This window comes from Kamptonema formosum PCC 10802, from assembly GCF_000332335.1.
In the GTDB taxonomy this organism is placed as follows: Bacteria; Cyanobacteriota; Cyanobacteriia; order Cyanobacteriales; family Oscillatoriaceae; genus Oscillatoria.
In genome coordinates, this window is sequence record NZ_KB235948.1 from 5654761 (window position 1) to 5711013 (window position 56253).

At 54.7% G+C, this 56253-nt stretch carries 48 protein-coding genes, 1 other RNA gene and 1 pseudogene; 29 read left to right on the plus strand and 21 right to left on the minus strand.

Annotation, left to right across the window (positions count from 1 at the left end):
* Nucleotides 1-618 precede the first annotated feature (618 nt).
* Nucleotides 619-1233, plus strand: a complete 615-nt coding sequence (locus OSC10802_RS0124845) for a cytochrome b/b6 domain-containing protein (RefSeq protein ID WP_026098773.1) — start codon at nucleotides 619-621, stop codon at nucleotides 1231-1233.
* A gap of 329 nt (nucleotides 1234-1562) precedes the next feature.
* Nucleotides 1563-3761 carry a precorrin-3B C(17)-methyltransferase gene (gene cobJ, locus OSC10802_RS44795; RefSeq protein ID WP_198525184.1) on the plus strand — a complete coding sequence of 733 codons (2199 nt, stop codon included), beginning with the start codon at nucleotides 1563-1565 and terminating at the stop codon, nucleotides 3759-3761.
* A gap of 254 nt (nucleotides 3762-4015) precedes the next feature.
* On the opposite strand, the gene OSC10802_RS0124860 is transcribed toward cobJ, so the two are convergent.
* A complete protein-coding gene (locus OSC10802_RS0124860) occupies nucleotides 4016-4375 on the minus strand; it encodes a phage holin family protein (RefSeq protein ID WP_017719482.1) in 360 nt (119 codons plus the stop codon).
* 313 nt (nucleotides 4376-4688) lie between these two features.
* Here OSC10802_RS0124860 and OSC10802_RS0124865 point away from each other — a divergent pair, with 313 nt between their 5' ends.
* The 5 genes from OSC10802_RS0124865 (at nucleotide 4689) to ssrS (ending at nucleotide 9045) form a co-directional block, all read left to right on the plus strand.
* On the plus strand, nucleotides 4689-5180 hold the full coding sequence (locus OSC10802_RS0124865) for a pentapeptide repeat-containing protein (protein ID WP_017719483.1): 492 nt from the start codon (nucleotides 4689-4691) through the stop codon (nucleotides 5178-5180).
* Between the two features lie 310 nt (nucleotides 5181-5490).
* Nucleotides 5491-6801: an adenylate cyclase gene (locus OSC10802_RS44800; protein ID WP_017719484.1), complete on the plus strand. Its 1311-nt coding sequence runs from the start codon at nucleotides 5491-5493 to the stop codon at nucleotides 6799-6801.
* Complete coding sequence (locus OSC10802_RS0124875) at nucleotides 6764-7981, plus strand: 5-(carboxyamino)imidazole ribonucleotide synthase (protein WP_026098774.1); 1218 nt, start codon at nucleotides 6764-6766, stop codon at nucleotides 7979-7981. Before OSC10802_RS44800 ends, OSC10802_RS0124875 begins: the two co-directional genes overlap by 38 nt.
* Before the next feature lie 241 nt (nucleotides 7982-8222).
* Entirely contained in the window at nucleotides 8223-8372 is a 150-nt protein-coding gene (locus OSC10802_RS56710) for a DUF454 family protein (protein WP_017719486.1), read from the plus strand.
* A 490-nt stretch (nucleotides 8373-8862) separates the two neighbouring features.
* Nucleotides 8863-9045: non-coding RNA, 6S RNA (gene ssrS, locus OSC10802_RS45465), on the plus strand.
* A gap of 101 nt (nucleotides 9046-9146) precedes the next feature.
* Here the strand turns inward: ssrS and rpsF are convergent.
* Entirely contained in the window at nucleotides 9147-9467 is a 321-nt protein-coding gene (rpsF, locus tag OSC10802_RS0124885; protein WP_017719487.1) for a 30S ribosomal protein S6, read from the minus strand.
* A gap of 486 nt (nucleotides 9468-9953) precedes the next feature.
* Here rpsF and OSC10802_RS0124900 point away from each other — a divergent pair, with 486 nt between their 5' ends.
* A complete protein-coding gene (locus OSC10802_RS0124900; protein WP_017719490.1) occupies nucleotides 9954-10745 on the plus strand; it encodes a fumarylacetoacetate hydrolase family protein in 792 nt (263 codons plus the stop codon).
* 46 nt (nucleotides 10746-10791) lie between these two features.
* On the opposite strand, the gene OSC10802_RS0124905 is transcribed toward OSC10802_RS0124900, so the two are convergent.
* The 4 genes and pseudogenes from OSC10802_RS0124905 to OSC10802_RS0124920 form a co-directional block, all read right to left on the minus strand.
* Complete coding sequence (locus OSC10802_RS0124905; RefSeq protein WP_017719491.1) at nucleotides 10792-11268, minus strand: Tic20 family protein; 477 nt, start codon at nucleotides 11266-11268, stop codon at nucleotides 10792-10794.
* Nucleotides 11269-11315: 47 nt separating this feature from the next.
* Nucleotides 11316-11656 (minus strand): annotated as a pseudogene (locus tag OSC10802_RS54810) (zinc ribbon domain-containing protein); the annotation flags it as partial.
* Nucleotides 11574-11822, minus strand: a complete 249-nt coding sequence (locus OSC10802_RS56715) for a hypothetical protein (RefSeq protein WP_017719493.1) — start codon at nucleotides 11820-11822, stop codon at nucleotides 11574-11576. The gene OSC10802_RS56715 and the pseudogene OSC10802_RS54810, both read right to left, overlap by 83 nt.
* A 163-nt stretch (nucleotides 11823-11985) precedes the next feature.
* Entirely contained in the window at nucleotides 11986-12183 is a 198-nt protein-coding gene (locus tag OSC10802_RS0124920) for a hypothetical protein (protein WP_017719494.1), read from the minus strand.
* Nucleotides 12184-12546: 363 nt separating this feature from the next.
* Here OSC10802_RS0124920 and glyA point away from each other — a divergent pair, with 363 nt between their 5' ends.
* From glyA to OSC10802_RS0124965, 7 genes are all read left to right on the plus strand, one after another.
* Entirely contained in the window at nucleotides 12547-13830 is a 1284-nt protein-coding gene (gene glyA, locus OSC10802_RS0124930) for a serine hydroxymethyltransferase (protein WP_017719496.1), read from the plus strand.
* Between the two features lie 374 nt (nucleotides 13831-14204).
* A complete protein-coding gene (locus OSC10802_RS0124935; RefSeq protein WP_017719497.1) occupies nucleotides 14205-15257 on the plus strand; it encodes a glycosyltransferase family 4 protein in 1053 nt (350 codons plus the stop codon).
* Between the two features lie 297 nt (nucleotides 15258-15554).
* Complete coding sequence (locus tag OSC10802_RS0124940) at nucleotides 15555-16814, plus strand: competence/damage-inducible protein A (protein ID WP_017719498.1); 1260 nt, start codon at nucleotides 15555-15557, stop codon at nucleotides 16812-16814.
* 135 nt (nucleotides 16815-16949) lie between these two features.
* Complete coding sequence (locus tag OSC10802_RS53265; RefSeq protein WP_017719499.1) at nucleotides 16950-17087, plus strand: hypothetical protein; 138 nt, start codon at nucleotides 16950-16952, stop codon at nucleotides 17085-17087.
* 25 nt (nucleotides 17088-17112) lie between these two features.
* Entirely contained in the window at nucleotides 17113-17559 is a 447-nt protein-coding gene (gene aroQ / locus OSC10802_RS0124950; RefSeq protein ID WP_017719500.1) for a type II 3-dehydroquinate dehydratase, read from the plus strand.
* Between the two features lie 74 nt (nucleotides 17560-17633).
* Nucleotides 17634-18659 (plus strand): ADP-ribosylglycohydrolase family protein, encoded by a 1026-nt coding sequence (locus OSC10802_RS41705; RefSeq protein ID WP_017719501.1) that lies wholly within the window; start codon nucleotides 17634-17636, stop codon nucleotides 18657-18659.
* A 398-nt stretch (nucleotides 18660-19057) separates the two neighbouring features.
* Nucleotides 19058-21679, plus strand: a complete 2622-nt coding sequence (locus tag OSC10802_RS0124965) for an HD family phosphohydrolase (protein WP_017719503.1) — start codon at nucleotides 19058-19060, stop codon at nucleotides 21677-21679.
* Between the two features lie 84 nt (nucleotides 21680-21763).
* Here OSC10802_RS0124965 and OSC10802_RS0124970 read toward each other — a convergent pair whose 3' ends face one another.
* The gene (locus OSC10802_RS0124970) at nucleotides 21764-22561 is read right to left on the minus strand and encodes a carbohydrate ABC transporter permease (RefSeq protein WP_369797132.1); all 798 of its coding nucleotides are present in this window, start codon (nucleotides 22559-22561) and stop codon (nucleotides 21764-21766) included.
* A gap of 580 nt (nucleotides 22562-23141) precedes the next feature.
* Between OSC10802_RS0124970 and iscB the strand changes: the two genes are divergently transcribed.
* Complete coding sequence (gene iscB, locus OSC10802_RS0124975; protein ID WP_445727658.1) at nucleotides 23142-24434, plus strand: RNA-guided endonuclease IscB; 1293 nt, start codon at nucleotides 23142-23144, stop codon at nucleotides 24432-24434.
* Between the two features lie 190 nt (nucleotides 24435-24624).
* Here iscB and OSC10802_RS0124980 read toward each other — a convergent pair whose 3' ends face one another.
* The 5 genes from OSC10802_RS0124980 to OSC10802_RS0125010 all read right to left on the minus strand — a co-directional run bounded on the left by OSC10802_RS0124980 (nucleotide 24625) and on the right by OSC10802_RS0125010 (nucleotide 30202).
* Entirely contained in the window at nucleotides 24625-25179 is a 555-nt protein-coding gene (locus tag OSC10802_RS0124980; RefSeq protein ID WP_017719506.1) for a 5-formyltetrahydrofolate cyclo-ligase, read from the minus strand.
* Nucleotides 25180-25540: 361 nt separating this feature from the next.
* Nucleotides 25541-26485 carry a GDP-L-fucose synthase family protein gene (locus tag OSC10802_RS0124990; protein WP_017719507.1) on the minus strand — a complete coding sequence of 315 codons (945 nt, stop codon included), beginning with the start codon at nucleotides 26483-26485 and terminating at the stop codon, nucleotides 25541-25543.
* Between the two features lie 176 nt (nucleotides 26486-26661).
* Nucleotides 26662-27741 (minus strand): GDP-mannose 4,6-dehydratase, encoded by a 1080-nt coding sequence (gene gmd, locus OSC10802_RS0124995; protein ID WP_017719508.1) that lies wholly within the window; start codon nucleotides 27739-27741, stop codon nucleotides 26662-26664.
* Between the two features lie 504 nt (nucleotides 27742-28245).
* On the minus strand, nucleotides 28246-28950 hold the full coding sequence (locus OSC10802_RS0125005; RefSeq protein WP_017719510.1) for an undecaprenyl-phosphate galactose phosphotransferase family protein: 705 nt from the start codon (nucleotides 28948-28950) through the stop codon (nucleotides 28246-28248).
* Between the two features lie 103 nt (nucleotides 28951-29053).
* On the minus strand, nucleotides 29054-30202 hold the full coding sequence (locus tag OSC10802_RS0125010; RefSeq protein ID WP_026098776.1) for a glycosyltransferase: 1149 nt from the start codon (nucleotides 30200-30202) through the stop codon (nucleotides 29054-29056).
* Between the two features lie 459 nt (nucleotides 30203-30661).
* Between OSC10802_RS0125010 and OSC10802_RS46625 the strand changes: the two genes are divergently transcribed.
* On the plus strand, nucleotides 30662-30826 hold the full coding sequence (locus OSC10802_RS46625; RefSeq protein WP_071593348.1) for a metallothionein: 165 nt from the start codon (nucleotides 30662-30664) through the stop codon (nucleotides 30824-30826).
* A 44-nt stretch (nucleotides 30827-30870) separates the two neighbouring features.
* Here the strand turns inward: OSC10802_RS46625 and OSC10802_RS0125020 are convergent, their stop codons facing one another.
* The 3 genes from OSC10802_RS0125020 to OSC10802_RS0125030 form a co-directional block, all read right to left on the minus strand.
* Nucleotides 30871-31719, minus strand: coding sequence for a metal ABC transporter permease (locus OSC10802_RS0125020; RefSeq protein ID WP_017719512.1), 849 nt, complete (start codon nucleotides 31717-31719; stop codon nucleotides 30871-30873).
* Nucleotides 31720-31975: 256 nt separating this feature from the next.
* Complete coding sequence (locus OSC10802_RS0125025; protein ID WP_017719513.1) at nucleotides 31976-32815, minus strand: metal ABC transporter ATP-binding protein; 840 nt, start codon at nucleotides 32813-32815, stop codon at nucleotides 31976-31978.
* Between the two features lie 5 nt (nucleotides 32816-32820).
* Nucleotides 32821-33816, minus strand: a complete 996-nt coding sequence (locus tag OSC10802_RS0125030; RefSeq protein ID WP_232731750.1) for a metal ABC transporter solute-binding protein, Zn/Mn family — start codon at nucleotides 33814-33816, stop codon at nucleotides 32821-32823.
* 1161 nt (nucleotides 33817-34977) lie between these two features.
* Between OSC10802_RS0125030 and OSC10802_RS0125045 the strand changes: the two genes are divergently transcribed.
* Both OSC10802_RS0125045 and OSC10802_RS41710 read left to right on the plus strand, forming a co-directional pair.
* Entirely contained in the window at nucleotides 34978-35847 is an 870-nt protein-coding gene (locus tag OSC10802_RS0125045) for a DUF4351 domain-containing protein (protein WP_026098780.1), read from the plus strand.
* Between the two features lie 204 nt (nucleotides 35848-36051).
* On the plus strand, nucleotides 36052-36312 hold the full coding sequence (locus OSC10802_RS41710; protein WP_017719518.1) for a DUF4351 domain-containing protein: 261 nt from the start codon (nucleotides 36052-36054) through the stop codon (nucleotides 36310-36312).
* A 43-nt stretch (nucleotides 36313-36355) separates the two neighbouring features.
* Here OSC10802_RS41710 and OSC10802_RS50990 read toward each other — a convergent pair whose 3' ends face one another.
* From OSC10802_RS50990 to OSC10802_RS41715, 3 genes are read right to left on the minus strand one after another with little or no spacing between them, the layout of a single operon-like run.
* Complete coding sequence (locus tag OSC10802_RS50990) at nucleotides 36356-36550, minus strand: hypothetical protein (RefSeq protein ID WP_155968347.1); 195 nt, start codon at nucleotides 36548-36550, stop codon at nucleotides 36356-36358.
* Between the two features lie 33 nt (nucleotides 36551-36583).
* The gene (locus OSC10802_RS54815) at nucleotides 36584-37033 is read right to left on the minus strand and encodes a WD40 repeat domain-containing protein (protein ID WP_071593349.1); all 450 of its coding nucleotides are present in this window, start codon (nucleotides 37031-37033) and stop codon (nucleotides 36584-36586) included.
* Between the two features lie 9 nt (nucleotides 37034-37042).
* Nucleotides 37043-39532, minus strand: coding sequence for a WD40 domain-containing protein (locus tag OSC10802_RS41715; protein ID WP_017719520.1), 2490 nt, complete (start codon nucleotides 39530-39532; stop codon nucleotides 37043-37045).
* Between the two features lie 208 nt (nucleotides 39533-39740).
* Here OSC10802_RS41715 and OSC10802_RS55835 point away from each other — a divergent pair, with 208 nt between their 5' ends.
* The gene (locus tag OSC10802_RS55835) at nucleotides 39741-39872 is read left to right on the plus strand and encodes a hypothetical protein (RefSeq protein ID WP_255349170.1); all 132 of its coding nucleotides are present in this window, start codon (nucleotides 39741-39743) and stop codon (nucleotides 39870-39872) included.
* A 552-nt stretch (nucleotides 39873-40424) separates the two neighbouring features.
* Nucleotides 40425-41033, plus strand: a complete 609-nt coding sequence (locus OSC10802_RS0125065; protein WP_017719522.1) for a hypothetical protein — start codon at nucleotides 40425-40427, stop codon at nucleotides 41031-41033.
* A gap of 191 nt (nucleotides 41034-41224) precedes the next feature.
* Here the strand turns inward: OSC10802_RS0125065 and OSC10802_RS0125070 are convergent, their stop codons facing one another.
* Nucleotides 41225-42472: a tetratricopeptide repeat protein gene (locus OSC10802_RS0125070; protein ID WP_017719523.1), complete on the minus strand. Its 1248-nt coding sequence runs from the start codon at nucleotides 42470-42472 to the stop codon at nucleotides 41225-41227.
* 89 nt (nucleotides 42473-42561) lie between these two features.
* Between OSC10802_RS0125070 and OSC10802_RS0125075 the strand changes: the two genes are divergently transcribed.
* The 7 genes from OSC10802_RS0125075 (at nucleotide 42562) to OSC10802_RS0125105 (ending at nucleotide 51479) form a co-directional block, all read left to right on the plus strand.
* Nucleotides 42562-43905 carry an esterase-like activity of phytase family protein gene (locus OSC10802_RS0125075; RefSeq protein WP_232731751.1) on the plus strand — a complete coding sequence of 448 codons (1344 nt, stop codon included), beginning with the start codon at nucleotides 42562-42564 and terminating at the stop codon, nucleotides 43903-43905.
* Nucleotides 43906-43936: 31 nt separating this feature from the next.
* Nucleotides 43937-44071, plus strand: a complete 135-nt coding sequence (locus tag OSC10802_RS55840; RefSeq protein WP_255349171.1) for a hypothetical protein — start codon at nucleotides 43937-43939, stop codon at nucleotides 44069-44071.
* Between the two features lie 222 nt (nucleotides 44072-44293).
* Nucleotides 44294-44890, plus strand: a complete 597-nt coding sequence (locus OSC10802_RS0125085) for a chromophore lyase CpcT/CpeT (protein ID WP_026098782.1) — start codon at nucleotides 44294-44296, stop codon at nucleotides 44888-44890.
* A gap of 183 nt (nucleotides 44891-45073) precedes the next feature.
* Nucleotides 45074-46225 (plus strand): NAD-dependent epimerase/dehydratase family protein, encoded by a 1152-nt coding sequence (locus tag OSC10802_RS0125090; protein WP_017719527.1) that lies wholly within the window; start codon nucleotides 45074-45076, stop codon nucleotides 46223-46225.
* 306 nt (nucleotides 46226-46531) lie between these two features.
* Nucleotides 46532-46669 carry a DUF4291 family protein gene (locus OSC10802_RS56720; RefSeq protein ID WP_155968870.1) on the plus strand — a complete coding sequence of 46 codons (138 nt, stop codon included), beginning with the start codon at nucleotides 46532-46534 and terminating at the stop codon, nucleotides 46667-46669.
* A 108-nt stretch (nucleotides 46670-46777) separates the two neighbouring features.
* Nucleotides 46778-47911, plus strand: a complete 1134-nt coding sequence (locus tag OSC10802_RS0125095) for a glycosyltransferase (RefSeq protein ID WP_017719528.1) — start codon at nucleotides 46778-46780, stop codon at nucleotides 47909-47911.
* 985 nt (nucleotides 47912-48896) lie between these two features.
* A complete protein-coding gene (locus OSC10802_RS0125105; RefSeq protein WP_017719530.1) occupies nucleotides 48897-51479 on the plus strand; it encodes an adenylate/guanylate cyclase domain-containing protein in 2583 nt (860 codons plus the stop codon).
* Nucleotides 51480-51704: 225 nt separating this feature from the next.
* Here the strand turns inward: OSC10802_RS0125105 and OSC10802_RS41720 are convergent, their stop codons facing one another.
* Nucleotides 51705-53249 carry a pyridoxal phosphate-dependent decarboxylase family protein gene (locus OSC10802_RS41720; RefSeq protein ID WP_017719531.1) on the minus strand — a complete coding sequence of 515 codons (1545 nt, stop codon included), beginning with the start codon at nucleotides 53247-53249 and terminating at the stop codon, nucleotides 51705-51707.
* 118 nt (nucleotides 53250-53367) lie between these two features.
* On the minus strand, nucleotides 53368-54492 hold the full coding sequence (locus OSC10802_RS53270) for a 3-methyl-L-tyrosine peroxygenase-related protein (protein ID WP_198525187.1): 1125 nt from the start codon (nucleotides 54490-54492) through the stop codon (nucleotides 53368-53370).
* A 1157-nt stretch (nucleotides 54493-55649) separates the two neighbouring features.
* On the opposite strand from OSC10802_RS53270, the gene OSC10802_RS41725 reads away from it, so the two are divergent.
* On the plus strand, nucleotides 55650-56198 hold the full coding sequence (locus OSC10802_RS41725; protein WP_017719535.1) for a prohibitin family protein: 549 nt from the start codon (nucleotides 55650-55652) through the stop codon (nucleotides 56196-56198).
* Nucleotides 56199-56253 lie beyond the last annotated feature (55 nt).

The window sequence follows — 56253 nt, forward strand, 5'->3', positions numbered from 1 at the left end:
TTTGTCTGTATAGCTGCGGTTTCCAACCGCCAAGCCCCTCAGCTTTAATTTCCAGATCCCCGGCGATTGAAATCGCGGCTATACAAACGAAGTCCGCCTAAGAAAGCGCGGCGTGCGCCAACCTTTTGAACTTCTTGAAACCCGCGAAGGCGGGTTTTGTCTGTATAGCTGCGGTTTCCAACCGCCAAGCCACCAGGCATTAAGCGCACACATCATGGGATAAACTCGCACCCGGAACGCACCGCTACAGGGTGAGGTGCGTTCCGCCTTATCCATCTTATCACACAAATAAAGAGTGCGGTCAGGCGGAACGCACCCTACAGCTGTTAGGCTTAATTGTATCGGCATACTTATCAGCGGGGAGTTGGGGAGTGGGGCGCATCTCAGAGAACCCCACCCCCCAACCCCCTCCCCGTGAACGGGGAGGGGGGGAAAGAAGAGAAAAGATGGAAAACCCTGTTTCAATCGCGTTTCCGGGATTCAGCTGGCTAAAAATATTCTCCTCCTACCCCCTGCTGAAATCATTGTAGCATTGATATGGGCTTCTTTGCACAATCGGGATGCCCCCCCGTTACCCACCCCACCCCCTGCACCGATAACAACCGCGAGGACACACTCATGCCCCCATCTAAACCCTACCAGCCCCTGCTCCTGAGACTGCTCCACAATATCAGCGCTCTCACCGCCCTGCTGGCAATTGTCACCTCATTTTTAGTGTACAATACCTTTGACGGACGGTTTGGCAAGCTGCCCCTGCCTCGCATTCGAGATATTATCGGCATCCACGGCACCTTTGGCCTGATTTTCCTGCTGGCGATCCCGGCTTTTGCATTATACAGCTTCCATGCCGGTGAAAAACGCCTCGTCCAGCCCGACTCGTTTAAAAACCTCGCCAAGTTTAGCAAACCTATCTGGTGGTACAGCCTCCACCGCACTGTCAACACAGCCATGTTACTGGCAGCCACATTTGCTTTAATAACCGGCAGGATGATGAAAGAGGAATGGCTCCCCAAAGAGGAATTTTACCATATCTGGTATACCCTGCACCTGACCGCATGGGTGATTTTGGTGTTTTGTCTGGCGGCGCACCTGCTGCTCAACGCTAAAGTGGGCGGCGCTAACCTTATCCTGTCCATGTTTGCCATTCATTACCGCCCGGAAGATAATCCGGCTTTATGGCCTAATAAAATCGGCTCCTGGCTGCACCGGCTCACTTCTAAAGGAGACAATTAACCGTGAAAAAAAATACCGTCCTGCTGGTTGCCGAAATCTTAGTCATGGGAGGAATTTTAATCGCCTTCATCGCCCCCCTGGTGGTTCACTCCAATGAGCCGGCGGAAGTCCAGCGTTAAGTTTCCCGCTTTTGGGACAGGCGAGACGGGGACAGGCGAGACGCCTGTCCTACGCCTTCGATTCGCTCGGGAGAATTCTGTTGTAGAGACGCCATTTGTCGCGTCTTAATTCGGGTATAAACTAATTAATTATAGCACTAAACCGCACACAATCTCAAATAGAAAATCTAACCTCTAATATCATATCTTGTAGATTAACTGAACTTAGCAATGCCCGAACGCCCGAACGTCCGAATGCCCGATGCCTCATGCCCCATGCCCTCAATCTGGCAGGAATTTCAGCCAATAGCCGCGCTCGCCACGACCCCCACCGGCGCTCAGCGCCTGCAGCCCCTGTGCGAGAATGCCGGTGCTACCCTTTGGGTGCCAGAATCAATTACCGGCATCAAAGGCAGCCAAACTTACACCGGCTCCCTGAAAGCCCATCTGGCCACACTCTGGCCACACCACCGCGCATTTATCTTCTGCTTAGCCACCGGCGCGACAGTTCGCCTCATCGCACCCCTATTGCAGCACAAATCCACCGACCCCGCCGTGGTAATATTAGATGACACCGGCAAGTTCGCCATCAGTTTGTGCGGCGGACACCAAGCCGGCGCAGACCAACTCACAAGAATGATTGCCCTGCAACTCGGAGCCACACCCGTCTTGACCGGCGCATCCGCAGGATTGGGACTGCCGGCTGCAGACATGCTCGGCGCACCCTTTGGCTGGGAGCGCGGTGCCGGCGACTGGACAGGCGTCAGCGCCGCTGTGGCGCGAGGCGAAGCAGTACAAGTCATTCAACAAGCCGGCTCCACCCTTTGGCAATCCCATCTCCCCCAGAAACATCCCTTCTATTTTGAGCCGGTTGGGAAAAATGGCAAACACGACGCCTTTCCCACCGAATCGGACAAAGGTACGACCGAATCGGACAAAGGTACGACCGGCTCGGACAAAGGTACGACCGGCTCGGACAAAGGTACGACCGGCTCGGACAAAGGTACGACCGGCTCGGACAAAGGTACGACCGGCTCGGACAAAGGTACGACCGGCTCGGACAAAGGTACGACCGGCTCGGACAAAAGTACGGCTGAATCGGACACGAGTGCGAACGAATCGGACACCGGAGAAAATCCCAGACAGCCGGCGGCGAGACTCTGGATTACTCACAAACAGCCACACCCATCCCACTCCGGGCAAATCCCAGAAATCCACTGGCATCCAAGAGTTTTATGGGTGGGAGCCGGTTGCGAGCGAGGCACATCCAAACAGCTGATTGAGACAGCAATTCAGCAGACATGCCAAACTCACCAGCTAGCAGAAAGCGCCATTGCCGGTATTGCCACAATCGACCTGAAAGCCGATGAAATCGGATTAGTAGAACTCTGCCGGCAGCGAAACTGGCCATTGCGAACCTTCCCCGCAGAACTGCTGCGAAACGTGCCGGTGCCCAACCCCTCCGCCACCGTCGAAAAAGAAGTCGCAACCCCCAGCGTAGCCGAAGCCGCCGCCCTCCTCGCCGCCAACCCAGATCGCCCATCCCCAAATCCCCAAATCCCGGCACCCCCTCCCCAACCCCTGCTCGCCCCCAAACAAATTTACCGCGCCGAAGGACAGCCAGGAGCCGTCACCGTCGCCATCGCCCAATCCCAACAAGAATATACAGGTCGGGCAGGCACCCTCTTGCTAATTGGCACCGGCCCTGGCACACTAGAGCAAATCACCCCCGCCGCCCAAACCGCCATCGCGCGCGCTGACGCAGTTATCGGCTATTCCCTCTACATCGACTTAATCGCCCCCCTCCTCCATCCCGGACAAATTGTCGAATCCCTCCCCATCACCCAAGAGCGCCAGCGAGCCAACAGAGCGATTGAACTGGCAAATTTCGGGTTAGCAGTAGCGGTTGTCTCTTCCGGCGACTGCGGCATTTATGGCATGGCGGGGTTAGTGCTCGAAGAACTCCGCGCCCAAAACTGGGACGGCAAAACCCCCGCCGTGCGAGTTTTTCCCGGAATTACCGCCCTGCAAGCCGCCGCCTCCCGCGTCGGCGCACCTTTAATGCACGACTTTTGCGCCATTAGCTTGAGCGATTTGCTGACGCCGTGGGAGGTGATTGAGAAGAGATTGATCGCCGCTGCGATGGCAGACTTTGTTACTGCGCTTTACAATCCGCGCTCGCAAACGAGAACCGAGCAGATTGTGCGAGCCAGGGAGATTTTTTTGCAGCACCGCGATCCCAACACGCCGGTGGCGATTGTCCGCTCCGCCTATCGAGAGGAGGAACAAATCAGTCTGGCGACGCTTGACAAATTTCTGGAAATACCCATTGATATGCTGACCACGGTGCTGATAGGAAATCAAAGCACCCGCACTCATGCCGGTTGGATGATTACCCCACGGGGTTACTTAGGTTTTAGTGGGGAGTAGTTGATGCTGTTGGCCGGCTTGATGGGGGCTTACACCCCTTGAGAGCTTCAACTTAATATTGCGCCTCTATCTGTAGGGTGGGGAACGCGAAGCGCGTAACCGGCACCACACCACATTAACTTGAGTTGCTAAGCTTTTAGGCTTTTAATCTTCCTATCTGCCCAAAGGAGACAGAGCTTCCAGAACGGCGTTCCCAGGCTCCGCCTGGGAACGAGGGAATAGGCGTAGGGCAGGCGTCTCGCCTGCCCTCAAGCTTATTCAGCCAGCCTCTGGTCGAGGTTGACAAATCGGTTAATCAGACCGGAAACTAGGGACAGTACGATGGAACCAATGAGAGCCGGCCAAAAACCCTCAATCGTCACACCCGGAGTGAAGTAGCCTACCAGCGACAGCGAGATCGCATTGATCACCAGCAGAAACAGACCCAAAGAAAGAATAGTCAGGGGCAAAGTGAGAATCGTCAGAATGGGTTTGACAATGGCATTGACCAACCCCATGACAATCACAGCAACCGCAGCGGCGGAAAAACTGGCAATATGAATGCCCGGTACGAGATAGGCGGTAATCACTAGGGAAAGGGCAGCAAGCAGCCACGTCAAAAAGAAATTTAGCATAAGTTGTTTGGATGATCTCTATTAGGATTTTAGGGAGCGCCGGCGTATGCCTGGGGTTCAGGATGCAGTAATCTGGAAAAGAGCCTTTACCGCCGCCGGTGGGTGAAAGCCCAACTGCAAACTGTGGGGCTTTAGCCCAATTGCAAAGGGTGGGGCTAAAGCCCAACTACAAACTGTGGGGCTGAAGCCCAACTACAAACTGTGGGGCTAAAGCCCAACTACAAACTGTGGGCTAAAGCCCAACTACAAACTTTGGGCGCACCGGCACCCCAGGCTTCCCCATCCGCCCCCGTTCCTAATTTACTGAGTTTCTATGTTCTTTCGACAACTGGCTGCTTTTCTGCTAGCGCTGCTGCTGTTGAGCTCACCGGCACCGGCACAGGCACTGGACTATCCCCCACCCCTGTCGTTTAGCAATGCCAATCTCAGCGGCAGGGATTTTTCTGGCCAAAGCCTGCGAGTGGCTGAGTTTTCCAACGCCAACCTGCACGCCGCCAATCTTCAAGGCGCTGACTTGCAGGGCGCGGTGCTCAGCACCTCCGTCCTCACCAACGCCACCCTCGCCGGCGCAGACTTAACCAACGCCATGCTGGATGGGGTCAACTTCAGCGGCGCGGACTTGAGCGATGCCATTTTCGCCGAAAGCATTTTGCTGCGCTCCAGATTTGCTAATGTAAAGATTGCCGGTGCCGACTTCACCGATGCCATGCTAGACGGGGCGCAAATCAAACAACTCTGCGCCTTAGCTTCCGGCGTCAATCCCAAAACCGGCGTCGCCACCCGCGACTCCCTGGGATGCCGGTGACGCCGCCACCCCAGGGACTGACACAGTGACTGACACAGTGACTGACAAGTCAGCGGGGATGTCTTGTTAAGAAAATCTGTAAATCCCCACCCCCTCAAACTTTAATCCTTTAATAATGAATAGGCTCCCATGCCTAGGGGAGTTGGGGTTTCAGACGTTTTGTCAGTTCATCAGGGCTACTACTGGGCTGCCTCCAACTGGACAGGTCAATCCAGCAAAAACAGCTTGTGGGGAATTCAACCAGAGCGCGATCGTTCGTGTAGTTAGCCTTATTCCCTTTAATGTATTGCGCACGGAAGAGGCGAAAACAATGGCTGCAGACGTGAAAATGAATTTCCTGACTTTGCGGTTTGATGAAACACTAGAACGCGCTTTCATCAGGGATTACTTTGATAAATATTTGAATCAAGTCCGATTTGCCTTGCTGGCGGGGATTTGTTTATATTCGGGGTTCGGGATTTTAGATGCCTCAATGCTTCCCGCCGAAAAAGAAACAATATGGGCGATTCGCTATGCAGTCGCTTGCCCCCTGGTATTCGCCATTTTCTGCTTCACATTTTGCCGGCCTTTCAGAAAATTAATGCAGGCATCTGTCAGCCTCGCAATCCTGATAGCCGGATTCAGCATTATTGCCATGTCAGCAGTGATTCGAGACAGCTATTTTGACGAAATTCATGTGTCTTTGATTCTCCTGATGATGGCATCATATAACTTGATGAAGCTCCGATTTATCTGCGCAAGCCTTACGGGATGGGCGCTTGTAGCGGCTTACGATCTCGTAGCGATATGGGTCAGGGATCTTTCTCCCACAAAGCTCGCGATCGCAAATTTGTATCTAATTTGCGCCAACCTCATCGGGATGTTTTCCTGCTACCTGATAGAGCTTTATATAAGGAGAGACTTTTTACAGACCAAACTCTTGGAAGCCGAGCGTGAAAAGTCCGAGCGCCTGCTGCTCAATATCTTGCCGGCAGCGATAGCTGAGCGGCTGAAACAGAATTACAGCACACTGGCTGACAGCTTTCCAGAGGTCACAGTCCTGTTTGCCGATATAGTAAACTTTACAGAAATTGCCAGCCGCACAACCCCTAGAGAGCTGGTAACTCTGCTCAACGAGATATTCTCAGCATTCGACCGGCTGGCAGAATGGCACGGCTTAGAGAAAATCAAAACAATTGGTGACGCCTATATGCTCGTCGGAGGTCTGCCGGTGCCCACACCGGAACACGCTGAGGCGGTGGCGGAAATGGCGCTTGACATGCTCGAAGAAATTTCCCGCTTCCGCACAAAAGAAGGCGAACCGCTGAGCCTCCGCATCGGTATCGCTACTGGGCCCGCAGTCGCGGGAGTGATTGGCCTGAGAAAATTCAGCTACGATCTATGGGGCGACACCGTGAATACAGCCAGCCGCATGGAATCCCACGGAAAAGCCGGCAGCATTCAAGTCACAGCAGCCACCTACCAGCTATTGCGACACAAATATCTCTTTCTGGAGCGAGGCGAAATCGATGTCAAAGGCAAAGGCAAGATGAGGGTGTATTTCCTCACAGGCAAAAAAACTCACCACTTAGAGCGCATAATAGATGAATCGCGAATTAATGCCACTAATGGAATTAGCTGAGAATCAACCGAGAAAAATCAAGCGGGTCGGCGTCATAGGCGGGGGGCAGCTGGCTTGGATGATGGCCGGCGCAGCGGAATCCCTCGGCATTGAACTGGTTGTCCAAACCCCCGGCACCACCGATCCCGCCGCCGCAATTGCCGCTGAAACCATCCTCGCACCCATCGACGACGCCGCAGCCACCGCTCAGCTAGCCCGCCGGTGCGACGCCATCACCTTCGAGAATGAATTTGTCAACCTAGACGCTTTAATGCCCCTCGCCCAACAAGGCGTCTGTTTCCGCCCGCAACTGCAGGTACTAGCCCCCCTGCTTGACAAATATCACCAGCGCTGCTACCTGCGCGATTTGGGTCTGCCGGTGCCGAAGTTTATCGCTTGGGAACAGGAAACCGAACCCTCAAAATCCCCCAATCCCCAAATCCCGGCATCTCAACCCCTGGGTTTCCCCGCAGTAATGAAAGCCCGCCGGCACGGCTACGACGGACAGGGTACAGTAATTGTAAAAGACGCAGCTCAGCTGGAATCCACCTGGAAAAAGTGGGGGTGCCCTCCCGTGCTGCTGGAAGAATTTGTCCCCTTTGAGCGGGAATTGGCTGCCATCGCCGCCCGCGATGCTGCCGGTGAGATATCTCTTTACCCGATAGTGGAAACCCAGCAAGAAAATCAAGTCTGCCGGCGCGTCATCGCCCCAACATTTCTGGAAGCGCCGGTGGTGGCAGAAATTGAGGGAATCGCCCGGACTCTCCTAGAAAGTTCGCAAGCAGTGGGGCTGTTTGGCATCGAGCTCTTTCTCACCGGCACAGGCATTGTGCTGGTGAATGAAATTGCCCCCCGCACGCACAATTCTGGGCATTTTACTCTGGACGCCTGTTTTACCTCACAATTTGAACAGCACTTGCGAGCCGTTTGCGATTTCCCCTTGGGCAGCCCTGCCCTCACCTGTGCCGGTGCGGTGATGGTAAACCTGCTCGGTTTTGAGAATTCGCGGGATGATTATGTTGCCAAACGGCAGCAGCTGGCTGGGATTGCCGGTGCTCGCGTGCACTGGTACGGCAAGAGCGAATCGCGTATCGGGCGCAAACTCGGGCACGTTACGGTTTTGCTCGACGCTCCACAAAGCCGGTTGCGGCAAGAAGCTTTGGCGACTGCCGGCACCATTGAATCGATTTGGTACGGTTGAGAGCCTCAAGAGATTTCGAGCGCTGACTTTTTGTTGGGGGTGTCTCGCCCCTCTTGCCAAATTCAAAATTGTGTGATATAGGAGTAGCCACTTAGGGAACGGACATTAGACCTTGAGGGCAGCCGAGACGCCTGCCCTACGTCTATACCTCCTAGGACAGGCGTTCCCTCCGATCGAGTGTGTCCTAAACTGACTGTCTGTTGCTATAATATTAGATAGGACAATTCATTGGGCGAGAGAAATGTTAAATCTCCTTAAAAAAGCAGCGCTTGTTGCTGCGGGAACCGGCTTCTCGGTTTTGGGGCTTGCAGGTATCCTTCTCCCCTTGATTCCGGGAACTCCGTTTCTTGTCATCGCAGGAGTCTGCTTTTATAAGGCATTCTCAAGGTAAGGCGAACCGCTGAAACTTGCCGGTGAGGTCGAGTTCACTGGAATGCCGGTAATATCTTTTAGGAAGGGCTCGCTCGCGTCGGACGTCGGGGACAGCAATGCGCGCGCCCAAAACCAGGGAGCCGGTGAAAAAGCCTTGCCAGGTGAAAAATTACCTATTGACAGGGGCTGCTTTTTCTGCTAGTTAACAAGGCGGGCATTCTTTTCCCAATGCCCCATGCCATGATGCCCCACGCCCATCCCTGTGCGGAGTCGCGCCGGCGCTTCTTTGATTCGCCCCAAGGATTCGCCCACAGCGTTTTCGCCGGCGCTATATTGTATTGCCTTCGGTTCGGAGCGGAAACAGTGCAAATACCTAATTTAAACTAGCATAGCACAGATTCGAGCAACTATCAAGACCCTTGAATAATTTGTTTGCTTGGGGGGGTGAGGGAAAAAAATCGCGCTGCACCCCCTTGTCAAAGCTGCCAGATAGACTACAATAAGGATAGGTCGCACTGCGGCGTTGGTGACTGCCAATAACGTTTTATGATCTATGTCTTCTAAAAAAAGGGAGCTGATCGTTCTAGCAGCAGTAGACCGGCCTAGTAGCCGGAAACTTTAAGCTAGACAAATAGCGCCCACCTGGAGTATCCAGGTCAAAAACTGAGGTAAGACGGCGTTGCGGTGAGCCTAAAAGAATTTTCTCCTCTGTCTCAAAGGACAGGGGAGTTTTTATATATAACCCGTGACGGGAGAAAAGCGAACCCCTGCCTCAGTTTGACCGAAGAAGGGATCAGACTTCAGCAGGTTCTGGTTTGGGTTTGGGGACTTCCTGCTTAATCGTCAGGTAGCGAATCACGTCATCACTCAGGCGCATGGCTCGTTCGAGTGCCGCTATGGCGCTTCCCGGGGCCTTATAATTCATCTGGATATAGATGCCTTCCCGGTACTTGCCGATTTCGTAGGCCAAGCGGCGCTTGCCGCGATGCTGAGTGTCGATGGGATCGGCTCCCTGATCGCGCAGCAGCTTTTGATACTTAGCGATGGCCTGTTCAATTGATTCGTCGCCCTGATCCGGACGCAAGATGTACATGGTTTCGTAACACTCGTTCATAACAGTCCTGTGGTTTTGAGGTGTTTTCGACGCTATTGCCGTCAGGGTTGCAGGGGGAGGTGCGGTCAGCGGGGCTTGCCCCTAGGGGGCAGGTCTAGACCCTGGCCGCATGCCGGTGCCGGCGGGCGCTCAAAGGCACTGGCCGCCCGGCGGGCTCGCCGGCTGCCGCCACTTTTTACTTGCAAAACCTGCATCTTAGCACGCCAATGCCGGCACGCACAAGTGTTTTTCCGCATTGGGCAGCAGCGCCACCTCACCGGCCTCAGGGAGGCAGGGGCTCGCTGGCAGTGCGGGTCAAGACTTCCAGACTTGATGCCGGCACTGCCGCTCCCCACAGGAGAGGCAAAGCATTACAATATTGTGAATTTCAAAGACCCACCCGCTCACATTGTTTTATGGACAGGTGCCCCAGAGCCCAGAGCAGTGAAAATCCACACAAGAGCCGTCAAAAGCTCAAAGACCTACATTAAGATATAACTCAACGTCATGGCACAGCGCTACGTCCGCGTCCTAACACCAGAGGGACGGATTTACTACGGTTTATTGCAACTGAGCCGAAGCGTTCAGGTACTCGATGCGCCTCCCTGGTTAAAAGGACAGCCCACGAACTTGCACTTAGAGCCAGACACTTACCAGCTGCTGGCTCCCTGCGCACCGTCCAAAATTGTGGCCGTCGGCAAGAATTATGCCGACCATGCCGCCGAGATGGGAACCGCCGTTCCCAGCGAACCGCTGCTATTCCTCAAACCGCCAACTGCGGTCATCCCGACGGGAGGGGAGATTGCTTACCCCCCCCAGTCACAGCGAGTGGACTACGAAGGAGAATTGGCCCTCGTCATCGGAGAGCCCTGTACCGACTGCACCCCGGAACAAGCGCAAGCGAAAATCTGGGGGCACACGATCGCCAATGACGTGACCGCAAGGGATTTACAGAAGCGGGACGACCAGTGGACGCGGGCCAAAGGGTTTGATACCTTCTGCCCCCTAGGTCCGTGGGTCGTCCGAGAGTTGAGTCCCGGCGCACGCCTGCAGACATTTCTCAACGACAGCGACCTGCCGGTGCAGTCCGCCGGCACCGACAGCATGGTGTTTCCGCCGGACGTGCTGGTGTCCTATATCTCGCAGGTGATGACACTCCTGCCGGGAGATGTGGTGCTGACGGGAACCCCGCTCGGAATAGGGCCCCTGCAAGTTGGGGACCGCATTCGCGTGGAAATAGAAGGCATTGGCAGCCTGGAAAATACCGTTGTGGCGCGGCGCTCTCCCAAAACGCCATAGCGCGACCCGGTTTCAATCAGGGTGCCATCCCGCCTCCTAGCTGCTGCTAGCGCACTTGCATGTGAACCGCATCGGAAAGGGTGGGAATTTCTGCGTAACGCCCCATAAACGACTGGGCAACTGAATAGATAAAAGCTGCCAGGATGCCCAGAAATATCATGTTGTAGAGAGTTTCCAGAACAAATCTGACGGGGAGGCCGCTTGCTAAAATTGGCACAACCAGACCGCACAGAATCAAAATGATGTCCAGAAGAATGGCCTGCATCGTGTTGAAACGAATGAAGTGGCTGATGTTTTCGTTTCTCACCACGCCGAGATACAAGGCCAAGAAAATAATAAATCCTGCAAAGGGTATACCGCTGTAAATCTGTATCAAGGGCAGCAGCGGCATGAAAACCAGTTGCAAGCCCGGAAACTGGTCAAATAAAAACCGCCCAAAGTCCAGGCCATCAATCAGGGGAAGCAGATACGGCAGGGAAGCAAAAATCCGGTCGGAAACGGTCGTAGACCCGCGCCAAGACATGAGGTATCCTCCTGAGCCAGAGTGTTGATCGTCAGTTTCTGATACATTTACGCGACAGTTGTCCGGCAATCACCGGACAGTGCAACGATAGCACTATCGCCATCAAACACGATAGAGGCGGTATCCCGCAAAGCTTTCAGGAAAATCCCAAAAGCGCCATTCCAGTCCCGCAATAGCATGAGCCCGCAGTTAGGACAGTGGAAAACTTTGGAGCCACCTAAACGGGTGTGCACATTTGCCCGCTGCGAGTGCGAGTCTTGCTGGCGAATTCTTCTGTCACATCCCAAACGGTAGTTCCTGTTATTTCAGCCTGATGCTTTAAAGTCATCTTGAACCGATAGTGCGCCTATATCAGCATCGCTCTCGCCGTTTTGGATTTCAAAAACTGCATTCTGCCGGATGTGGCACGGCGTTTCCTTGACCCATTGGGGGAAGTCGCCCTGCATGATTTCGTTGCGCAGTTTTAAGAAGCTGAGTCGCTTGCCACTGCGCTGCAAGGCGATGGCTTGGCTGTAACAGTACCGGCAAGCTGCCAGCCATTTCCTCCAGACCATTATATCTCATTATCGAGCTTTGTCCAGAAAATCGGCTCTTAAATTTCGCCTCCTGAACTCAGGATAGCGCAGAAGCGCAGGGTGGCTTGACCACTGGGCCAAGTCTGCGCCCAGAGTCTTTCCATCCGCCCCCCAACCCGAACTGCGGTGCCAATAGCGCCCCTCACTGGATATTGGCGATGCGGAAACCCATCTGGCACTCGTACTGCTCTGCCTGGTGAGACGCCGGCTTGCCAATCGGGTGTCCGCAGCCGAGCTGACCGTGCCGCCAGCGGGGCTGGCCGCTGCCATCGGCCATTAAGCAGGTTGGGCAAACTTGCTGGGGGGAAATAATTCGATCGTCCATTAGAATCACCAGCATTCCACACCTCCGGTACTTCCCAATATCCCTTGAGTTCATTCTAAGTCAGGCTTTCAGGGAGAGCGCGCAAAACAACACAAAGCTTAACGCTCCCGGCCTGATAGGTGAAGTGCCGGTTGTGTCAGTTATAACTAGAAAAGAGAAAGTGGCAGCAGAGCGTGCCTGTGCGGCTCGACCGGCTCAACCCCAACACCCTGGTGCTTCGCCACGGCTTCAAAGCGCACAGCCGGCCCAAATAAGGTATAATAAATTTTTTTGGGAAACACTGGCGGGCCACAACAGTCCCCGCCCTCTCGGTGACTGAAAGCGCCGGTCGCCGGAAAATCAAACAATTCTTAACATTTCTCGTGAGGGGATTTCCCTGTGACTCAGAGTAACTTAGACTTCCTGGCGTCCACCGATCCAGCTGTAGCCGAGTTGATTGGGCGCGAACTGATGCGCCAGCGGGATCACTTGGAACTGATTGCCAGTGAAAACTTTACCTCACCGGCAGTTCTGGCCGCTCAAGGCTCGGTACTGACCAACAAGTATGCCGAAGGGCTGCCCCGCAAACGCTACTACGGCGGATGCGAGCACATCGATGGCATCGAACAGCTGGCCATAGACCGGGCCAAGCAGCTGTTCGGTGCCGCGCACGCCAACGTCCAGCCCCACTCCGGCGCACAAGCCAACTTTGCCGTGTTCCTGGCCCTGCTGGAGCCAGGAGACACCATTATGGGAATGGATCTGTCCCACGGGGGCCACTTGACCCACGGCTCGCCGGTGAACGTCTCCGGCAAGTGGTTCCAAGTGCGCCACTACGGCGTCAGCCGGGAAACAGAACAGCTCGACTACGGCCAAATCCTGGAACTGGCAAAGCAGCACCGGCCTAAATTGATCGTCTGCGGGTACTCCGCCTACCCCCGCACGATAGATTTTCAGAAATTCCGCGCCATCGCCGATGAAGTGGGAGCCTACCTGCTGGCAGATATCGCCCACATCGCCGGGTTGGTGGCCACCGGCCATCACCCCACCCCCATCCCCCACTGCCATGTCGTCACAACCACCACCCACAAAACCTTGCGCGGGCCAAGAGGGGGGTTAATCCTGACCGCCGACCCAGAACTGGGCAAAAAACTCGATAAAGCCGTTTTCCCTGGCACCCAGGGCGGACCGCTAGAACACGTCATCGCCGGCAAAGCCGTTGCTTTTGGCGAAGCCCTCAAGCCAGAATTCAAAACCTATTCTGCCTCTGTCATTGAAAACGCCAGCGCTATGGCGGCGCAGCTGATCGAGCGGGGATTCAAAATTGTATCGGGCGGCACAGACAACCACCTGATGCTCGCTGACCTGCGCTCCATTGGCATGACCGGCAAAATTGCCGACAGTCTCCTTGGCGGCGTCAACATTACCGCCAACAAAAACACCGTGCCCTTCGATCCCGAGTCGCCCTTCGTCACCAGCGGGCTGCGGCTGGGGTCGCCGGCAATGACCACGCGCGGCATGGGAGCGGCGGAATTTACCGAAATTGCCAATATCATTGCCGACCGGCTGCTGAATCCCGAAGATGACGCAGCTGCCCGAGATTGCCGCCGCCGTGCCGCCGCCTTGTGCGCCAGCTTCCCCCTCTACCCCCATTTAACGGTGCCAGTACCGGCGCTGGTTTGATCTTAAGGGTTTGGCCTTTTGGGAGAGAGGGTTTGGGTTTTGGGTGAGAGACAGCCGCCACGGCAGATAGGATTTACGGTCGGTTAATTGCTCTTATCCGCTGTGAGAAAGAAAGCCGTGATGCCCACAAAACAAGCGATAGCGCCCATTCACCCACTCAGAGATATGATGGTTATCCAACCGCTATAGACAGGACTTCTGACTCGGGAGGGCGCTCTGGGCGCGATCCTGTTCTCCCAACACCAGCACACCCTCTCACCCACAGCCCCCGACATTTTCCGGTAAAGTCCAGCGAGCTGTGAATGTCTGAAATATAGTAGACTCTGGCTGACACACGACTCGTCTCGCACCCTCGTTATTTCAGATGCCTCTCCATGCTGTACCACCTGGTCGCATTTCTGGTTTCTAACCTCGTTGTGCTCTGGAGCACACCAGCTGTCAAAAACATTGGCCTCAAAATAGGCCGCGTAGACCAGCCAGGTGGGCGCAAAGTCCACCAGCGCCCGATGGTGCGATTGGGAGGCGTGTCTATTTTTGCCGGCACCATAGTTGCACTCCTAGCTGTCTGGAAACTGGGGGGCTTTGTAGACTACCGTGGTGCGATTCTGCCTCCCGACAAAGAATATGAAATCTGGGGCGTCACGATTGGCGGTCTGGCTTTCTTCCTGATTGGCTTGGCAGATGACCTGTTTAGCCTCTCGCCTTTTGTCCGCCTGCTGATGCAAGTCCTGGTTGCCGGTGTGGCCTGGAAAGCCGGCGTCAGCATTGACTTTCTGACGATTCCCTTTCTCGGGCTGACCCATATGGACATCCTGAGCTTGCCGATTACGGTGATTTGGCTCGTGGGCATGGCCAATGCCATCAACTGGATTGACGGTCTCGACGGATTAGCCGCCGGCGTGTCTGGGATAGCCGCCCTCGTGATGATGTTCGTCAGCCTCTTCATGCACCAGCCGGCAGCCGCCCTGATTGCGGCAGCCCTAGCCGGTGGGGCTCTGGGCTTCCTGAAATACAACTTTAACCCCGCCGAGATTTTTATGGGCGATGGCGGAGCCTATTTCATGGGCTTCACCCTCGCCGGTGTCGGCGTGATTGGCTTAGTGAAAAGCACTGCCGTCACTGCAGTCTTGCTGCCCTACCTGATCCTGGCCGTCCCCATTTTGGACATGTCCGCAGTCATCCTGTCCAGGCTGCGCGAGGGCAAATCTCCTTTTATTGCCGACAAGCGCCACCTGCACCACCGCCTGCTGCAGGCCGGTCTCTCTCACCGGTGGGCCGTCCTGTTTATCTACTCTCTCACACTCTGGGTGGGCAGTTTAGCCCTGGCGTTTTCTGGCTTCCCCAGCGGGCTGGCTTATGCCCTCGCTGCCACTGCCCTCCTGAGCTATACCAGCTGGCGCGTCTGGAAATACGCCCGGCAATCTTAGCGCCAGCCGCACCCCTCTCGGTTTTTCCACCCAAGCCTCGTTCCAATGGCTGGCATCACACGCCCGCCTCTACCGGAAACGAGGATTTTGCATTTTTCAGGGCCGGCACTAAAATATAAAAAAAATCCAAACTATATAGCGTTTTTCATCTGAGTGAGGTATTGAGAAACCCGGTTTCTTAAAGAAACCGGGTTTGTGGCATTTACTTCATCCAACTGAAAACCGCTATAAAATCTAAAATTTTCAGCGCCGGCACAATCTAAAATCTAAAATCTAAAATCTAAACTCTGCAATCCCATGAGTGCTGAAATTATCTGTGTCGGCACAGAACTCCTGTTAGGGGACATCACCAATACCAACGCCCAGTTTCTGGCGCAGCAGCTGGCGGCGCTGGGAATCCCTCACTACTACCAAACCGCAGTGGGGGACAATCCAGACCGCATCAAGCGCGTACTGGCCATTGCCGGCGAGCGCTCACAAGTGCTGATTTTCACCGGCGGTTTGGGCCCTACGCCCGACGACCTCACCCACGAAACGATAGCCGACTTTTTTGGCGCTCCTCTGGCTGAGCAGCCGGCAGTCCTCGAAGACATCGCCGCCAAGCACGCCGCCCGCGGACGCCAGATGAGCCCGAGCAACCGCAAACAAGCCCTGATTCCAGAAGGTGCCCAGATTTTGCCCAATCCTACCGGCACGGCACCGGGCATCATCTGGCAGCAGAGCACCGGCTTGACCATTATGACTTTCCCCGGCGTCCCGTCAGAAATGCAGCGGATGTGGCAGGAAACCGCTGTTCCCTATCTGAAAAGTCAGGGCTGGGGAAAGGAAATTATTTACAGCCGGACCTTAAAGTTCTGGGGCATCGCTGAGTCAGCTTTGGCGGAGAAAGTGGAGAGCTTTCTGTACCTGTCTAACCCCACAGTGGCTCCCTACGCCAGTTATGGTGAGGTGAAGTTGCGCATATCAGCTAAAGCGAGTTCTCAAGCAGAGGCGCTGCAGCTGATTGCGCCGGTGGAGGGACAGCTGCGCCTTCTCGCCGGAAATGACTGTTTCGGGGCGGATGAGGAGACTCTGGCGTCGGTGTGCGGTCGCGTGCTGCTTGATGCAGGTCTTACCCTGGCCGTGGCCGAGTCGTGCACCGGCGGCGGCCTGGGCCAGATGCTGACGGATGCCGCCGGCAGTTCTAATTATTTTCTCGGCGGCGTTATTGCCTATGACAATCAGGTGAAAATTTCCCTCTTGGGGGTTAGTCCGGAAGATTTGGCCCAGCACGGTGCGGTGAGTGAGGCGGTGGCCGCGCAAATGGCTGCCGGGGTCCGCACGCGGCTGGGTGCCAGTTGGGGGCTGAGCGTTACCGGCATCGCCGGCCCCGGAGGCGGCACAGAGGCCAAGCCGGTGGGTCTGGTTTATATTGGACTGGCAGGGCCATCTGGCGAGGTGGTTTGTTTCCAGCACCGCTTCGGTGCGGGGCGCTCTCGCGACCTAGTGCGCCTCCTCAGCGCCCGCACCGCCCTTGACCACCTGCGGCGAAAACTGCTGGAAGCAGTGCCCCAGTGAGCTCAGCCCTAGGGTTGATGATTTGGGATGATTGGTTATCATGTAGTAAAGAACTAAATTCTTGCTTCAGTGGCTTGACAGTTTACCCCCTGTACGAGCGGGAATTCAGGTACGATAAAAGGAGCTGTCTGTTCAATGGACTACATTGAGAAGGTGCTGGAAAAACTTAAGGAATGGGCTCGCAAGCTGATTGAGGCGCTGCTAGGGCCGGACGTAGGGCCAGAACCCGAACCCATTCCCATCCCAGTGAACGATCCCAAGCACCGCCGGTAGTCTGTTTCTTTGTGAGGCGCGACTGTTGCGAAACTTAAGTATCCTGGCGCTGCACGGGCCAAATCTCAACCTCCTGGGCCAGCGAGAGCCCGGAGTCTATGGCACTGTGACTTTAGATGAAATCAACCGATTGTTAGAACAGGAGGCCAAGTCCCTAGAGGCCAAAGTTTCAGCCCTGCAGTCGAATCATGAAGGAGCGCTGGTGGATGCTATTCAGGCTGCCTCGGGGCAGCATCACGGCATTTTAATTAATCCGGGTGCCTACACCCATACCAGTGTGGCCATCAGAGATGCGATTGCAGCGGTGGCGATCCCAACTGTAGAGGTTCACCTGAGTAATATCTACCGCAGGGAATCGTTCCGGCACCACTCCTACATTGCGCCGGTGGCGGTCGGGCAAATCAGTGGCTTTGGCCCGGAGAGCTATCGCCTGGGACTGATTGCTCTGGTTAACTATATCAGGCAAACGTAAGCACTCTTGAGTCAATTGAAAAGTCAAAGATTTGCTGGTCTGCCGGCATCAGTCACACTTCAGGAAGGCCAAAGATGCGCTACTCACTCCTGAGCCGGTTTCAAGGGGCCTTGCTGGGGGCAGCAGCGGGCGAAGTTTTGGGTGCCGGCTGTCAGGGCCGGTCGAGAGCCCAGTTGCAGCAGCTCCGGCCTGATGTGGGAGGTCGGGGGTTTGGGCCCGACTCTCCCGGACGGGGCAGTCAGGCCGCAGGCTTGGGGCGTCTGGCGGTAGCTGGCGCTGAAAGCTTGATTCACAGCGGCGTTTTGAATGTCAGCCGCTGGGGTGGCAGTGAGGAGATGTCCCAGGCTAGCCGGACGGGAGGGGCAAGGGCGGCAGCGATTTGCCTGCCCGTTGCTCTGTTTTACCACGAAAATGAAGAAAAACTGCTCTCGCAGCTGCATGGGGCTGCCCTCAGTGTGGGAGCGTCAAGGAAGGCAAGTGAGGGAGTTCTGGCTGTTGGGTGTGCGCTGGCAATGGCGCTCACAGAGAAATTCGACCCTCAAACTCTGATTCGGCAGACGATTGCCTGTCTTGAAGATGCAGGTCTTGTGAGTCCCGCCACAGGGGAGCTGCTTGTGCGGGTTGAGAGTTTGTTGGAGATCCGCGCTGGGTTGGAAATGGCTGTGGAGCAGCTGGGGAGGAGGGAACCGGGCGTTCGCGCCGCCGCTAATGGGGGTGCCGGTGGGAGTTCTCCAGAAAGTGCGTCGGTAGCCCTGGCGCTTTACTGTTTTCTGAGCACCCCAGAAGATATGCGCCTGTCTGTTGTGCGGGCTGTTCGTGCCGGCGTCGAGCCGATTTTGACCGGCATGCTAACCGGGGCGCTGTCAGGAGCCTATAACAGCACTGCCGGCATGCCTGCCGCGTGGCGCTCTGCTCTCAGCTTGCCGGCTGGCACCTCCCCCCTGAAGGAGCTGTGGGGGGTGGCGGGGGCGGCTGAGATTCTCCAGCTGGCAGCGCGCCTGCTTGCAGCTTGGTCTGGCGTTTACCAGCCCGCAGGGGCGGGCATTGAACCGTGCCGGTGGGGAGCTGTGGCCGCTCCCCAGATCATTCGCCCTCGCTAATCGCTTCTCTGCCTGATGGAGTATTGACAAAATCGCCAAAATTTGCTATAGTCTGAGCTTGTTTATTTAGAGATAGTGGGGGATCTCAACAGGCAGGGGGCTGGGTGTTTCGCCAAACGCCAGTTCGAGGGAGGTTTTAGGAAAATCTGCTCTTGGGGGAATGCCGGCAGAAAGCCATGCCCATAAGATATATAGCAGCCCGTCACAAGCGGTATGTTGGGAAAAGGGAGCGAGGTTGCTGTGACTGGTGCGTTTAGAGGCATGGAAAATATGGAAAAACAGACATCTCCCCTGTATAGGGAGCGCGGTAATTTTCCCCTGCTTTCCTCCTCAGTTAAAGTAGGGGTGTGGGATAAACAAGCCCTGAGCAGCAACAGGGTATCTAGCAGGGACTTGAAATGAAGGCGCTTGAGTCATTCACGCGACAAATTGAACAGTTTCGCCTCCGCTATAGCAAGCAGTGGCGAAGAAGGCTTAAGCCTAAGCGCTGGCGGAAAATTTTGGGTCAGGCTAACATCTCAGGCGACGCTGTGCCAGCGCTAGTGCAATCGTTAAAAAGCCTTTTGCCCTCAGGGGCGTGCGGTCGAGTGGGTGGCGGCTCAGGATTGGGCCAAACACTGCCATCGCGCCAAAATTACAGGGCGCACACACCAGGAGCGCTGGTACTGGCAGTAGTTTGCCTGACCGGCACTATGGGCCACCGCTTCTACAACAAGCCGAAACTGGATGTGGGCACTGTGGCTCCCTACACGATCGTGGCTCCTGAGTCGGTGATGGTGGAGGATACCAAAAGCACCGAAGAAAACCGCAAAGCCGCCCGTACCGGTTCGGTTCCCGTACTGGCGATCGATCCGGCAGTCAACCAGCAAATCTACAAAAACCTGCGGCGGGCTCTGGCGGCGGGCAGCGAACTCCGGCAGATGGCGGGACAGCTGCCCTTCACTTCAGATTTGATTTTGTCGCCGCCGGTGCAGCTGTACTTGCGGAAAGCCAGGGAGGCGGACTGGCTCGCTGTGCTAGCCGCAGTTAGGGATCTGCCAGAAAGCAAACGTCCCCTTGCGGACTCCAAGCCGCAAGCCCCTATTGCGCCGTGGAAGGCATCCCTAGAGGCGCTGCGGCTCACCCCCCCCACTCAGGGGGTGAGGGGCGCGATCAAACATATCCGTCCTAGCTTAAATGCCGCTGGGTTGAAAGCCGTTGCGGAACTTCACGCCTACCGGCAATCGGTTTCCCCCGAAAGTTTCTCCGCCCTCCTCGATACTGTGAGCCGAGCGCGGCAGCGTTACTTCCAGGCTGTGGCCGCCCTTTCGCAGCCCCTGGCCCCCGGCCCGATCAAAGCCTACGACTCCTCCCTGTTCGACCTGTCTGAAGCCGCATGGCAGGAGATGCAGCAGAACATCTATCAGGCGGCGGATCGCATTCTCGTTCAAGGCATCTCTCCCGGGCTGCCGGAAGGCATATTAAAGGATACGGTGAGCCTGCAGGTGAGGGTTGGATCGTCCTCTGAAGCGGCTTTCCTGGCTCGCAAGCTGCTGCTTTCCGTCCTGCAGCCGAACTTGCGGGAAGACCCAGAACAAACGCGGCGAAAGGCAGAACGAGTGGCACAAGCCGTGCCGCCGGTTTTCGTCACCATTGAGAGGGGCGAGGTGATTGTCCAAGCGGGTCAGGAGATATCTCAGGCGGATTTTGTGCTGCTCGATTACTTCGGCAAGAGTCAGCGAGAGCCCAACTGGCTGGGGCTGGCCGGCTTTGGCGGGGTCGTCAGCTTGGCAGTCGGTGCGCTTTGGCTGGTGGAAAGGCGATTTCACCCCGGACTGCGCCGGCGCGATCACATCCTGCTGTTGCTGCTCACCCTGAGCGCCCCGCTGCTTCTGGCCTTGCGGGTGCCCTCCACCAGCTTGCCTGCCATTGGCTTGCTAGCCGGCAGTTTCTACGGCTCCGCCGTGGGAGCGACTGTGGCCGGCCTGCTGGCTTGGGTGCTGCCGGTTGGCCTGGAAATTGACGGCATTTCCCTGCTCGCCAGCGCCGCCAGCGCTGCAGTCGGCGGTTTGATATCCGGGAGATTGCGCTCCCGCGAGGAACTGGCTCTCTTGGGCGTCGCAGTGGGATTAACTCAGGGAGGCGTCTACCTGATCTCCACTCTCATTGCCAGTCCCAGTGCTGGCTTGGTCTGGTATGCCCTGCTCAGCACAGCGGCTTTGCAATCTCTCGCCGGCTTGGCGTGGAGTGTTGTGGCCCTCGGACTCAGCCCTTACCTGGAAAACTTGTTTGACCTGGTTACTCCGATTCGTCTCGCTGAACTGGCCAACCCCAACCGGCCCCTTTTGAAGCGGCTCGCCGCTGAAGCCCCCGGCACCTTTCAGCACACCCTGTTTGTTGCCACCCTGGCAGAAGCAGCCGCCCGAGAGCTCGGGTGTAATGTCGAACTCGTGCGGACGGGAACATTATACCACGATATTGGGAAAATGCACGACCCGCTGGGATTTATTGAAAATCAGATGGGCGGGCCCAATAAGCACGACGAGATCAATGACCCCTGGAAGAGTGCGGCGATTATTAAAAAGCACGTCAGTGAGGGGCTGGCGATGGCGCGCAAGTACCGGCTTCCGGGGGCGATTCAAGCATTTATCCCGGAACACCAGGGCACAATGCAAATCGCCTATTTCTATCACCAAGCCCTGCAGCTGGCAAAGGAAAACCCCAGCCTGACAGTGCGGGAGGAGGATTTCCGCTACGATGGCCCAATTCCCCAGTCGCGGGAAACGGGAATTGTGATGCTGGCGGATTCCTGCGAGGCGGCGCTGCGCAGTCTCAAGGATGCGACGCCAGAAGAAGCGCTGAATATGGTGAATAAAATTCTCAGGGCTCGCTGGCAGGACAGCCAGCTGGCTGATTCCGGGCTGACGCGGGAGGACATGTCGAAAATTGCTGAAATTTTCGTGCGGGTTTGGCAGCAGTTCAATCACAAGCGCATTGCCTATCCCAAAGCAGCGCTCAGCCCTCAGCCGGCAACAGTTTAAATCCCAGATTTTAGATCGAATCCAAAAATCCAAAATCCAAAATCCAAAATCCAAAATCCAAAATCCAAAATCCAAAATCCAAAATCATCCCTTCACCCCGCTGCCGGCATCTGTGGGGACTATGTACCTCTGGAGGAGTAAAAAGAACAGCAGCACCGGCGCGATGGAAATTACGGAACCGGCTGCAATTAGACGCCAATCTAGGGAGAAGGTGCCGGCTAGTGTGGCTACGCCTAAGGGCAGGGTGTAATATTCGGGCCGGTCGAGGACGATTAATGGCCAGAGGAAGTCGCTCCAGGAGCCGATAAAGACGAAAATGGCCAGTGTCACGAGTGCCGGTCGGATCGCCGGCAGCATGACGTGCCACCAAATCCCCAGTTCGGTGCAGCCGTCGATGCGGGCGGCTTCTTCCAATTCTTTGGGAACGCCTTGGAAGGCTTGCCGCAGGAGAAAAATGCCAAAGGCGGAGGCGAGTGCGGGGAAAATGATGCCCAGATAGGTGTTTTTCAGACCTAGCTGGACTGTTAAGATGTACAGGGGAATCATCACGATTTGGAAGGGAATCATGATCGTGGAGATGACGCCGGCAAATATCAAGTCTCGCCCCCGAAAGTCAAGCCGCGCCAAGGGGTAGGCGGCTAGGGAGCAAAACAGCAAGTTTATGCTGACGGTGAGGGCGGCAACCACGGTGCTGTTGAATAGGTACTGCCCGAAAGGGTTGGTCTGCCAAACTTTGATATAGTTCTGGAATGTTGGCTGGCTTGGCCACAATTGCGGCGGGAACTGGAAGATGTTTTCTGTTGGGGATTTCAGGGAGGTGCTGATCAGCCAGAGGAGGGGGAGGAGGGCGATCAGGGCGATGCCGGTGAGCAGAACGTACATCCCGAGGGATCTCCACTTGGACTCCTGTTGAGTTTTGGGCTTTGGGTTGGGGGTTTTGGATTGGGTCATCTGGTTTGAATGGGGGCTGGGCCCTTGAGGTCTAACGTCTCAATAGTTTAAGTTTAAACTGTCCTGCCGGCCAGGCCGGTCAATCGGGAATCCCTCTGTCCTCTGTGGGCTAAGTTTGGCCGGCACGGGAAATGTAAATTTTTGTAAAAATGCTTGATTTAAGTTCGGCGCTGCCATAATATAGTAATTGTATTTGTCTGACCTAATTCCTGACAAAGGAGGTGGGTTGGAGCGCGGCGGACAATCGCGATCCACTAAAGGCGTATAAATCGTAAATTCGGTATTATTACGTCAGCCGAAAGGACGGGATCGCCAGTTTCAGCCTGGGTTTTAGAACGACCGGGCTACGTTGGGGAAGTCATGACACCCACAGGTGCGGTGCCAGCTTGTGGCTCTGTCGCTCAGCATTAAAAGGTGTAGTTAGTGGAAGCCAGTGTGTTGATCTTAAAAAGCTTCTCCAACCTTAACGAGGCAAACATTACCCAGCAATGGGCTGACCTGTGAGGGTTTAATTTGCATGAAGGTTTTTGTTTTGGATACAAATCGAAGACCTCTCGATCCGACGACTCCTCGTAGGGCAAGGAAGCTGCTCAAGGGAGGAAAAGCAGCTGTTTTTAGGCTGTATCCCTTTACTGTAATTCTTAAACGGGCTGTTGACAGTGAGCCAGTTCAGCCACTCAGACTGAAAATAGATCCGGGTTCCAAAACCACCGGATTGGCCATTGTTAGCGAAAGGACCGGCGCAGTCGTTTGGGCGGCAGAATTGACGCATCGGGGTTTTCAAATCCGTGAGGCATTAAATAGCCGCAAGGTGAAACGACGCAACCGGCGCTACCGAAAGACTCGCTATCGCGCACGAAGATTCAACAACCGGCTTCGGAAAGCTGGATGGTTGCCCCCAAGCCTTAACAGCAGGGTTGAGAATATTGTTGCCTGGGTGCGCCGGCTGCGGCGTTTTGCGCCAATCAGCGCTATTTCTCAGGAGTTAGTCAGATTTGACACGCAAGTTATCCAAAACCCAGAGATAAGTGGGGTTGAATACCAGCAGGGTGAGTTACAAGGCTGCGAGGTTCGTGAATACTTGCTTGAGAAATGGGGGCGGAAGTGCGCTTACTGTGGGGCCAAAGAGACTCCCCTAGAAGTCGAGCATATTTATCCCAGGAGTAAGGGGGGAAGCAATTGTGTTTCTAACCTCACTTTGGCTTGCCACCCGTGCAACGAGAAAAAGGGAAACCGAGATGTAGCGGATTTTCTGTCGGGCAAACCAGACCTACTGCAGCGCATCCTCTCCGCTGCCAAAGCGCCTTTGAAAGATGCCGCTGCTGTTAACTCAACGAGATGGGCGCTGTATGAAGGTTTGAAAAATACAGGATTGCCGGTTGAAGCAGGTTCGGGGGGACTGACCAAATATAACCGAAAACGCCTTGGCTTACCAAAAACTCACTGGCTTGACGCCGCCTGTGTTGGCGAGTCAACTCCCGAAAATTTGGATGCTAGCAAAATCGAAAAGCCACTGTTAATAAAAGCGACAGGGAGAGGCTGCCGGCAGCGCGTTAACCCAGACAAAAACGGGTTTCTTATTTCCCATAAGTCCAGAGCTAAAACTTATCAGGGATGGGCAACGGGTGATATCGCACGAGCTGACATTCCGAAGGGGAAATACACCGGCATCCACAGAGGGCGGATTGCAATCGGTCAAGACGGCCAGTTCAAAATACAAGTGGCCCACAAGAAGCGATTCAGCGTCAATTACAAGTATTTAACGCCAATTCAAAAAGGGGATGGCTACGGTTATAGCTTCTAGAGAGCCGGGACGGTCTTAAAAATCAGAGTCAATAAACCGGGTTTCTATCCGAACCGAAGAAACCCGGTTTCTAAAATTTATTGACCGGCGCAAAAACTAGGCAACCGGAATGTCAGGAAAATACTCTGTTCTGGCTGGCTGACAGTCGGTGCGCGGGGTTCAGAGGGATGAGATTGGGAAATTGGAGATGTCATTGTTGAGCCATCTGTAAACCGGCTTCTGTGCAAACCCCGAGCAAGGGTTTATCCCAGGAATCAACCGGCAGTTCGGGGAAGCGGGCAAATTCAAACACAATGCCGATGCTTGGTTTTGACGCCCATTCAGGTGAGCTGAGGAGCCGGTCGTAGAAGCCGCCGCCGTAACCCAAGCGATATCCCCGAAAGTCGCAAGCAACAGCCGGCACGAGGATTAAATCTACCTGATTTGGCTGTATGGCGGGGGAGTCGGGCGGGGGTTCAAAAATGCCGTAAGGGCCGGTTTGCAGGGGTTCTCCGGGCTGCCAGCTGTGCCAGAAGAGAGATTTTTCAACACATCGAGGGAACCCCCATTTGCGACTGCCGGCAAACAGGGAGCTGAGGTCGGGTTCTTGGCGGAAGCTGAAATAGGCGAGAATAGTTTGCGCTCGGGTAAAGAGGGGTGAGGATTGCAGGTGATAGCACAGTTGAGCGCTTTTTTCCTGCCATTCGGGTGCCGGTATCGACTGGCGTGTTTTGAGGAGATGCCGGCGCAGTTGTGCTTTTTCCATGTAGCCTACTTGTTTATCTTACTGTAGCCGTTCTAAAGAATTTGTGAGCCCCTCTCTCTTTTCTTCCCTTGGCGCTCTTGGCGTCTACCCTACGGGAAGCCGCTGGCGCGTCTATGGCGGTTTCTCAAAAAAATCCTTTTCACAACTCAAGAACCAACCGCTTTAAAGTTGCGGTGGGGAGAGCTATTTTCGCTCCCTTCTTGTGCCGGTGCGGATGGGAGCATTCCCATACATCTATATAATGCACCGGCGATTGAACAGCAATAGACAGCTCAGCATTGTTCTAATCTCTACCGGCAACACGCAACAATCAAAAAACCCGGCTTGCAAAAGAAACCGGGTTTTTCAGACCGGCTTTTGATTACTCAGCGTGCTGGCGATACCAGTCAATGGTATTCTTCAGCCCCTGCTTGAACTCCATCTGCGCGGTAAAGCCAAACGCCTGCTTCGCCCGTTCCGTATCCAAACACCGGCGCGGCTGTCCGTTCGGCTTGTCGGTTTCCCAGACGAGTTCACCCTCAAATCCCATCAGGGAGCAGATCAGTTCAACCAAATCCTTAATGGTAATTTCATAATGGGTTCCCAAATTCACCGGCTCGGAGTCACTGTAGGATAGAGTAGCCATCACAATTCCCCGCGCCGCATCATCCACATAGAGAAACTCGCGGGAAGGACTGCCATCGCCCCACACCGGCAGCTGCTTGTCTCCCCTCACCTGCGCCTCGTGCACCTTGCGGATTAAGGCAGGGATGACGTGGGAACTGCTGGGGTCAAAATTATCCTCTGGACCGTAGAGATTCACCGGCAGCAAATAGATGCCATTAAACCCGTACTGCTGCCGGTAGGACTGGAGTTGCACCAGCAGAGCTTTTTTGGCTATCCCGTAAGGAGCGTTTGTCTCCTCCGGATAGCCATTCCACAGATCCTCCTCCTTAAAAGGCACCGGCGTAAACTTGGGATAGGCGCAGATTGTCCCGACACAGACGAACTTTTCCACCCCAGCTTCATAGGCGGCGTGAATCAGCTGCGCCCCCATCATCAAATTGTCGTAAAATAGCTCAGCCGGCTTTTCCCGATTCAGGCCAATGCCGCCGACGCGAGCGGCGAGGTGAATCACAACGTCCTGCTGTTGTACTGCACGCTGGCAGTTTTCCATGACGCGCAGGTCGCAGTCTCGCGAGCGCGTCACCGAAATTTTCTCGGGGTCAGCCCCTGCTTGGCACAGCTGAGCGATGACCTGCCGGCCTAAGAAACCGGCCCCACCTGTTACCAGAATCCGCTTGTCTTTTAAATCTAGCGCTGTCATATTTTACCACATCCCCGCCTAAATTCCTCAGCCAATCCGGCGTTGCACACTGGAAGAAGAATTGAAATTTTTTCTGCGATCTCTAAAATCTCCTCAAGCTCCCCCTCCCCGTACACGGGGAGGGGGTTGGGGGGTGGGGTTCTTCATCCCACCAATGTGCAAAGCTGCCAATCCTGTCAGTCAAACCGGCTGCCCGCATCTTGACGGATAAAAGCCACATCCTTCAGCGACGGAATCGAATCCCCGCTGGGAGACTCTAATCCTAGCGCTTCTAAGTCAGCTTTTACCATCAAAGCAACTAACTGCTCAAAAGTGACGCTGGGTTGCCAGCCTAATTTCTCCCGCGCCTTTGTGGAGTCGCCGATTAGCAGGTCAACCTCAGCAGGGCGCAGGTAGCGCGGGTCAAACTCCACATAATCCTGCCAGTTTAAATTGACATATTTGAACGCCACATCGAGAAACTCTCGCACGGAATAAGTTTCGCCGGTGGAGATCACGTAATCGTCGGGCTGCTCTTGCTGGAGCATTAGCCACATCGCCCGCACGTAGTCATTGGCGTAGCCCCAGTCGCGCTTGGAATCCAGGTTGCCCAGGTAGAGTTTTTTCTGTTTGCCGGCGACTATGCGGGCGAGCGCCCGGGTAATCTTGCGGGTGACGAAAGTCTCACCCCTACGTGCACTTTCGTGGTTGAACAGTATTCCATTACACGCAAACAGTCCGTAGGATTCCCGATAGTTAACCGTTTGCCAGTGAGCGTACACCTTGGCGCAGGCGTAGGGGCTGCGCGGATAAAACGGGGTTGTCTCTTTCTGCGGGATCTCCTGCACCAAGCCAAACATTTCAGAGGAGCCGGCTTGGTAGAAGCGCACCTGAATGCCGGTGCGGTGCTGGTAGTCCCGAATCGCTTCCAGCAGGCGCAGGGTGCCCATCCCCACCGTATCTACGGTATATTCCGGTGCGTCAAAACTCACCCGCACGTGGGATTGAGCGCCCAGGTTGTAAATCTCCACCGGCTTGATTTCCTCGAGAATCCGCCGTAGGGTGACGCCATCGGTCAAGTCACCGTAGTGCAGGAACAGTCGGGCACCCTCATTGTGAGGGTCTATATAGATATGGTCAATCCGGTCGGTGTTAAACGTCGAAGTCCGCCGGATAATCCCGTGAACCTCATACCCCTTCTCTAGCAACAGCTCGCTCAAGTAGGAGCCGTCTTGACCTGTAATGCCGGTGATTAGGGCTCGCTTGCGTTCCGTCATCGTGAATATTCCTTATCACTCACTGCAAAGAACAATCCTCAAATTAGATTCTTTTCCCCGATGGACAGTCCGGCGGCTTCTCACCGGCTTCCCGCAGGGGGGGGTTGGAAGCCCCCATCCCCAATTGGGTCAAGCCGGCTGGCCCACGCCGAATCCAGGCTGCAAGATATCTGCCCTCTGGGACTTCAGACCGCTCGCAGAGGATAGCAGTCCCGAGGGTTGGAGGGCAGCGACACCGGCGCAGGCGTCCGGCTGCCAGTGCCAGAGGGGTTGCCCTAACCCGAGCGTCCCTGCCGGTGGCAGCCGGTGAGCAGCCTCAATCCCTACCTTAACTTCAAATCCTCAATCGGGCACTCACCAACCCTGAAATGTTTGTAAAGAATTGAAAACTTTTTCCCAAGCCAGCCACTCCTCGTTCTGAAGTTTCTGAGACTTTCCATATTTCCCCCCGCTTTTTTGGCCGCAGTGACTGCTGCCGAGCGCCTGCTGGCTGACGTTTCATTTTTAGTAGGCTCCATTATTTTTGGGGAAAATCACAACGCGAATTGTTTTCACAATCAGCCACAGATCCATCCAAAAATTCCTGAAGTTTACATAGTAAACGTCCATCTGGACTCGGCGGGGGTAGGGGATGTCGTTGCGTCCAGATACTTGCCACAAGCCTGTAATCCCAGGCTTAATGGTCAGCACCTTATCGATGTGACGCCCGTATTTTGACAGTTCCTCTACCACTAGAGGTCTTGGCCCCACAACGCTCATGTCTCCCTTGAGCACGTTCCAGAATTGGGGAAATTCGTCCAAGCTGGTCAGCCTTAAAAATCGGCCTATCCAGGTTATTCTAGGGTCGTGCTTGAGCTTGAAGTTATCCTCAAATTCTTGCCGCAGGTGCGGGTATCTGGCGATCATATCCTGCAACATTTCGTCGGCGTTTTCGACCATCGTTCTGAATTTGATGCAGCCAAAGGGCCTGCGGTTTTTCCCCACCCGTTCCTGGACATAAAAAATTGGCCCTGGTGAGGCTAGAGCGATCAGCAGAGCCAAGATCAGGTAAACTGGGGAAAACAGGATCACAACGGCTAGCGAAAACACAATATCGAACAACCGCTTGGAGAACTCTCCGTTTAGACCACTCAATGCGAGCCCCTGAAAGGGCCGTTTGACAATCGCCCGAATGACCTTGCCGGAGATGAGTTGGCTTTCGGCAGTCATCTTACTCCTTCAATTCACACCACACACAGTCCTGATTGTAAAGCCTCCAGACGCCCTGTTAGGTGCGGGGCCTTGCAGAGGCTCGGAGATAACAGACACCTTTCTAGCCGGAATTTAGGGAGTGAAATTCCTGGTAGCAGCGCCCCACTGTGGCCAGGTAGCGCTGGGCAAAGATTTCCGGGGCAAACTGCGCGGCGTGCGATCTCACGCTTTCAGGATTGAAAGCGCTCTGCCCGGCCTCGAACGCCCGCACCGCTTCCACTAAGGCTTCTGCGGTTTGGGGGGCAAACAGCAACCCCGTCCCGGAATCGGGGTGCTGCCGGATGTCCCGCACTGTCTCGAGGGCCCCACCGGCAGCGCAGGCAATCACGGGCGTCCCGCAAGCTTGCGCCTCTACCAGCGCGATGCCAAAATCCTCGCAAGCGGCGTAGACAAAGGCTTTCGCTTTGGCCATACACTCCCGCACGACTTCATCTGGCTGCCACCCCAGCACCCGCACGTTCGGTAAGGCCATTTGGCGGAGGAGCGCCAGCTCTGGCCCGCTGCCAATCACCACTAGCTGCAGTCCCAGCTGGTTGAAGGCGCGCACGATTAAGGATACTTTTTTATAGCTCACCAGCCGGCTCACTGTTAAGTAAAAATCTTCTTTCTGTTCCTGAAACTGGAATCGCTCTACATTCACCGGCGGGTAGATCACCTCTGAGTGCCGCCGGTAGCAGCGCCAGATGCGGCGCGCCGTGTGCTGGGAGTTGGCTATAAAATAGTCGGCCCGATTCGCTGAGAGGGCGTCCCACTGCCGCAGCCGGTGCAGCAGATACCGCGTCAGCACTCCCTGAACTCCTCTCCCCGCCGGTGATCTCTCCAGGTAGTCAAATGTCATCTCCCAAGCATAGCGCATGGGAGTGTGGCAGTAGCAGATGTGCACCTGCTGCGGGGAGGCCAGCACTCCTTTGGCGACGGCGTGGGATGATGAGAGGATGACGTCATAGTCCCGCAAATCCAGCTGTTCAATCGCTAGCGGCAGCAAGGGCAGATATTTTTGCACCCCTTTTCGGGCAAAGGGAAACTGTTGCAGAAACGTTGTCCCAATCCGGCGCTTGAACAGGTAGCTGTCGGGATTTGTCGATTCAAAGTCAATCAGCGCATAGACATCGGCGTCGATGTGTTTGAGTATTTCCTGAACAACCAGTTCCGAGCCGCCGGTGGCCTCGGGCGTCAACCATTCATGGACGAGGGCATATTTTAATCGCACAGCAGGCTTCTGTCAACTCAGGATGCTTGCAGCTTCGGGACAGGCAAATCTTTCCCGCCCTTCAATCATGTTCTCAATCTGCTGTTTTGGTCAACACCATCACCAGCGATCTCTGTCTCAACCCGCGCCGCTGCTCAATGCCTCCCCTGTCCCCTCGCTTATTACAAATAAGAAATTTACAACCCACACAGCCGGGGCGGCGGGCTTTTGCCACACTGTCGGTTGCAGAAAAGGGTGAAACCCTTCTAATCCCTAATAATATTGAGCTTCAGCTAAAGGCCACTCGCTCGAAAAGCAACACTAATCAACCGGATTGATGTGGGCCGGCTTTCGGCCACTGCCGGCTCTTTAAAAAAAGATTAAAACACGCCTGAATGCCGGTTCAGGTGTTAAAGTGAAAAAGTATGAATATCTGTTCAGATATCTGGCGGACAGTAAATAAAGGAATCGGAGACAGCCATGAGCACCGTAACCCAAATGAAATGTGCCTGTGAGTCTTGCCTGTGCGTCGTCTCACTCGAAGATGCCGTGCAAAAAGAGGGCAAATACTACTGCGGAGAAGCCTGCGCCAATGGCCACCCTCAGGGGGAAAGCTGCGGCCATCACGGGTGTGAGTGCCACTAAGGTTTGAGTGAGGAATGAAGCGTGAGAGGTGAGGGGTAAAGAGCTCACACTCTCAGCTTCGTCCCGCCCAGAATGGCCAGAAATAGCAAGAACTGGACAACAACGATGCTGGGGCCAGAGGCCAAGTTGAAAAGGCCAGACACCAGCATGCCGGCAATGCTGCTCAGAGCGCCCAGCATCACAGAAATGGCCAGAAAGCCGGCAAACCGGTGGCAGAGCAATTTGGCACTGGCGGCGGGAATCACCAGAAAGGCATTCACCAGAAGGATGCCCACCGCTTTGATGGCTGCAGCAACCGCCAGGGAAAGCAGCACCACAAACACGTACTGGTGCAGCCGCACAGGGATGCCCTGAACTTTGGCCACAGCCGGATTCAGGGTTAACAGGATTTGCTGGCGCAGGGTTGACAGCAAAAAGACAGCGCTCACGGCAAGCAGCAGCAGGATTAAAATCAAATCGCTCCAGTTGATGGCCAGAATATCCCCGAACAGCACCCCCATCAGGTTGCCCTGGTAGCCTGGAATAAAGCTGGTGAGGATGACTCCGATGGCCAAAGCAGCCGACACGGCAATACTGAAGATGCTGTCGCTGGCTAAATCGCTCCGCTCCAGCAGGTACAGTGCGGTGAGCCCGAAAACAAGCGTGAAGGGCAGCAGCGTCCAAGTGGGATTGACGCCCAGGAGAACGCCCAAAGCCACACCGGCTAAGGCGGCGTGCCCGACAGTATGGCTGAAAAAAGACAGCTGCCGCAAGGTGACAAAGGTGCCCAGCAATCCCCCCAGCAGCCCCATGAGTACGCCGCCCAAGATGGCTCGCTGCATGAAGGGAAACTGCAGCAACGTCAGCAAATCTGCGCCACCGGCAACTGCCGGCAAGTAAATCACCAAATCCATCTCCACAATTTCTAATTCGTTGAGAAATCAGGTTTCTCAAGAAACCCGGTTTCTTGATGTCCAACAAGAAACTTCCTTATGCCAGAAATAAGCTGTTAGGCTTTTAATCTGCTTTCTCTGGAAAGGGGGCGTTGCCTCCATAAGCTCCTTATATGCAACAAAAAGTAACGCTGGCAGAGAGCGTATATTGCAAATTTAATGCACGAATTTTCAGGAGTGGGGTGTGCCTCTTTCCCCTAACCCCTAACCCCTAACTTTAGTGGGTGTGCCGGTACCGGCTCAAGGTTGGGCCGTAGGTGGCCAGCAAGTTTTGCGGTGCTAGGGCAATTTCCGGCTTGCCGGTGCAAACAACAGTTTGGTTGAGGCAAATGACGCGATCGCAGTGCCGGCTCACCATATCTAAATCGTGGGAAACTTGCAGCACTGTCCAATTGTGCTCCCGCTTCAACTCGTTGAGCAAAGCGTAAAAATCGGCTTCTCCTTGGGCGTCCACACCGGCAAACGCTTCGTCGAGCACCAGCAGCCGGCGCGGCATCACCAAGCAGTAGGCCAGCAACACCCGCTTCAGCTGGCCACCACTCAGCGTGCCGATCGCTTGGTGGCGCAACTGGTAAGCGCCGACTCGCTGCAAAGCACCGGCAATCGCTGCCGATTTTTCCGGTTCTGGCTGCCAAGGCCATTTGAATTTTGGATTTTCGATTTTGGATTGGGGATTTCTCTGTTTCACCCATCCCAATCCGACTAATTCCCAAACAGAAATAGGGAATGACCGGTCGAAGATAAAATTCTGCGGGACGTAGCCTATCTGGTGGCACAGGGGTCCCAGCCGTTCCAAGGGCCGGCCAAACATTTCAATCCGCCCAGATTTGCGGGGAATTAGCCCCAGAATCGCTTGCGCCAGGGTGCTTTTTCCGGCACCATTTGGGCCAACTACTGCGGTGTCGGTTCCCGCCGGCAATTCAAACGACACCTCCCGAAGGGCGAGATAAGTTCCCTGGTAGGCGGTCAAGTTCTCCACCTTGAGAGTGGGGAGTTGAGAGTTGGGGATTTTGGATTGGGCGTGGGCATGCCAGCCGTTGAGTGAGTCGGAATTCATATCAGTTACCGGCACGCAGATTCAAGAGTTTGCAGATTGGCTTGCATTGCTGTAAAATAATGTTGCGGGTCTAAGGAACCAGATTCCAGGGAATTCAGCGGGTATAGGGTGATCTTCAAGTCTTGCGAGAGAGTTTGCAGCAATTTATTGTCTGTAACCGGCTCTCCCAATAGGGCTTTGACTTGATATTGCTTAACCGTATCTACAGTTTTTCTGACATCCTGAGGTGACAGGCTCGTCTCGGGAATCTTGACAACCGCTACTTGTTTCAGGTTGTAGCGTTTGGCGAGATAGGGAAAGGCATCGTGGAAGGTAATAAAGGTGCAGTTGGGATATTTCTGCAGGCGCTGTTTGAACTGGCTGTCTAGCTGCTCTAGTAGCTGGATGTAGGCGGCGGCATTTGCCTTATAGGTGGCTTGATTTTCGGGGTCGGCTGCAATTAAGCCGTCCCGAATGTTTTCTACCTGCTGTTTGGCTAAGACTGGATCTAGCCAGACGTGGGGATTTCTCCCCGGGTGTTCGTGATGCTGGAGATCGTGGGCTTCTCCTTCGTGTTCGTCTTTGCCTTTCTTTTCACCGGCATTTCCCACCGGCGTTTCCACTGGCGAAATCTCCTCTATAGCTTGAATGCCTCTGCTTGCATCAATTTCCTTGAGCTTGGAATTTCCGGCATTTTTGACAGTAGCTTGCAGGAATTCCTCCAATCCCATGCCATTTTTGACGAGCACGCCAGCGCTGGCGATTGCGCCCACGGCTGCCGGTGTGGCTTGGTACTCGTGGACTTCCGCCCCTGGGGGCACTAAGATTTCCACCTGCGCCCTATCCCCAGTCACCGCCTTGGTGAACCAGTACACCGGCAGGAATGTGGCCACCACTTTCAGCTGTTTTGTCTGGGTAGGGGGATTTTGCACCTCTGTCTTGGGCGTGGGTGTCGGTTGGCTGCAGCCGGCTGCTGACAGCAGCAGCAGCAGCATCATCATGGGCGGGGTATAGCGTATCACAGTTTCTCTCCTTCTGCGGGTCTGGGTGATGCTGGCGGGAAGCACTTTTGAGAATGATGCTAATTCTAATTTTATTGGGTCTGGCTCTGACTCTCCCGGAAATTTGGGAAATTTAATAATGATTCTTATTCGGCTAGGGGCCAGCAGGGGTCTTGCCGGCGAGCGCCACCGCTGTCAGAGGGAATTATTCCGGATAATTAATTTTATAAATAGAGCTTACGTTAAGGTGAGATACGGCTAAGTATAAGATAGTGATTCAAACGTAGAATTGCGTGGCCGGCTGCTTGGCGTCAGAGATCGGCTCGCGGTGGGGCAGACGGGAGCGGTGCCGGTGGGCCTGGACTGCAATCTGGCCAGAGGGCCGGTGAGGGAGAGCCGGTGGGGCTAAAGCCCAACTGCGCAACTTTTGGGCTAAAGCCCAACTGCGCAACTTTTGGGCTAAAGCCTAACTACTTTCTTTGGGCTAAAGCCCAACTGCGCAACTTTTGGGCTAAAGCCCAACTGCGCAACTTTTGGGCTAAAGCCCAACTGCGCAACTTTTGGGCTAAATGCAAATGCGCTGTTTGCACGCAAGCCGGCAATCAGCTACAGAGCAAACTCCCTTTCTAGTCAGTGCGCACCGGCGGTTGCGTCGGGAGTAGTTAGAAACCCGGTTTCTTGAAGGAACCGGGTTTCTTTATGTTTGGGGAAGTGGGGGCGGGGGGTGCCGGTGGCTAACCCCGCCCCTGTTTATTGTAGGGGCGGTTTCGGCAGAAAGATTTGAGACATTCTGAGAAGTGCCGGTCATAATTAGCGGTGATTGTCGGGAAATACTATGATGCAGTTGGTGAATCTGTGATGGGTTAGACATGTTTGCTATTTCCTCGGCAATTAGGTATTTTTTTTGCGATTAGCTAGGTTCCTGGCGATTGGAAATCGCGGCTATACAGACGAAGCCCGCCTTCGCGGGCTAAGAGTGGAGAGAGACTCTCAAAATATGCCAGTTTTTTTCAGTAAAGACGAGGACAGGGGGGAAATCGGTTCCTGGAAAGCTCCCCTCCCCGTGAACGGGGAGGGTGTGGGGTAAGATTTATCTCAATTTATCGCCGCATTTTCTTGACAATAAGGGCTGACTTATGTTAATATTATGCTCAAGTAAAGTATTGAAATTATGGGGATAATTTGAGCTACGATAACACCTGTAAATACCTGGCGGAAAGCTCGCCGGCATCATTTGTCCGCTGGCTCCTAAACATGGAGCCAGAAAGGGTGGAGGTACTGAAGACTGAACTCAGTAGCGAACCCCTGCGGGCGGATTCCCTAGTCCTCCTGCAAGTCTCGGCACAAATTCTCCATCTGGAATTTCAGACTCTGCCTTACTCCAACCCGCCGGTGCCGGTGCGAATGCTGGAGTACAAAAGCAGACTGCTCAAGGAATATCCTGGATATCCCCTGGTGCAGTTCGTTATTTTCCTGAAGTCCACTAACTCTGAGTTAGTGTACGAAAATGAGTATCGCGATAGCAGCACTGTCCACCGCTATCGAGTCATCCGCTTGTGGGAAGAAGATCCAGCCCCACTGCTAGAGGTTCCCGAACTGTTACCGCTGGCGGCGCTAGCCAAAAGTGATGACCCCAACACCCTATTGCGGCAAGTCGCTCAGCGGGTTGCTATCATGGAAGATGTGGGGCTGCGCCAGAATATTATAGCGTCCGCCTCCATCCTCGCGGGGCTGCGATTTGAGGAAACGTTCATTCGGTCAGTATTGAGGGAGGATCTTATGAAAGAGTCAGTCATTTACCAAAGCATTCTGCGCGAAGGGATTGAACAAGGGATTGAACAAGGAATTGAACAAGGGATTGAACGAGGACGCGCCGAGTTGCTAACAGCGAGCCGGCACCTGCTGACGCGCCGGCTGGGGGAGCTGGAACCGCAATTGGAGGAGCGGATCGCGCGGCTATCAATTTCTCAGTTAAGGGATTTGGTGGAAGCTGTGTTGGATTTCTCTAATGTGGCGGATTTAGTCTCTTGGTTGTCGGCGCGTGAAAGTTAACTAAGGAATTGCACCGGCAATTATTGCCGGTGCGGTTCCTTTTCGACGGGAGCGCGGAAGTACACCCTACTTATGGCAAAAACCCGGCAGCTTGGTATAATGAAAGGTGCGGCGGTGCGCAAAAAGCTTATAGCGCCAGCAACACTCCAAGCTTGGCGGGAATTTGAGGGAACTTTCATTCGGTAAATATTCAGGGAGGCTCTCATGCGAGAATCAGTGATTTATCAAAGTATTCTGCGGGAAGGGTTTGAAATAGGATTTCAACAAGGACTGCTGGAAGCGCAAGCCCATTTGCTAAAAGTGATCCAGCACCAGCTGACGCACCGGCTAGGTGGGCTGGAACCTGAATTCGAGGAGCGTCTGGCGCGGCTATCGATTTCTCAGTTAAGGGATTTTGCGGAAGATTTGCTGGATTTCTCTAGTGTGGCGGATTTAGTCTCTTGGTTGAAGGCGCGTGAAAGTTAACTCAGGAATTGGGCGGGCAATAATATAGCAGTAGCCACTTATTTTAAGACGTAGGACAGGCGTCTCGCCTGTCCCCCCCACCGGCTAAAAAGGCTTTCCTTGCAAAAGCGCAGTATCCGAGGGGGTGGTAAGTGCCGGCAACCACCGGCATCTCTGAGACACAGCGACACATATTCATCAACTCGCCGCCACACCGCCGGCGCTCTCCCGCGCCCGTTTCTGGGATGTGCCGGTGCAACCGCAATCAAAGAGACACAGCGAAACCTATCAATCAACCCGCCCCAAAAATCCGCCGCCAAAACCCGCCGGCTAATCCATGCGTGCGGTTCAAAAATCCGCCAACCGCCCACAACCGCACCACACCATCCCGACTCCCCGACGCCAGAATTTTGCCATCTGGGGAGAAGGCGACGCTCCACACCGAATACCCATGTCCAGAAAGTTGTCGCAGTTGTCTCCCTGTTGCCAGATCCCACAGTTGCACGGTACGATCCTGACTCCCCGACGCCAGTATTTTGCCATCTGGGGAGAAGGCGACGCTCCACACCGAATACCCATGTCCAGAAAGTTGTCGCAGTTGTCTCCCTGTTGCCAGATCCCACAGTTGCACGGTACGATCCTGACTCCCCGACGCCAGTATTTTGCCATCTGGGGAGAAAGCGACGCTCATCACCCAATACTTATGTCCATAAAGCTGTCGCAGTTCTCTCCCTGTTGCCACATCCCACAGTCACACGGTATCATCCCTACTCCCCGACGCCAGAATTTTGCCATCTGGGGAGAAGGCGACGCTTTCCACCGAATTCCCATGTCTGGAAAGCCGTCGCAGTGTTCCCCCTGTTGCCACATCCCACAGTAACACGGTATTATCACCCTCACCCCCCGACGCCAGAATTTTGCCATCTGGGGAGAAGGCGACGCTGATCACGAAATGATCATCTTCAGAAAACCCTTGCAGCATACTCCCTGTTGCCACATCCCACAGTAACACGAAAGACTTCTTATGCGCCGACGCCAGAATTTTGCCATCTGGGGAGAAGGCGACGCTGCTCACCCCACGACTCCGTTCAGAAAGCTGTGGCAGTTTTCTCCCTGTTGCCACATCCCACAGTCCCATGCTTTTATAATCCCCCGACGCCAGAATTTTGCCATCTGGGGAGAAGGCGACGCTGCTCACCGAATTCTCATGTCCAGAAAGCTGTCGCAGTTCTCTCCCTGTTGCCACATCCCACAGTCTCACGGTATCATTTACTGCCCAAAAAGTATCGACGATCACCGACGCCAGAATTTTGCCATCTGGGGAGAAGGCGACGCTGTTCACTGTGCCAAGAAGATCTCCAGAAAGCTGTCGCAGTTCACTCCCTGTTGCGACATCCCACAGTCGCACGGTTTCATCCGAGTTCCCCGACGCCAGAATTTTGCCATCTGGGGAGAAGGCGACGCTGTTCACCGAACTCCCATGTCCAGAAAGCTGTCGCAGTTCACTCCCTGTTGCCACATCCCACAGTCGCACGGTTTTATCCGAGCTCCCCGACGCCAGAATTTTGCCATCTGGGGAGAAGGCGACGCTTTCCACCGAATTCTCATGTCCAGAAAGCTGTCGCAGTTCTCTCCCTGTTGCGGCATCCCACAGTTGCACGGTTTTCCCACTCCTCGACGCCAGAATTTTGCCATCTGGGGAGAAGGCGACGCTGTACACCGAATCCTTATGTCCAGAAAGCTGTTGCAGTTGTCTCCCTGTTGCCACATCCCACAGTCGCACGGTATTATCCCGACTCCCCGACGCCAGAATTTTGCCATTTGGGGAGAAGGCGACGCTGTTCACCGAATTCTCATGTCCAGAAAGCTGTCGCAGGAATTTCCCGGTGCGCAAATCCCACAAATAGATATCTCGCGCCCCACCCAATGCTAGCAGAGTTCCATCGGGACTCAAAGCACCGAAATTCGCCGGACAGTCTATCTCCCACAGCGCCTCGCCACTGCTCATATTAAACAGTGCCGCGCCGCCAGTCGCACACATTAGCACCAACTGCTGATTCAGGGGAATCACATTCTTAATCAATCCGCGCCCCAGTCGCCGCACCATCCCCTGCTGCGCCAGTTGTGGCAAAATAAAATTGCCCCGCAATCCAGCTACAGGAGGTAGCTCAAATGCCGGCGGTGATAAGCGAACTGTTGGCGGAAGCACTGCCGGCGGTGATAAGCGAACTGTTGGCGGAAGCACTGCCGGCGCGGGGGGTGGAACTGCCGGCGCGGGGGATGGAACTGCCGGCGCGGGGGATGGAACTGCCGGTGCAAACCCCGCCGAATTCCACCATTCCCGCACGCTTTTGGGGCGCTTGTCTCTATCTAGCGGCAAAGCTGCTGCGACTAAACTCCGCCAAGGTTCTTCCAAACCTGCCGGTTGCCAGCTGTCTCCCAACTGTCGGCGTTTGGCGGGTTCTGGAAGCGCACCCGCCAGCATTTCGTGCAGCACCATCCCCAGCTCAAAAATATCGCTTTCCGCCCCTATCCGCTGGGAGTTAATCAGTTCTGGCGGCGCATAGGCAGGTGATAGAGCGCGGGTGCTCCAAGTCGCACTGGTTCCCAGCTTCGCCGCCCCAAAATCGATTAACACCACTTGACCTTTTGGCGTTACCAGGATATTCTCCGGTTTGATGTCCAAATGGTACACTTCCTCTTCGTGAACCGCCTCTAAGGCACCCACGAGCGCTTCCATTATTTCTCGCACGCGCTGGGGGGGCAATTTTTTTGCCGGTTGGGCGTATAACTCTTGCCGCAGGGTGCCACCTTCCAGCAGTTCCATCACCAGATAGGCGGTGCCTCTTTCCTCAATTAAGTCATACACCCGCACGATGTTGGGGTGGTTGAGTTTTGCCAAAATGCGCCCTTCCCGCACGAACCGCGTCAACCATTTGTCAAACATGTCTTTATGGTTGTGCGCCACAGAAATTGTAAAATTTTCAGGGAGGCGCTGGCAAGAGTCGCGGGGGTAGAATTCTTTGATGGCCACCGATCGAGTTAAACCAGTCTGGTGGGCGCGGTAAGTAATGCCAAACCCGCCCCGCCCCAAAGCGTATTCTATCTGGAAGTCGTTCCCGCGCAGCCAAGTGCCCGGGGGCAGGATGTCCCGCATCAGCACCGGCAAGTAGGTGTTACAGTTAGGGCAGTATTGGGTATTGAGCGGGAGTCCGTCTTGATGGCAGTTGAGACAGCGCATGGGTTCCGGCGGTAGAGCTTTGCACCGATTATACAACAGATGTGCCGGTTCCGGTAGAGGGTTGGTTAAAATTGCGCTCTGCGCCCACCGGCAATACAGCGGGCGGGGGGATGCCGGTGCCGGTGGGCTTTGTTTGATGAGCCGGAAATTCTATGCGCCAGACTTTCTATTCCGGAGATGAGTCCTTTCCTGCAATTACATAACAGATGTGCCGGTGGGGCTTGCAAGCCGGCAGTTGGGAATCGCCACGCGCCGGCCACAAATCTCACCCTTATATGCCGGCACCTTTTCCACCACCTACATCCTAACACAAGTGCGGCGCATTGTGTTTTTTTGTTAAGATTTTGTGAGAATTGGGGATGGGTTCCCCTGGGAGGGGAACCCACCCTACGTTCATCGAAAACCGCGCACATTTCGAGAGTCTCGCTCTTCTCTTAGCCCGCGAAGGCGGGCTTCGTCTGTATAGCCGCGATTTCCAATCGCCAGGAACCTAGCTAATCGCGGAGGAACTAGCTGTAAGTCTAACCCCTCACGCATTCGCCAACAGTCTCTTTCCAATCGCCAGGAACCTAGCAAAACGCGCAAGCCCCAAACTTTGACCTTATATGTCGGCACATTTTCCACCACCTACACCCTAACACAAGTGCGGCGCATTTTGTGTGTTTTTTTGTTAAATTTTTATGAGAATTGGGGGGTGGGTTTCCTTTTCTTGTCCCCCCCTCTCCCTTCATGGGAGAGGGGGGTTAGGGGGGTGAGGGTGAGTGCAGGCGTTGGGTGCGGGGGTGAGGGGAAAAATCTTATCTTGCCACCGGCACCCTTTGCCCTAAAATTGAAAAGTGAGGCGCGTCCCCCCCTGGAGAACGCACCCCACAGATATGCTCACAACTGATCTATGCTGAAACTCGAACACAGACACAAAGGCCACACTATTCGCGAGCTCCGGGAAGGCCGGCTGCAGGTTGTCGATCCCTACGGAGACACCGCCGGCCAAGTTTTCCACACCTTTGAGCGAGCGCTGCAATATATCGAAAAGCACGGAAAATCCGCAGAGGAACTCATCCCCCTAGTCTTCAAGCGCAAGAAAGGCTGGAAATACGCCAACCCCCAAACCGGCGTGCTGCGAGACATTAAAATAGGCGACCAGTGCGTTCACTTCATGCCCAATAGCACAGTTTACGAAACGATACTTGAAGAGGGCGAACCTTGCGCAGAAGAGCAAAAAATCCTCTTCCCCGACGATCCTTCCTTAGAGTATTGGCGGGTTTCCGTATTTGAGCGAGAGCGCACCCCCTATACCGACCTGCTGGGCTGGCTGGAAGTTGAAGTATTGAATCCCTGCCTGCCCAATAAAAATCAGGCCAAGAAGTTCGCCATAAAATACTGTCAGGCAACCGGCGTGGCGCTGGCGCGTCACCTGCCGCCCAATCTTCTTTTTCTAGATGAGCTATTAGCCGAAGAAGAAGAAGACGGAGATGAGCCGGCAGCTGTTGAATATTTATAACGGCAGCCGGTAGGGAGCCAGCCGGCACGTTCTGATATCATGTCAGGTGGCACTGTTTTTGTATGCGAGGTCGGGGCGGGTTTATTCATCTTCTGCTCTCTGCCAGAAATATCTTGGCAGAACCCGCCCCTACAAGGCTATGTATACAAAACCGATGCAAGCGGACATGATATGACTTACTCAAGCCGGCGCTACCGGTTGCGCTCCTGGTTAACGCCCTCAATCTTCCTCTCAAAATAGTCCTCCTGATACTTCAATTGTCTGGCAATTTCCAGCCCCTTCTGAAAAGCAGCCAGCGCTTGAGGGTAAGCTTTCCGCTCCACATTGAGCGTGCCAATTAAATCGTAAGTATTCATCAAACCGTAAAAGTCCGAACCTCGCTGCTGCACCACCAGCAGCGCTTGATACACCTGCAAAGCTTCCTGCTTCTTGTCCTGCTCCTGGTAAAGTGCGCCCAATTTTTGCAGCGCCTCACCGGCACGCGCAAACTGCTGCAGCGCCCACGCCAGCGCATAAGCTTCCTGATAGTATTGAGCCGCCATAACAAGCCGGCCAAGCCCCTCACAACTTTCCCCCATCGCTATCTTCAGCGCCGCCACCGGCACCGGATCTTGCGCCGCGCGATAGCGGTTCAGGAGCTTTTCCCGCACCCCCAAAGCCTGCTGGTACTCCTTAATCTTGTCGTAAAGAAAAGCCAGATTTTCCAAATAAACCCCCTCATTCAAATTGTCCTGCTGCGTGCGATTGCTTTTCTTCTGATTGAGAGCCAGCAATTCCTCATAAGTCGCAGCAGCCTCCGCGTAAGATAGCCCGCCGAAATGCAGTTGCGCAAGCGCAGTCAGCGTCGCCTCTAGCGCCGGCATATCTTCCGAAGCTCGCGCCGCCGCTAAAATTTTCTCGTAAATCCCCACAGCTTGCTCTCGCGCCGCCACCTCCACAAAAGCCGCCCCCAGCGCTTCCAGCAACTTCGGATCTGCCGGCACTTTTCCCCCCACCTCCGCCTCCAGCTGAATCGCTTGCAGGCGCTGCGCAATCAGCTGCATCTCCGTCGTTTGACTTTTCTCCCTGGCAATCTTCGCCACCCTTGTCAGCGCTCCCACCTCCGCCAAAGAGCCAAAAAACCGGCGCAATCGCAACTCCCGATTCCAAGTATTGAACGCCTGCAGCGTCTTTCCCGCTTGCAGCAGCGCCGCCGCCTCAGCGTTGAGCTGATCGAGAGCGGGAGCGAGCGCCTCCAGCTCCGCAGGGGTGAGCTCCCGCTCTTCCCGCATTTCCGGCAAAAGCGGATCGGGCTTTGTAAACTCCAGCGGTTCGAGAAACTCCTGCGGCGGCTGGGAGGAGTTGCTTTCCTGTGCGATCGCACCGGCAGACAGCAACAGCACCGTGCCGGTGAGCGCAACACCCAGGCAAATACTTGACAAAGGGATTTTCTTGTGCATCTGAACTTTCTTTCCTCCAGCTGTTAGTTACATGTTTGCAGCCAAAGTGCCTGCTACATTGGAAACCAGGTAGTCTTGTGGGTTTTCAAGTGACAAACGGTAGTAATCGCTATGCTGGCACAGGTGGCGTGCTAGTGACGCTGTTTCAAAAAAAGACGCCCTCAATGTCTCGCCGGTTCGTTCCAATGCTAGCAGCGTGCGCCTTCGCCCTGTTGAGTCTGCTCACTGGCTGCGGTAATGCCCAAGTGACACTGGAGCAAGGGATTGCGCCGGCAGTCGAGCGAGGGATTGAGCGGGCGGCGGGAGCCGGTGAGCCGGCACCCTCAGAGCCGGCGGCAGCGGACTCAGGGATGCTGGCAGCAGACAAGCGGATCTTTCTCGACGTTTCCCTAGAATTTCTCGACGAGTACCTGCTGCCGAAAATGACCTTTGAAGAAACGCCCGTAGGCGGACTGTCAGCGATCGCATACGACCGGCAGCGCGATCGCTTCTACGCCCTTTCCGACGACCCCAGCGCCTTCGCGCCGGCGCGGTTCTACACCCTGCGCCTGAACCTCGATTCCAAGGACACCGGCAGCATTGGCATCAAGAACGTCTCTGTGGAAGGCGTGACCCCCCTAACTGCCGAGGATGGCCAGCCCTATGCCAGAAACACCATCAATCCCGAAGGTTTGGCCTTCGCCGCGCCGAACACAGTCTTTGTCGCCAGCGAAGGAGTCTCCAGCGCCGGCATCCCTCCGTTTGTGAATGAGTTTGACTTGAGTACCGGTCAGTGGCGCAAGAGTTTGCCAATCCCGCAGCGCTATTTGCCCGACGCCGCTGGATCTGAGCAGCACAGGGGGGTGCAAAACAATCTCGGGTTTGAGTCCCTGACCCTGAATCCGGGCGGCGCTGGCGAGCCTTTGCGCGTGTTTACCGCCACAGAGGCACCGCTGCTCCAGGACACGGACCCGCCCGACTCAGAACAGCCACCCAAAAACCGGCTGCTGCACTATTTGACCAGCTTGACCGGCGATCCGCCGGTGCTGATTGCAGAACACCTCTACCCGATGGACACACCGCCGAAGTGGTCAATTGCCAGTGGCTTGACCGACTTAATGGTACTGGATGGCGGGGGCCATTTCCTGAGTTTGGAGCGCTCCCTGGGGTTCTTGGGATACGGCGCTCGGATTTTTCAAGTGGCCACCGGCGGGGCCACAGACACCTCAGCCATTGCCAGCCTCAAGGGCGAGGTCAAAGGAATTGAGCCGGTGCGCAAGAAGTTGCTGCTCAACTTAGCTTCCCTCGGCGTAACCTTGGACAACCTAGAGGGGATGACGCTTGGCCCTCGCTTGCCCGATGGCACCCAGAGCTTGCTCCTGGTGAGCGACAACAATTTCGAGGAGGAGCAACCGACGCAGTTCCTGCTGTTTCGCCTGAAGAAAGGGCGGTGATTGAGGGAGCTGTATTTTCCATGAAATCCGGTTGATTACTTTTGTAATTACCTCATCCTTTTCACCCCTCAACCCCAACACCGAATCCCTCACCCCCAAACCCCTCACCCCCAAACCCCTCACCCCCTCTCCCACAGGGGAAGAGGGGGAAATACATGATGGCTGAGCCGCTGGTATCTCTCTCCCTCTTTCTTTTTGGCGATATTTCACGGGGGCGGTTTATTCCCAACCTGAATCAAAAGCCGGCAAAAATTAGAAGTATTTAACCGAAATTGATCTCAGGGGTGCGTGTGGGGACAGACGGCTTTTTTGTTTGGCGGCGATGTTGAAGCCGCTGCCCCTTAAAATAATGGGGATCGTTCCCACTCACCGGCAGCAGATTCAACCCATGACCCATTCCTCTGATATCGCCACCCTGGCTCGCTGGATGGCATCTGACTTCAGCAACCAAGCGCAAGCGTTTGAAAATCCGCCATTTTTTGCCCACATTCGGGTTTGCATGCGCCCTTTGCCCCTAGAGGTCCTGGGTGGGGTGAGTTTGTACCTGGAGCAGGCGTATGATTATATGCTAGATCAGCCGTACCGGACGCGAGTCTTGAAATTGGTGCCCGCCGGCGATCGCATTGAGATAGAAAATTACGCGCTTAAGGACGAACAAAAGTTTTACGGCGCTTCACGAGATCCCGTGCGCCTGCAAGGGATAACCGCAGACCTGCTGGAAAAATTGCCGGGCTGCACCTTTATAACCCAGTGGACTGGGCGCAGTTTCAAAGGCGAGGTAGAGCCCGGTAAGGGCTGCATGGTGGTGCGCAAAGGCAAATCCACCTATCTCGACAGCTTTTTTGAGATAGACGAGAATAAGTTTACCAGCCACGACCGGGGGCGGGACCCAGAAACCGACGAACATGTCTGGGGCGCACTGGCGGGCCCATTTGAATTTGTCCGAGTGGCCAGTTTCGCCGGCGAAGTGCCGGTGAGCGGGTAGTGGGGGGACTGGGCGCAGGGCACAGGGCACAGGGCACAGGGCATGGGGCATTGGGCATCATCGCATTGGTTCGCCTTTCCCCTTGCCACGCTCCATCTCCCATTCCCCCTGCTAGCTCAATATGTCACAAGGTACACAAACCTGATACATTAACCGAGTGTTGGCAAGCAAGTTCATTAATTTATGAAAGTCCTGGTTATTGGCGGTGATGGCTACTGCGGTTGGGCAACCGCACTCTATCTTTCTAACCGAGGTTACGAAGTCGGCATCTTAGATAGCTTGGTGCGGCGTCACTGGGATTTGGAACTTTGTGTCGAAACCCTGACCCCAATTGCGCCAATCCAGCAACGCCTCCAGCGCTGGAAGGATTTGACCGGCAAATCCATAGAACTGTTCATTGGGGACATTACCAACTACGCCTTCCTGAGCAAGGCGCTGCACAAGTTTGAGCCACAGGCGATTGTCCACTTCGGCGAGCAGCGCTCCGCTCCTTTCTCTATGATTGACCGCGAACACGCCGTGCTCACCCAGGTGAATAACGTCGTGGGGACCCTGAATCTGCTATACGCCATGCGGGAAGATTTCCCAGATTGCCACTTGGTCAAGCTGGGGACGATGGGAGAGTACGGCACCCCCAACATTGATATTGAAGAGGGCTACATCACCATCGAGCACAACGGGCGCAAGGACACCCTGCCCTATCCCAAGCAACCCGGCAGTTTCTATCACGCCAGTAAAGTCCACGACAGCACCAACATTCATCTAGCTTGCCGCATTTGGGGCCTGCGGGCTACCGACCTCAATCAGGGCGTCGTCTACGGCGTGCTGACAGAAGAAACCGGCATGGACGAGCTGTTAATCAACCGGCTGGACTACGACGGCGTGTTTGGCACAGCCCTGAACCGGTTTTGCATCCAGGCCGCCATTGGCCACCCCCTGACGGTGTACGGCAAAGGCGGGCAGACTCGCGGTTTCTTGGATATTCGCGATACGGTGCGCTGCATCGAACTGGCCGTGGCCAACCCAGCAGAACCGGGACAGTTCCGCGTTTTCAACCAGTTCACAGAACAGTTCAGCGTCGGTGACTTGGCAGTGATGGTCAAGAAGGCCGGTATTGCGATGGGCCTCAATGTGGAAATCAATAACATTGACAATCCCAGAGTCGAGAAGGAAGAGCATTATTTAAACGCCAAAAACACCAATCTGCTTGACCTCGGTTTGCAGCCCCACTATCTCTCGGATTCCCTGCTGGATTCCCTGCTGAACTTTGCCATCAAATACCAGCAGCGCGTCGATAACAATCAAATTCTGCCCAAAGTGTCTTGGCGTCGGTAAATCGCAGGAGTTAGTTGGTGTGAGGCTGGTCACTGAACCGTATTTAGCGCAAGTCAGCCGGTGGCCAAAAGCGGGGCGGCATATTTTAGCACAGTTTGACGAAAATTCGGCTGTCGTCTATCAGGCTTTTCGCCCAGCCATTGGTCACTTTGCCGCCTCATATCATGTCCGGCAGCACCGTTTGTGTGCTGAGGGGGGGGCGGGTTTATTGATATTCTGCTCTGTGCCAAAAATATCTTGGCAGAACCCGCCCCTACAGGGCTATGTATACACAACTCATGCTAGCGGACATGATATCACACGGTTATTTCGGCATCTGGCGCGAAAGTGGACCGGCGTGCGATTCAGTTAGGATTGCGTGGGGATGTTTTATCCCGGTACGAGAGAGAGTGGATTGTAAATATCGAGGATCTCTATGAGTTCGTGCGGCAGCAACTACGTTAAAACGGGTGATTGGACAAATTTGCTAACCCCTTTTGAGTCGGTTTATACTGTTGACAATTACGGCCTTGCCAAGAAGCTAGGATTATCGCTTATCTGAAAAGCAGTTTTATGCGAATCGCTCTTTTTACCGAAACTTTTTTGCCCAAAGTTGATGGCATTGTGACGCGCCTGCGCCACACGGTTGAGCACTTGCAGCGTGCCGGCGACCGAGTGCTGGTCTTCGCCCCCGATTACGGATTGCGGGAGTATAAAGGAGCGGAAATATACGGGGTGCCCGGTTCTCCGCTGCCCTGGTATCCGGAGCTGAAGATGGCTTTTCCGCGACCGTCGGTCGGGAGCAAGCTTGAGGAGTTTCAGCCGGATTTGGTTCATGTTGTGAATCCAGCAATTTTGGGTTTGGGGGGAATTTATTACGCGAAGAAGTTTAAGATTCCTCTGGTGGCTTCCTATCACACACATTTACCGCAGTATTTGCAGCACTACGGATTGGCGGTGCTGGAACCGCTGCTGTGGGAGTTGCTGAAAGGGGCGCACAATCAAGCGGAGCTGAATCTTTGCACGTCTACGGCGATGGTGAGAGAATTGCGCTCGCACGGGATTGAGCGGGTGGATTTGTGGCAGCGGGGGGTAGATACGGAGATGTTCCAGCCGCATTTGGCCAGCCGGCAGATGCGCTCGCGCCTGAGCGGCGGGCACCCGGAAAGTCCGTTGCTGCTGTATGTGGGGCGTTTGGGGGCGGAAAAGGAAATTGACCGGATCTTGCCGGTGCTGGAAGCTATCCCCGACGCCCGTCTGGCGCTGGTGGGAGATGGGCCACACCGGCAGGCGCTCGAAGAACACTTTGCCGGTGCGCCGGCACATTTTGCCGGCTACATGCAAGGGCTGGAACTGGCGTCGGCGTATGCTTCTGCTGACGCTTTTATTTTTCCTTCCCGCACAGAAACCCTCGGACTGGTGCTGCTGGAAGCAATGGCGGCGGGGTGTCCGGTGGTGGCGGCGCGATCTGGGGGCATTCCCGACATTGTGACCGATGGGGTGAATGGCTGCCTGTTTGACCCAGCGGATGATGCCGGTGCGAGAAAGGCGACGCTGCGTCTATTGCAGCACCGGCAAGAGCGGGAAACCCTGCGGCAAAATGCCCGCCAGGAAGCTGAGCGCTGGGGGTGGGCGGCGGCGACTCGCCAGTTGCGCCGGTACTATCAAGAGACGATCGCTTCTGTGTCTGTGGGAAGGGCTGCCTAGAAAGCCGGTTTAATCTTACAGTTCGTGTCAATTTCAGAACCCCGATTTCGCAGGGGCGCGTCCCGCCACCATCGATGTCAACTTAAGCTGTGTCCCGTAGTCTCCCGGCGGTTGAAACCGCAGCTATACAGACAAAACCCGCCTGCGCGGGTTTTAAAATTCCCGCTCTTTTCTTAAGTCCGCGAAGGCGGACTTCGTTTGTGTAGCCGCGATTTACAATCGCCAGGAGCTTAAGTTGACACCAGTGGTTCCGCCACGCCCCCTTCTGGGGTTCTGGGCAAAGAGCGGTTGCGCAAACCATTTAGACCTGCTATATAGCAGTTCTAAATCATTTGTGAAATTCTCTCTCCTTTTCTTCCCTTGGCGCTCTTGGCGTCTTGGCGGTTTATTTAAAAAGTAATTTTCACAAATCATCTGAGCTGCAATGAGATGCGCCCCCGCAGCACTGGCTAATGGGGCAGACATCTAGAAACGAGTATTCTTAAAGATACTGGTTTCTGGCAGCCGCCAGGAATTCCAGATGGAGCTTAATTTTTTACAGATATAACATCTTAGCACAAAAGGAAAAAATATGCAAGGGTTTTGCGAAGCGCCCCTGTGCTGCGGGCAGAGCGGGAGATTTCTGGCCATTGAAAATCAATTTGCCGCTCGGTCGCTCGGGAGTTCTGCGAAGCGTCCAATGTTTAGGGCGGGCTCTCTCTCTAGCAGCTTTGCCGGCACTGATAATTATGGATAGTGTTAATTTAGGTGTCAGTCCGATAACCCCCTAAAGTGGCCTATAGATGATCTTAAAAAAGGGTCGCCTCGCTCAGACCTCGCCCGCACTGCTCCTGGCGCGCTGGAAGCTGGCGCGCTCGTTTTCCCGTGGCTAAATGCGCTAACACTCAGTTACAGTGTGCAAAGTATCGCCTTTTGCCTTTCGCCGACAGCCAGCAGACCTCTGCCGAACCGTGGGCCATCACACACCCTGTGAGGGGTTAATCCTATGACATTTTCAGATGCCGGTAGCGTTCTGGCCACACTGACACAAGCCAATCGCATGGGTGCCCTGGCCCATCGCGTCAAGGATCTGCCAGTGACAGAATTTGTCTGCCTGCTCGACTTTATCACAGCTGAATTCCAGCAGTTTCTCCGGGCGATTGACCTGATCAACAACGAAGCTCTGGAAACCATGCTGGAGCAGCTGCTGGACGCTTTCACCCTAAAAATTGGCCAAATCCTCCAGGCGGAGCGGACGGCCATCTTTCTGGTGGACGCGGAAAAACGCCAGCTGTGGTCGAAACTCACCCAAAGCCAGACCGGCAACCCCATCGAAATCCGCATCCCCCTGCACATTGGCATCCTCGGTCAGGTGGCCACCACGGGCCAGAGTTTGAATATTTGCGACGCGACGGCGGACCCGCTGTTTAACAAAGAAGTGGACTCTCATCCGGGCTACCAAACCCGCAACCTGCTGTGCATCCCGATTTTCAGCAACAAAAACCCCACCCAGGTGGTGGCGGTGGTGCAGCTGTTAAATAAGGCCGGTGATGTCCCGTTCAGCAGCTCGGATGAGGAGCAATTCAGCGAGTTTGCCAACGCGATTGGCATTCTGCTGGAAAGCTGCCAGTCGTTCTATGTGGCAGCTCGCAACCAGCGGGGGGTTTCCGCGCTGCTGAAGGCGACCTCTTCTCTCGGGCAAAGTCTGGATCTGGAAGCGACGCTGCGCTCGGTGATGGAGCAAGCGCGGGAGCTGATGCAGGCAGATCGCAGCACCCTGTTTTTGCTGAAGAAAGACAGCAATGAACTGTGGACGAAGGTGGCGAAAGCGGATGGCAAAACCCTGATGGAAATTCGCATTCCCGCCAATAAAGGCATTGCAGGCTATGTGGCTTCCACCGGCCAGACGCTGAACATTCCCGACGCCTATCAAGACCCTCGCTTTGACCCGACGACAGACAGCCGCACCGGCTACCGCACCCGCAACATCTTGTGTATGGCGGTGTACAACTCGGCAGGGGAATTGATAGGCGTAACCCAGCTGATCAACAAAATTCAGGGCAGCTTCACCAGTTCTGATGAGGCGTTTATGCGGGCGTTCAACACCCAAGCCGGCATCGCCCTGGAAAATGCCCGACTGTTCGAGAGTGTTCTCATCGAGAGGCAGTATCAGAAAGACATCCTGCAAAGTCTCTCCGATGCCGTCATCTCCACCGACATGCAAGGGCGGATTGTCACGATTAATGAAGCCGCTCTGGAGTTGCTCGGCTGCCCAGTGAAAGCGGAAAACGGGCTTCACCGGCACCTGTGGGAGCAGCAGTTTATCGACCGCTACGTCTGGGAGGTGGTGCCGGTGGAAAATCTGCGGTGGCGTCTGCAAGATAGTCTCAGCACAGCTGCCAGGTATTACGTGCCGGAGCAGAGTATAAATGTTGGGCTATACACGCATCCGGCAGATTTGTCAATAGGGTCTGGAGAGGGGAGCGGCACCTACATTCTGGCGATTCCCGACCGGACTAACGCAGAGGTTTACATTCCTTGGAACCGGCTGGAGATCGATGCCAGTGAGGCACACATCCCTATCCAGTTGCGCGCCGATCAAGTCAAGGAAATCGAACGCAGTGTCAATCTCACCATCACCCCCCTGACGAACCCGGAGGGAGGCGTGCGGGGCGGGCTGGTGGTGCTCGAAGACATCAGCCGGGAAAAGCGCATGAAGAATGCCATGTATCGCTATCTGACTCCGGGAGTGGCGGAGCGAGTCATCGCCCTGGGTGAAGACGCCCTGATGGTGGGCGAGCGCAAGGAAGTGACCATCCTGTTTTCTGACATTCGGGGCTACACCACCCTCACCGAAAATCTGGGAGCGTCGGAAGTGGTTTCGCTGCTCAACCAGTATTTTGAGACAATGGTTGAGGCGGTGTTTAACTGCGACGGGACGCTGGATAAATTCATCGGGGACGCCCTGATGGCGGTGTTTGGCGCGCCCCTGCCGGTGCAAGACCACGCCTGGATGGCTGTCAAGTCAGCTTTGGACATGCGCCGCCGGCTGGACAAGTTTAACAGCAAGCGCGTCATTGAAGCCCAGCCCCAAATCCACATTGGCATTGGCATCAGTTCCGGGGAGGTGGTGTCGGGCAACATTGGGTCGCAAAAACGCATGGACTACACCGTGATTGGCGACGGAGTGAACCTGAGTTCCCGCCTGGAAAGTGTCACGAAAGAATATGGCTGCGATATTATTTTGAGCCAGTATACTTATGACCTGTGCGGCGACCGCATCTGGGTGCGCGAGCTAGATAAAATTCGCGTTAAAGGTAAAAACGAAGCGGTCAGCATCTACGAGTTGATTGACCTTCGCCAGAAACCCCTCGACGTCAAGACAGACGAGTTTTTAGACCTGTACAGAAAAGCCCGTGACGCCTATCTGGCCCGGGAGTTTACTGTGGCCATCGCTCGCTTTCAAAAGGCCCTGCAGATTAGGAGAACGGATCGCGCGGTGGCAATCCACATCGAGCGGTGCCAAAATTATCTGAAAAATCCCCCTCCTGAGTCTTGGGATGGGGTGCACACGATGACAACCAAATAATATCTGGTTGGGCATGGGAGATTGGGCGGGGGGCGATGGGGGCGATGGGGGCATTGGCGATGGGGCATGGGTTGGAGTGCGACCTAAAATATATAGCGTTTCTCAGTTGGATGAACTATGGCTCAGAAACCCGGTTTCTTAAAGAAACCGGGTTTCTCAGTACCTCACTAATATGAGAAACGCTATAACACCTAACCCTTAACTCCTAACCCCTGGAAACAGTTTTTATTCTGGTGCGGCTGACAGCGATCGCGCTGTGTCGCGCACAATGTCTAGGGTTGCCTCGATGTCGGCGCGTGCCGTGCGAAAATTTACAATGCAGGCTCGCAAGGCATACCTCCCGCACAAGTTTACGTTTGAGAGGAAGGCGCGTCCGCTGCGCTGCACCGCACGCAAAATTTGTGCGTTCAGCCGGTTGAGTTCCGCATTGATTCCCTCTCGCTCAACCCCATCTGCTGACAGCAGCTTGGCGCGTTTGTCTGGCGGAACGTAGCGAAAGCAGCAGATGCTTAACTCTACCGGCGCGAGCAGTTCAAAATCTTCTGCGGCGCTGACGCATTCGGCAAAATAGTCTGCCAAATCGTTATTTTCTGCAATGGCAGCGCTGATGCGCCGCACTCCATAGTAGCGCAGCATCATCCAAATTTTCAAGGCGCGAAATCGCCGGGAAAGTTCTATTCCGTAATCCCAAAACGCAAAAGATTCCGCCTCTGTTTCTTGCGGGACAATCAGATAGTCTCCCGGAGTGAATGAGAGAGCAGTGCGAACGGCAGGAGCGTCCCGAAACAGGAGGCAGCCGCAATCAACTGGCGTGAAAAGCCACTTGTGCGGGTCGAGGGCAACCGAATCAGCACGCTCAATTCCCTCAAAGAGATGGCGCTTGCGCTCGTCGAGCGCAGCTGGCACACCATAAGCTCCGTCAATGTGAAACCACAGTCCGTATTCTTCTGCAACGCGGGCGATTTCTGCGAGCGGATCGACGGCTCCTGTGCCAACTGTGCCGGCGCTCGCTACAATACAAAAAGGTCGCAATCCATTGCTTAAGTCGGTTTCCAGACATTCGCGCAAGTGCGATATATCTAGGCGGAATTTCGCATCCGATTTCACGATGCGGACGCGATCTCGCCCCAGTCCGAGTACATCCGCCGCCTTGGGAATGGACAAGTGCACTTGGTCGGAAGTGTAGACAGTCATGGGAGTGCCGGCGTCCCACAAACCGTTGCGCGAAACTTTATCTTGGGATTTGACTCGGTGCGCGATCAGGAGCGCATTCAAATTCCCCATTGAACTTCCGCTGGTTAGTAACCCGTGTGCGGAATCGCCATAACCGATGAGTGAGCTTAGCCAGCGCACGACAATTTTTTCAATTTCCGTCGCTGCCGGTGCGGCACGCCAAGAGGTCACGTTTTGGTTGAGCGCGGACGCGATGAGATCTGCGAACACTCCCACAGGATTTGAGGGCGAACCAATGTAACCAAAAAAGCGCGGATGGCCACTGTGCCGGCTGCCGGCAATGATGCACCGGCAGTCTTCCATCAACTTTTCAACCGGCTCACCTTCAGCGGGTAACTCCGCACTAAAACGCTCCGCAAGCTGAGCGGAAGGCGTGTGTTGGAAAACCGGCATTTCCGAAACGTCCGCCAAGTATTCCATCACCAGCGCAACTGATTGCGCCGCCAGGGATTGCATGGCGTCGTCTGTGAGGTCTAGGGAGGAAGGGCGAAGGCTGTGCCGGTGTTCACTATTAACTTCGCCGTGCGAGTCGAGCATATAACTTTCCTTGTTTTCTGGAAATATATCAATCAGTCCCTAAAAAAAATCAGATCCTCTTTCCAGAAAGCGTAGAAACCGGGTTTCTGAAAGAAACCCGGTTTCCGATCCGGCAGTTTCACAACGGAGCGATCAGCCGCAAGCGACTCTGTTCAAATTTTTCTAAAGTCTCTGCTGCTATCTTGTCCGGATCTCGCAAGCTTCCCATTGTATCTCCCCCAAATTTAACACAAACACTTTTGTGGCCGGCGGAGAGACCTTCCTTATAAGCCCGGACAAATTTTTCATGTTCAGCTTGTAGGGAATTTGGCAGAGTCTGGAATACAGACAAGAGTTCTTTCTTCCAGACGACATTCACCAGATAATCGTGATCCCAGGCCATTACCCCACTTAAACTGACTGACTGAACTAGCGACTGGACGTGACCGTGAGTCATCGTGGGGCGAACTTCACAGATATACTCCTGTTTGCTAAAGTTCCCAGTCAGCTTCATCGAAGAGCCCGATGCCCACATCAGTTCAGAAGCCGTTTCCAGCTCAATCTTTGCAGTGTCCAGGTCGCCAGCTCGCACTGCGGCTGCGAGGCGACGAAAGCAGAGAGTTAGACCTTGGGTGAAAACAAAAAACACCCAGTGACCTCTTTTCCATACACGCAGCAGAGCACTGTCAGTATTCGTCAGCGTGTTTGTCCTGAGACTTTCTTCTCCAAAAAGTTGAGAAGCCCCTGATTCGGGGAACGATTGGGGAAGAGGTGCCAGGGATTCAGGGGTTATATCGTTCCTCGAACCAGCACTCCCCACATTGAAAACCCTTGCCAATAGGCTGGCATAACTTTGGAAGCCTGCAGCCACAAGTTTTACATCACCGGGGTCAAACGTCCAGCTTTCGGTCATTTCCAAGAAGCCCAAATACGCTTTCATGACGCTGGCAATGATTAACTTAGCAGGTTCCTTGGCTTTTACATGTTCTACCTCCATGTACTGATTTAATTCTTTGACTTCCTCACAGGTTAGTGGGGTGCCGGTGGCAAATTCTTTGGGCAGAGGAATGGTTTCGAATGGCTCTAGGTGTTGCCAGGCAGCATTAGTCAGGGAAATCGCCTGCGGCAGCGAGTTAACAGTCAAAGTCTGCTGAAACTGTTCTAGTGCTAAACGCACCGAGGCGGCGACAGGCTGGCTCAATTTGTAGCATGGACGCAGTTCTTGTGGTTGCAATAAATAAAGATTTACTTGTTCACTCATCATCAGATTGCTCTGTCTTTTTAGGAGTTGTCAGTCAGTCTGTATTGCCCCACTATAAATTCCCTTAAATCCATATTTAACTCAAGAGGTTTACACTGGACATGGGGCATGGGGCATGGGCATGGGGCATGGGGCATGGGGCATTGGGTTAGCGAGGGCTTCTCTCCTATAACCTAACTCCTAACCCCTATGGGGTATGGGGCATGGGGCATTGGGCATTGGGAATCGGGTGAGCGAGGGCTTCCCTCCTAAAGCTCTTGTGAGACTACTATAAATTTTTAACCGGCAGCTGTGACGTTGGTGCTGGTAATTTTAATATTTTTTTTGTCCCACCGCAAACGAGCCGGTAGGGCTAAAGCCCAACTACAAACCTTTTCAAGGCATTGCCTCCAAAGCGTCGTTCCCAGGCAGAGTCTGCAAGGGGAACACGACCGCCCCCTTTTATAGGGGCGCGTCCCGCCACGTCCCCTCCGGGGGATGGAAAAGCTCACGACTTGTAAGTAGCAACTTGAGTTAAATACGCCAAATTTTTTATTATAACCGCAAACCTTATTTTCTGTCAAGAGTCTAGCTCAAAAGCCCGAGGAGCATCCCCATCGTGCCAACAGTCCTGTACAGATCGCCGAAGCCGACCACAGCATTAGGCCCGCAGGGGGCTGCTCTCGGAATGGCACATTGGGGCGTGGGGATGGTATCATAGCCTGAAGTATTGGACATGGCATTGGGTATTGGGCACCCAGCTGTCGGAGCTATTTTGGCACCAATTGACACCAATTTTTGTTACCGGAAGAAAGCATATTACAAAATCCGTATGAGGGCGGGATTTGTCAAAACCATTCTTTCCGATAAGCTAAAATTTAAGGGAGTGGCGTCCCCGGTGAGCGGTGGGCTGCGGAATATCATATCCTGTTTGGACCGTGGCCATGCGCCAGGGGCCATGCCCTATGCCCGCATTTGGTTTATCCATATCGCCGCAGCCCCGGAAATATCTTGATAAACCCGCCCCCCACACGACAGGAATTGCCCGGGACAAATCGCCAGCTATAGCAGTTCTCAGTTGGATGAACTACGCCTGAGAAGGGTTTCTCAGTACCTCAATGAGAAACGCTATAGTATAAAGTGGTAGTTCGTTGAATCTCTTCAATACTTGAGGCCAAGAGATGAGTTTTTTACTTTCACTTCTCACCGGCTTGATATCCATCTTCATCTTTCTCAACGCTGAGAGAGTGGAGGATGACCGGTCTCGCTTAGCAGTTCGGGCCATTGCCGCACTGATTGGGGCGGTTGCGGTACTCTCCTCCCTTTTTAGGACACTCATTGTTATCCCCGCCGGCAATGTTGGAGTCGTGGACTCCCTGGGAAAGGTTTCCGAGTCCTCTCTCAATCCAGGCGTCCACCTGGTCAATCCGGCGGCTAGAATTGTTAATTTTTCCACCCGCCTAAAAAATGTCCAGGAAACCATAGAAGCCACATCCAAAGAGGGGCTGGCGTTCAATATCAATGTCAGCCTGCAGTACAGGCTACAGCCGCAGAAAGCCGTGTCCGTCTATGAAAATATTGGCACTGACGAGACAGAAATTGTCCTCCCCCGATTTCGCTCAATTGTCCGCGAGGTCACTGCGATCTACCCCGCAGAAGCCATTTACTCTACCAAACGGCAAGAGATAGCCAGCCGCCTCCGCCGGCAGCTGAGCGAACACAAGTGTTGAATCTTAACAATTCGACATAAAAAAAGCGCCCAAAACGTGCTATGATTTGGGCTAC

Coding starts and splice junctions, on each gene's coding strand:
- OSC10802_RS0124845 (WP_026098773.1), top strand. CDS start 619: ATGCCCCCATCTAAACCCTACCAGCCCCTGCTCCTGAGACTGCTCCAC.
- cobJ (WP_198525184.1), top strand. CDS start 1,563: ATGCCCGAACGCCCGAACGTCCGAATGCCCGATGCCTCATGCCCCATG.
- OSC10802_RS0124860 (WP_017719482.1), bottom strand. CDS start 4,375: ATGCTAAATTTCTTTTTGACGTGGCTGCTTGCTGCCCTTTCCCTAGTG.
- OSC10802_RS0124865 (WP_017719483.1), top strand. CDS start 4,689: ATGTTCTTTCGACAACTGGCTGCTTTTCTGCTAGCGCTGCTGCTGTTG.
- OSC10802_RS44800 (WP_017719484.1), top strand. CDS start 5,491: ATGGCTGCAGACGTGAAAATGAATTTCCTGACTTTGCGGTTTGATGAA.
- OSC10802_RS0124875 (WP_026098774.1), top strand. CDS start 6,764: ATGAATCGCGAATTAATGCCACTAATGGAATTAGCTGAGAATCAACCG.
- OSC10802_RS56710 (WP_017719486.1), top strand. CDS start 8,223: ATGTTAAATCTCCTTAAAAAAGCAGCGCTTGTTGCTGCGGGAACCGGC.
- rpsF (WP_017719487.1), bottom strand. CDS start 9,467: ATGAACGAGTGTTACGAAACCATGTACATCTTGCGTCCGGATCAGGGC.
- OSC10802_RS0124900 (WP_017719490.1), top strand. CDS start 9,954: ATGGCACAGCGCTACGTCCGCGTCCTAACACCAGAGGGACGGATTTAC.
- OSC10802_RS0124905 (WP_017719491.1), bottom strand. CDS start 11,268: ATGTCTTGGCGCGGGTCTACGACCGTTTCCGACCGGATTTTTGCTTCC.
- OSC10802_RS56715 (WP_017719493.1), bottom strand. CDS start 11,822: ATGGTCTGGAGGAAATGGCTGGCAGCTTGCCGGTACTGTTACAGCCAA.
- OSC10802_RS0124920 (WP_017719494.1), bottom strand. CDS start 12,183: ATGCTGGTGATTCTAATGGACGATCGAATTATTTCCCCCCAGCAAGTT.
- OSC10802_RS0124935 (WP_017719497.1), top strand. CDS start 14,205: ATGCTGTACCACCTGGTCGCATTTCTGGTTTCTAACCTCGTTGTGCTC.
- OSC10802_RS0124940 (WP_017719498.1), top strand. CDS start 15,555: ATGAGTGCTGAAATTATCTGTGTCGGCACAGAACTCCTGTTAGGGGAC.
- OSC10802_RS53265 (WP_017719499.1), top strand. CDS start 16,950: ATGGACTACATTGAGAAGGTGCTGGAAAAACTTAAGGAATGGGCTCGC.
- OSC10802_RS41705 (WP_017719501.1), top strand. CDS start 17,634: ATGCGCTACTCACTCCTGAGCCGGTTTCAAGGGGCCTTGCTGGGGGCA.
- OSC10802_RS0124965 (WP_017719503.1), top strand. CDS start 19,058: ATGAAGGCGCTTGAGTCATTCACGCGACAAATTGAACAGTTTCGCCTC.
- OSC10802_RS0124970 (WP_369797132.1), bottom strand. CDS start 22,561: ATGTACGTTCTGCTCACCGGCATCGCCCTGATCGCCCTCCTCCCCCTC.
- OSC10802_RS0124980 (WP_017719506.1), bottom strand. CDS start 25,179: ATGGAAAAAGCACAACTGCGCCGGCATCTCCTCAAAACACGCCAGTCG.
- OSC10802_RS0124990 (WP_017719507.1), bottom strand. CDS start 26,485: ATGACAGCGCTAGATTTAAAAGACAAGCGGATTCTGGTAACAGGTGGG.
- gmd (WP_017719508.1), bottom strand. CDS start 27,741: ATGACGGAACGCAAGCGAGCCCTAATCACCGGCATTACAGGTCAAGAC.
- OSC10802_RS0125005 (WP_017719510.1), bottom strand. CDS start 28,950: ATGACTGCCGAAAGCCAACTCATCTCCGGCAAGGTCATTCGGGCGATT.
- OSC10802_RS46625 (WP_071593348.1), top strand. CDS start 30,662: ATGAGCACCGTAACCCAAATGAAATGTGCCTGTGAGTCTTGCCTGTGC.
- OSC10802_RS0125020 (WP_017719512.1), bottom strand. CDS start 31,719: ATGGATTTGGTGATTTACTTGCCGGCAGTTGCCGGTGGCGCAGATTTG.
- OSC10802_RS0125025 (WP_017719513.1), bottom strand. CDS start 32,815: ATGAATTCCGACTCACTCAACGGCTGGCATGCCCACGCCCAATCCAAA.
- OSC10802_RS41710 (WP_017719518.1), top strand. CDS start 36,052: ATGCGAGAATCAGTGATTTATCAAAGTATTCTGCGGGAAGGGTTTGAA.
- OSC10802_RS41715 (WP_017719520.1), bottom strand. CDS start 39,532: ATGCGCTGTCTCAACTGCCATCAAGACGGACTCCCGCTCAATACCCAA.
- OSC10802_RS0125065 (WP_017719522.1), top strand. CDS start 40,425: ATGCTGAAACTCGAACACAGACACAAAGGCCACACTATTCGCGAGCTC.
- OSC10802_RS0125070 (WP_017719523.1), bottom strand. CDS start 42,472: ATGCACAAGAAAATCCCTTTGTCAAGTATTTGCCTGGGTGTTGCGCTC.
- OSC10802_RS0125085 (WP_026098782.1), top strand. CDS start 44,294: ATGACCCATTCCTCTGATATCGCCACCCTGGCTCGCTGGATGGCATCT.
- OSC10802_RS0125090 (WP_017719527.1), top strand. CDS start 45,074: ATGAAAGTCCTGGTTATTGGCGGTGATGGCTACTGCGGTTGGGCAACC.
- OSC10802_RS0125095 (WP_017719528.1), top strand. CDS start 46,778: ATGCGAATCGCTCTTTTTACCGAAACTTTTTTGCCCAAAGTTGATGGC.
- OSC10802_RS0125105 (WP_017719530.1), top strand. CDS start 48,897: ATGACATTTTCAGATGCCGGTAGCGTTCTGGCCACACTGACACAAGCC.
- OSC10802_RS41720 (WP_017719531.1), bottom strand. CDS start 53,249: ATGCTCGACTCGCACGGCGAAGTTAATAGTGAACACCGGCACAGCCTT.
- OSC10802_RS53270 (WP_198525187.1), bottom strand. CDS start 54,492: ATGATGAGTGAACAAGTAAATCTTTATTTATTGCAACCACAAGAACTG.
- OSC10802_RS41725 (WP_017719535.1), top strand. CDS start 55,650: ATGAGTTTTTTACTTTCACTTCTCACCGGCTTGATATCCATCTTCATC.